The sequence below is a fragment of the Scytonema sp. UIC 10036 genome (genome assembly GCF_009725235.1).
Window position 1 is genome coordinate 57,672 of sequence record NZ_WJFC01000020.1, and the last position, 45,618, is coordinate 103,289.

General features: G+C 40.6%; 51 protein-coding genes and 2 pseudogenes (1 of these 53 cut by a window edge). 33 read left to right on the forward strand and 20 right to left on the reverse strand.

Going from position 1 to position 45,618, the window contains the following annotated elements; all coding sequences use genetic code 11:
* From F7734_RS12030 to F7734_RS12065, 9 genes are all read left to right on the forward strand, one after another.
* Positions 1–19 carry the final stretch of a zinc-dependent alcohol dehydrogenase gene (locus F7734_RS12030; protein ID WP_155744866.1) on the forward strand. 1,151 nt of this gene lie to the left of the window's left edge, so the window shows 19 of its 1,170 coding nt (coding positions 1,152–1,170); the start codon falls outside the window, past its left edge; the stop codon is at positions 17–19.
* Between the two features lie 149 nt (positions 20–168).
* Positions 169–816 (forward strand): hypothetical protein, encoded by a 648-nt coding sequence (locus F7734_RS12035; RefSeq protein WP_155744867.1) that lies wholly within the window; start codon positions 169–171, stop codon positions 814–816.
* Positions 817–948: 132 nt separating this feature from the next.
* Positions 949–2,118 (forward strand): zinc-dependent alcohol dehydrogenase, encoded by a 1,170-nt coding sequence (locus F7734_RS12040; RefSeq protein WP_155744868.1) that lies wholly within the window; start codon positions 949–951, stop codon positions 2,116–2,118.
* An 89-nt stretch (positions 2,119–2,207) separates the two neighbouring features.
* Complete coding sequence (locus tag F7734_RS12045) at positions 2,208–3,392, forward strand: Gfo/Idh/MocA family oxidoreductase (RefSeq protein ID WP_155744869.1); 1,185 nt, start codon at positions 2,208–2,210, stop codon at positions 3,390–3,392.
* A 101-nt stretch (positions 3,393–3,493) separates the two neighbouring features.
* Positions 3,494–3,835 (forward strand): cupin domain-containing protein, encoded by a 342-nt coding sequence (locus tag F7734_RS12050; RefSeq protein WP_155744870.1) that lies wholly within the window; start codon positions 3,494–3,496, stop codon positions 3,833–3,835.
* 574 nt (positions 3,836–4,409) lie between these two features.
* Entirely contained in the window at positions 4,410–4,598 is a 189-nt protein-coding gene (locus F7734_RS12055) for a hypothetical protein (protein WP_155744871.1), read from the forward strand.
* Positions 4,599–5,154: 556 nt separating this feature from the next.
* Complete coding sequence (locus F7734_RS60670) at positions 5,155–5,316, forward strand: hypothetical protein (RefSeq protein ID WP_207714080.1); 162 nt, start codon at positions 5,155–5,157, stop codon at positions 5,314–5,316.
* A gap of 2 nt (positions 5,317–5,318) precedes the next feature.
* Positions 5,319–6,440, forward strand: coding sequence for an alpha/beta fold hydrolase (locus F7734_RS12060; RefSeq protein ID WP_155744872.1), 1,122 nt, complete (start codon positions 5,319–5,321; stop codon positions 6,438–6,440).
* Between the two features lie 239 nt (positions 6,441–6,679).
* Positions 6,680–7,618, forward strand: a complete 939-nt coding sequence (locus F7734_RS12065; protein ID WP_155744873.1) for a manganese catalase family protein — start codon at positions 6,680–6,682, stop codon at positions 7,616–7,618.
* Between the two features lie 556 nt (positions 7,619–8,174).
* Here F7734_RS12065 and F7734_RS12070 read toward each other — a convergent pair.
* The 6 genes from F7734_RS12070 to F7734_RS12095 all read right to left on the reverse strand — a co-directional run bounded on the left by F7734_RS12070 (position 8,175) and on the right by F7734_RS12095 (position 13,681).
* Positions 8,175–8,432 carry a hypothetical protein gene (locus F7734_RS12070; protein ID WP_155744874.1) on the reverse strand — a complete coding sequence of 86 codons (258 nt, stop codon included), beginning with the start codon at positions 8,430–8,432 and terminating at the stop codon, positions 8,175–8,177.
* A 694-nt stretch (positions 8,433–9,126) separates the two neighbouring features.
* Positions 9,127–9,798 (reverse strand): hypothetical protein, encoded by a 672-nt coding sequence (locus F7734_RS12075; protein WP_155744875.1) that lies wholly within the window; start codon positions 9,796–9,798, stop codon positions 9,127–9,129.
* 324 nt (positions 9,799–10,122) lie between these two features.
* Positions 10,123–10,395 (reverse strand): hypothetical protein, encoded by a 273-nt coding sequence (locus F7734_RS12080; RefSeq protein WP_243146834.1) that lies wholly within the window; start codon positions 10,393–10,395, stop codon positions 10,123–10,125.
* 40 nt (positions 10,396–10,435) lie between these two features.
* On the reverse strand, positions 10,436–11,377 hold the full coding sequence (locus F7734_RS12085; RefSeq protein WP_155744876.1) for a hypothetical protein: 942 nt from the start codon (positions 11,375–11,377) through the stop codon (positions 10,436–10,438).
* Positions 11,378–11,414: 37 nt separating this feature from the next.
* On the reverse strand, positions 11,415–12,065 hold the full coding sequence (locus tag F7734_RS12090; protein WP_155744877.1) for a hypothetical protein: 651 nt from the start codon (positions 12,063–12,065) through the stop codon (positions 11,415–11,417).
* Between the two features lie 302 nt (positions 12,066–12,367).
* Positions 12,368–13,681, reverse strand: coding sequence for a hypothetical protein (locus tag F7734_RS12095; protein WP_155744878.1), 1,314 nt, complete (start codon positions 13,679–13,681; stop codon positions 12,368–12,370).
* A 957-nt stretch (positions 13,682–14,638) separates the two neighbouring features.
* Here F7734_RS12095 and F7734_RS12100 point away from each other — a divergent pair.
* From F7734_RS12100 to F7734_RS63370, 6 genes and pseudogenes are all read left to right on the forward strand, one after another.
* On the forward strand, positions 14,639–15,712 hold the full coding sequence (locus F7734_RS12100) for a PAS domain-containing protein (RefSeq protein ID WP_155744879.1): 1,074 nt from the start codon (positions 14,639–14,641) through the stop codon (positions 15,710–15,712).
* 480 nt (positions 15,713–16,192) lie between these two features.
* Positions 16,193–16,399, forward strand: coding sequence for a hypothetical protein (locus tag F7734_RS12105; protein ID WP_155744880.1), 207 nt, complete (start codon positions 16,193–16,195; stop codon positions 16,397–16,399).
* Complete coding sequence (locus tag F7734_RS12110) at positions 16,359–16,703, forward strand: hypothetical protein (protein WP_155744919.1); 345 nt, start codon at positions 16,359–16,361, stop codon at positions 16,701–16,703. The genes F7734_RS12105 and F7734_RS12110 overlap by 41 nt, the downstream gene beginning before the upstream one ends.
* A gap of 209 nt (positions 16,704–16,912) precedes the next feature.
* Positions 16,913–17,206, forward strand: a complete 294-nt coding sequence (locus F7734_RS12115) for a hypothetical protein (RefSeq protein ID WP_155744881.1) — start codon at positions 16,913–16,915, stop codon at positions 17,204–17,206.
* Positions 17,207–17,211: 5 nt separating this feature from the next.
* Positions 17,212–17,622, forward strand: a pseudogene (locus F7734_RS12120) (type II toxin-antitoxin system VapC family toxin).
* A gap of 99 nt (positions 17,623–17,721) precedes the next feature.
* Positions 17,722–17,865 carry a hypothetical protein gene (locus tag F7734_RS63370; protein ID WP_243146835.1) on the forward strand — a complete coding sequence of 48 codons (144 nt, stop codon included), beginning with the start codon at positions 17,722–17,724 and terminating at the stop codon, positions 17,863–17,865.
* A 24-nt stretch (positions 17,866–17,889) separates the two neighbouring features.
* On the opposite strand, the gene F7734_RS12130 is transcribed toward F7734_RS63370, so the two are convergent.
* From F7734_RS12130 to F7734_RS12145, 4 genes are all read right to left on the reverse strand, one after another.
* Positions 17,890–18,333: an aspartyl protease gene (locus F7734_RS12130; protein ID WP_155744882.1), complete on the reverse strand. Its 444-nt coding sequence runs from the start codon at positions 18,331–18,333 to the stop codon at positions 17,890–17,892.
* A gap of 41 nt (positions 18,334–18,374) precedes the next feature.
* Positions 18,375–18,521 (reverse strand): hypothetical protein, encoded by a 147-nt coding sequence (locus F7734_RS12135; RefSeq protein ID WP_243146836.1) that lies wholly within the window; start codon positions 18,519–18,521, stop codon positions 18,375–18,377.
* 230 nt (positions 18,522–18,751) lie between these two features.
* The gene (locus tag F7734_RS12140) at positions 18,752–19,423 is read right to left on the reverse strand and encodes a hypothetical protein (RefSeq protein WP_155744883.1); all 672 of its coding nucleotides are present in this window, start codon (positions 19,421–19,423) and stop codon (positions 18,752–18,754) included.
* A gap of 359 nt (positions 19,424–19,782) precedes the next feature.
* Complete coding sequence (locus tag F7734_RS12145) at positions 19,783–20,850, reverse strand: tellurite resistance TerB family protein (RefSeq protein WP_155744884.1); 1,068 nt, start codon at positions 20,848–20,850, stop codon at positions 19,783–19,785.
* A gap of 365 nt (positions 20,851–21,215) precedes the next feature.
* Here F7734_RS12145 and ppsA point away from each other — a divergent pair, with 365 nt between their 5' ends.
* The 5 genes from ppsA (at position 21,216) to F7734_RS12170 (ending at position 29,736) form a co-directional block, all read left to right on the forward strand.
* A complete protein-coding gene (gene ppsA / locus F7734_RS12150; RefSeq protein WP_155744885.1) occupies positions 21,216–23,714 on the forward strand; it encodes a phosphoenolpyruvate synthase in 2,499 nt (832 codons plus the stop codon).
* Between the two features lie 108 nt (positions 23,715–23,822).
* The gene (locus F7734_RS12155; protein WP_155744886.1) at positions 23,823–25,421 is read left to right on the forward strand and encodes a phospholipid carrier-dependent glycosyltransferase; all 1,599 of its coding nucleotides are present in this window, start codon (positions 23,823–23,825) and stop codon (positions 25,419–25,421) included.
* Positions 25,422–25,786: 365 nt separating this feature from the next.
* Positions 25,787–28,090: an ATP-binding protein gene (locus F7734_RS12160; RefSeq protein ID WP_166481861.1), complete on the forward strand. Its 2,304-nt coding sequence runs from the start codon at positions 25,787–25,789 to the stop codon at positions 28,088–28,090.
* Complete coding sequence (locus F7734_RS12165) at positions 28,035–28,481, forward strand: response regulator (protein WP_166481862.1); 447 nt, start codon at positions 28,035–28,037, stop codon at positions 28,479–28,481. The genes F7734_RS12160 and F7734_RS12165 overlap by 56 nt, the downstream gene beginning before the upstream one ends.
* A gap of 100 nt (positions 28,482–28,581) precedes the next feature.
* Entirely contained in the window at positions 28,582–29,736 is a 1,155-nt protein-coding gene (locus tag F7734_RS12170; RefSeq protein WP_166481863.1) for a hybrid sensor histidine kinase/response regulator, read from the forward strand.
* A gap of 59 nt (positions 29,737–29,795) precedes the next feature.
* Here F7734_RS12170 and F7734_RS66065 read toward each other — a convergent pair whose 3' ends face one another.
* The 4 genes from F7734_RS66065 to F7734_RS61865 all read right to left on the reverse strand — a co-directional run bounded on the left by F7734_RS66065 (position 29,796) and on the right by F7734_RS61865 (position 30,784).
* The gene (locus F7734_RS66065) at positions 29,796–30,023 is read right to left on the reverse strand and encodes a hypothetical protein (protein WP_347566174.1); all 228 of its coding nucleotides are present in this window, start codon (positions 30,021–30,023) and stop codon (positions 29,796–29,798) included.
* 94 nt (positions 30,024–30,117) lie between these two features.
* Positions 30,118–30,261, reverse strand: coding sequence for a hypothetical protein (locus F7734_RS66070; protein ID WP_347566175.1), 144 nt, complete (start codon positions 30,259–30,261; stop codon positions 30,118–30,120).
* A gap of 28 nt (positions 30,262–30,289) precedes the next feature.
* Complete coding sequence (locus tag F7734_RS60675; RefSeq protein ID WP_166481858.1) at positions 30,290–30,523, reverse strand: hypothetical protein; 234 nt, start codon at positions 30,521–30,523, stop codon at positions 30,290–30,292.
* A 123-nt stretch (positions 30,524–30,646) separates the two neighbouring features.
* Positions 30,647–30,784, reverse strand: a complete 138-nt coding sequence (locus F7734_RS61865) for a hypothetical protein (protein WP_207714081.1) — start codon at positions 30,782–30,784, stop codon at positions 30,647–30,649.
* A 40-nt stretch (positions 30,785–30,824) separates the two neighbouring features.
* Here F7734_RS61865 and F7734_RS66075 point away from each other — a divergent pair, with 40 nt between their 5' ends.
* Together F7734_RS66075 and F7734_RS66080 are read left to right on the forward strand one after the other, a co-directional pair.
* Positions 30,825–30,983 carry a hypothetical protein gene (locus F7734_RS66075; protein WP_347566176.1) on the forward strand — a complete coding sequence of 53 codons (159 nt, stop codon included), beginning with the start codon at positions 30,825–30,827 and terminating at the stop codon, positions 30,981–30,983.
* 80 nt (positions 30,984–31,063) lie between these two features.
* Positions 31,064–31,453: a hypothetical protein gene (locus F7734_RS66080; RefSeq protein WP_347566177.1), complete on the forward strand. Its 390-nt coding sequence runs from the start codon at positions 31,064–31,066 to the stop codon at positions 31,451–31,453.
* Between the two features lie 45 nt (positions 31,454–31,498).
* On the opposite strand, the gene F7734_RS12190 is transcribed toward F7734_RS66080, so the two are convergent.
* From F7734_RS12190 to F7734_RS12200, 3 genes and pseudogenes are all read right to left on the reverse strand, one after another.
* A complete protein-coding gene (locus F7734_RS12190; RefSeq protein ID WP_155744887.1) occupies positions 31,499–32,008 on the reverse strand; it encodes a hypothetical protein in 510 nt (169 codons plus the stop codon).
* A 12-nt stretch (positions 32,009–32,020) separates the two neighbouring features.
* Positions 32,021–32,428: a hypothetical protein gene (locus tag F7734_RS12195; RefSeq protein ID WP_166481864.1), complete on the reverse strand. Its 408-nt coding sequence runs from the start codon at positions 32,426–32,428 to the stop codon at positions 32,021–32,023.
* 100 nt (positions 32,429–32,528) lie between these two features.
* Positions 32,529–32,723: pseudogene (locus F7734_RS12200) on the reverse strand (ATP-binding cassette domain-containing protein); the annotation flags it as partial.
* Between F7734_RS12200 and F7734_RS12205 the strand changes: the two are divergent.
* The 4 genes from F7734_RS12205 to F7734_RS12220 all read left to right on the forward strand — a co-directional run bounded on the left by F7734_RS12205 (position 32,652) and on the right by F7734_RS12220 (position 35,723).
* The gene (locus tag F7734_RS12205) at positions 32,652–32,822 is read left to right on the forward strand and encodes a hypothetical protein (RefSeq protein WP_155744888.1); all 171 of its coding nucleotides are present in this window, start codon (positions 32,652–32,654) and stop codon (positions 32,820–32,822) included. The pseudogene F7734_RS12200 and the gene F7734_RS12205 overlap by 72 nt on opposite strands.
* A gap of 188 nt (positions 32,823–33,010) precedes the next feature.
* Positions 33,011–34,141: a pentapeptide repeat-containing protein gene (locus tag F7734_RS12210; RefSeq protein WP_155744889.1), complete on the forward strand. Its 1,131-nt coding sequence runs from the start codon at positions 33,011–33,013 to the stop codon at positions 34,139–34,141.
* A 561-nt stretch (positions 34,142–34,702) separates the two neighbouring features.
* Positions 34,703–35,071 (forward strand): DUF3616 domain-containing protein, encoded by a 369-nt coding sequence (locus tag F7734_RS12215; protein WP_347566178.1) that lies wholly within the window; start codon positions 34,703–34,705, stop codon positions 35,069–35,071.
* 265 nt (positions 35,072–35,336) lie between these two features.
* The gene (locus tag F7734_RS12220; protein ID WP_243146837.1) at positions 35,337–35,723 is read left to right on the forward strand and encodes a hypothetical protein; all 387 of its coding nucleotides are present in this window, start codon (positions 35,337–35,339) and stop codon (positions 35,721–35,723) included.
* A gap of 37 nt (positions 35,724–35,760) precedes the next feature.
* On the opposite strand, the gene trmB is transcribed toward F7734_RS12220, so the two are convergent.
* Positions 35,761–36,399 (reverse strand): tRNA (guanosine(46)-N7)-methyltransferase TrmB, encoded by a 639-nt coding sequence (trmB, locus tag F7734_RS12225; protein ID WP_155744891.1) that lies wholly within the window; start codon positions 36,397–36,399, stop codon positions 35,761–35,763.
* A 317-nt stretch (positions 36,400–36,716) separates the two neighbouring features.
* Here trmB and F7734_RS12230 point away from each other — a divergent pair, with 317 nt between their 5' ends.
* Positions 36,717–37,823 carry a metallophosphoesterase gene (locus F7734_RS12230; RefSeq protein WP_155744892.1) on the forward strand — a complete coding sequence of 369 codons (1,107 nt, stop codon included), beginning with the start codon at positions 36,717–36,719 and terminating at the stop codon, positions 37,821–37,823.
* Positions 37,824–37,878: 55 nt separating this feature from the next.
* On the opposite strand, the gene F7734_RS12235 is transcribed toward F7734_RS12230, so the two are convergent.
* On the reverse strand, positions 37,879–39,093 hold the full coding sequence (locus F7734_RS12235; RefSeq protein WP_155744893.1) for an FIST N-terminal domain-containing protein: 1,215 nt from the start codon (positions 39,091–39,093) through the stop codon (positions 37,879–37,881).
* A 409-nt stretch (positions 39,094–39,502) separates the two neighbouring features.
* On the opposite strand from F7734_RS12235, the gene F7734_RS12240 reads away from it, so the two are divergent.
* The 5 genes from F7734_RS12240 to guaA all read left to right on the forward strand — a co-directional run bounded on the left by F7734_RS12240 (position 39,503) and on the right by guaA (position 44,004).
* Positions 39,503–39,724: a Calvin cycle protein CP12 gene (locus F7734_RS12240; RefSeq protein WP_155744894.1), complete on the forward strand. Its 222-nt coding sequence runs from the start codon at positions 39,503–39,505 to the stop codon at positions 39,722–39,724.
* 181 nt (positions 39,725–39,905) lie between these two features.
* Positions 39,906–40,499: a DUF3177 family protein gene (locus tag F7734_RS12245; RefSeq protein ID WP_155744895.1), complete on the forward strand. Its 594-nt coding sequence runs from the start codon at positions 39,906–39,908 to the stop codon at positions 40,497–40,499.
* Between the two features lie 181 nt (positions 40,500–40,680).
* Positions 40,681–40,974, forward strand: a complete 294-nt coding sequence (locus F7734_RS12250) for a hypothetical protein (RefSeq protein WP_155744896.1) — start codon at positions 40,681–40,683, stop codon at positions 40,972–40,974.
* 61 nt (positions 40,975–41,035) lie between these two features.
* Positions 41,036–42,157, forward strand: coding sequence for a cobalt-precorrin-5B (C(1))-methyltransferase CbiD (gene cbiD, locus F7734_RS12255; protein ID WP_155744898.1), 1,122 nt, complete (start codon positions 41,036–41,038; stop codon positions 42,155–42,157).
* 224 nt (positions 42,158–42,381) lie between these two features.
* Positions 42,382–44,004, forward strand: a complete 1,623-nt coding sequence (gene guaA, locus F7734_RS12260; RefSeq protein ID WP_155744900.1) for a glutamine-hydrolyzing GMP synthase — start codon at positions 42,382–42,384, stop codon at positions 44,002–44,004.
* A 230-nt stretch (positions 44,005–44,234) separates the two neighbouring features.
* On the opposite strand, the gene F7734_RS12265 is transcribed toward guaA, so the two are convergent.
* Positions 44,235–45,122 carry a cation diffusion facilitator family transporter gene (locus tag F7734_RS12265; RefSeq protein WP_155744902.1) on the reverse strand — a complete coding sequence of 296 codons (888 nt, stop codon included), beginning with the start codon at positions 45,120–45,122 and terminating at the stop codon, positions 44,235–44,237.
* A gap of 136 nt (positions 45,123–45,258) precedes the next feature.
* Between F7734_RS12265 and F7734_RS12270 the strand changes: the two genes are divergently transcribed.
* Positions 45,259–45,609 carry a hypothetical protein gene (locus F7734_RS12270; RefSeq protein ID WP_155744904.1) on the forward strand — a complete coding sequence of 117 codons (351 nt, stop codon included), beginning with the start codon at positions 45,259–45,261 and terminating at the stop codon, positions 45,607–45,609.
* Positions 45,610–45,618 lie beyond the last annotated feature (9 nt).

The window sequence follows — 45,618 nt, forward strand, 5'->3', positions numbered from 1 at the left end:
AGTTCTGTTGAAACCATAAAGTTTGTTGGTTGTTGGTTGTTGGTTGTTAGTTGTTGGTTGTTAGTTGTTATTAGAACTACTAACCAGTAACCACTAACCACTAACCCCTAACCACTAACCACTAACTACTAACCACTAACCAAATTCTGATTATTTTGGAGGAAATGCATGAAACGCTTACATCAAATTTTGACAGTTTTTTTGGTAGCATTGACCTTTTTTGTCATGCAAGCTTTTGGCTACAGTACATTACAAGCGCAAGCCGATCAAACTGTAACTAGCCCAGAGGGTATTTACTATAAAGCAGTACCCGGAGAAGCACGCAATGTTAACAGTACTGACAAGCTCAGAACTATTGATAACAATAATGTGGACAACACAAATAACAACAGCAATGGCAACGATCTGATTGAAAATGCCAGAAAAAGCTTGAAAGAAACTGCTGATAATGTCCGTGAAACAGTTTCTCGGAGTGTTAATGATGCTGCCCAAAATATGGGTGATAACGTGAAAACTCCAGAAGGTCTTTATTACAAATCAACACCTAATGCGGGTAACTATAGCAATAGCGATCGCTACTCCCAAAATTCCGGTAGTGCAGGTAACTATAGCAATAGCGATCGCTACTCCCAAAATTCTGGAAATCCTTTAAAAGATGCTGCTGAGAATGTTCGGGAAAAGCTCAATTTAGATGAAGAACTTCCTCGTAGTACAAAGGAATTTTTGAATTCAACTGAAAAGAGAGTTGAAAAAACAGTTAAACCAATTACTCAAACCCCAGAAGGTTACTATCAAGTACCTCCTCGCGTCCGGTAATTAGGGATTAGGGAGTAGGGAGTAGGGAGTAGGGAGTAAGAATTTCCCATATCCCACTCCCTATTCCCCATTGCCCATCAACAAAGAGGAAACTCCGAGTTCCTTATTCCCAGATAACAAAGGACTATTGACATGAAAGCAGTTTGCTGGCAAGGTGCTAATAAAGTACAAGTTGAAACAGTACCAGATCCAAAAATTTTGAATCCGCGTGACGCCATTGTCAAAATTACCTCAACAGCAATCTGTGGATCTGACCTACACCTTTACAATGGCTTTATCCCTACTATGGAAAAGGGTGACATTCTCGGTCACGAATTTATGGGAGAAATTGTTGAAATTGGGAGTGAAGTCAAGAAAGTCAAGATAGGCGATCGCGTTGTTGTTCCTTTTACTATCTCCTGTGGTAACTGCTTTTTCTGCCAACGGGATTTATGGTCGCTGTGCGATAACTCCAACCCTAATGGCTGGATGATAGAAAAACTTATGGGATATTCACCATCTGGTCTATTTGGCTACTCCCATTTATTTGGTGGTTATGCAGGCGGTCAAGCAGAGTATGCTAGAGTGCCATTTGCTGATGTGGGGTTGTTCAAAATTCCTGATGGATTAACGGACGAGCAAGTCTTATTTTTAACTGATATTTTTCCAACAGGTTACATGGCAGCAGAAAACTGCAACATCAAACCCGGTGATATTGTCGCCGTTTGGGGTTGCGGACCCGTTGGACAATTTGCTATCAAGAGTGCTTATATGCTAGGTGCCGAGAGAGTGATTGCCATCGATCACATTCCCGAACGCTTGCAAATGGCACAAGAACAAGGCAAAGCAGAAGTCTTAAACTACGAAGAAGTTAACGTTGGTGATGTCCTGAAAGAAATGACAGGCGGGCGAGGTCCCGATGCAGTGATTGATGCTGTAGGACTAGAAGCCCACGGAACAGATTTTATAGCATTCCACGACCGAGTCAAACAAATAGTACGTCTGGAAACAGACAGACCAAGCGCATTAAGACAGGTAATTCTCAGTTGCAGTAAAGGCGGTCATGTTTCCATTCCTGGTGCTTATGGTGGCTTTCTAGACAAAATCCCTATGGGAGCAGCTATGAACAAAGGCTTGACGTTCAAGTCGGGACAAACACACGTACATAAGTACTTGCGTCCCTTACTCGAACACATTCAAAATGGCGGCATCGATCCCACCTTTATCATTACCCATCGTTTGCCTTTAGACCAGGCACCCCACGGATACGAAATTTTCAAGCACAAAAAAGACAATTGCATCAAGGTTGTACTTAAACCGTAATGGCTAATAGCTAATGGCTAATGGCTAATGGTCAATCGCAATTAGCAATTAGCAATTAGCAATTAGCAATTAGCAATTAGCAATAAATTATGTTTGATTCCTTCAGAAGAGAACTTTCTCGCCGCAATCTTTTACATAAAGCAGGTTTTGGCTTTATGGCAGTTGGTGTCACTGGGGCAATCGGGTACATTATTAAACCATCTCGGACTCTAGCCCAAGCTGCACCCGCACCATCTAAAGAACCTTCTTTGCCTCCTGAGAAAAAGCTGGGATGGGCAGTTGTAGGGTTAGGTAAGTTTGCTACCGAACAAATCATGCCTTCATTTGCTGAGTGCAAAAGGTCAAAGTTAGTTGCTTTAGTAAGTGGCGATCGCGCCAAAGCAGAAAAGTATGCACAGCAATACGGCATCAACTCAAAAAATATTTACGATTATCAGAACTACGATAATCTTCGCAATAACCCAGAGGTAGATGTAGTTTATATTATCTTACCCAACGGGCTACACGCCGAATACAGTATTCGTGGCGCACAGGCAGGTAAGCATGTCATGTGTGAAAAGCCGATGGCAAACACTGTCGAAGAATGCCAAGCAATGATTGACGCTGCCAAAAAAGCAAACCGCAAGTTAATGATTGCTTATCGCGCTCAGTACGAACCCTACAATCTAGCTGCCATTCAACTGGCTCAAAGTGGTAAACTGGGAAAATTAAAAGTTGTTACTTCTGACCACGGACGTATTCTTGACCCCAAAGACCCTGCAGACGTTTGGCGCATGGACAAAAAACTAGCAGGTGGAGGTTCCCTTTATGATATAGGTATTTACAGTTTACAAGCTGCAAGATACATTACAAGAGAAGAACCTACAGAAATTACTGCCTTCACCTACAGCACTCCAGGTGACCCCCGTTTCCGTCAGGTTGAAGAAAACGTTAACTTCTCGTTGCGCTTTCCGAGTGGTGTACTGGCTAACTGTACCTCCAGTTATGGTTACTCCAGTACCAAGCGCATTCAAGTTTTTGGGTCTGAAGCAGTTTTGGAATTAGATCCAGCTACAGACTACTATCAACATCGCCTGTATATTAGCCGAAATAACCGTAGAGAAGAGCAAAACATTGAAGAGAAAAACCAATTTGCTCTAGAAATAGATCACCTTTCTGAGTCCATTATGACGAACAAGCAGCCTAAAACTCCCGGTGAAGAAGGCTTGCAAGATGTCAAACTCATGAACCTAATTTACCAAGCAGCTCGTACAGGCGAAAAGGTAAAAGTTTGAACAATGGTTAGTGGTTAGTTGTTAGTGGTTAGTAGTTATTTGTTTTTCTACTAACAACTAACCACTAACCACTAACTCCTAACCCTATTGAGGAAACAAATATGCCAGATACAACTGTTAAGAAAATAGATTCAGCTCATTCCCCTAAAGGTGAACAAGGTCAAAAGTACCTTGCTTCTGGTAAGACTGTTTCAATGCGTCTTTGGGAAAACGAACAACCCAATGAACCCAAAGAACCAACTTCAAGAGAATATGAAACTGTTGGTTATGTCATTAGCGGTCGGGCTGAGTTGCACATTGAAGGACAAGTGATTTTGCTAGAGCCTGGAAATTCCTGGGTCGTACCAAAGGGATCGTCTCACACCTACAAAATCTTAGAATCATTCACTGCTGTTGAAGCAACTAGTCCACCCGCTCAAGTCCATGGAAGGGATGAGAACTAAGAAACTTCTAAGTCGGCTACAAATGCAAATATTATATTCCCTAACCTGTTGACTTCTTAAAAAACCTGGTTTTTGGGATGAGTGTACTTCTTTTCTTCTCTTAGTGCTCTGGTGCGCCCTCTGCGGTTTAATAATATTTTTGAACCGCAGAGGCGCAGAGGACGCAGAGGAAAGAGTTGGTAGGGGCGGCAATGCCTTGCGCCCCTATGGCTGTGGTCTATTTACCTGAAAATGGCTGAAAAAGAGATTATAACGGTTTTCAATTGGGTACAATACATAAAAAAGTTATGGAACCGCAGCCTGTAGCTGCGGTTAATTATTCTAAAGTAGACTCCACCACTAGCAATCCAAGCGATCGCATAGAGGTAACTTTACCACCATTTGCCTTTGATATGAGAAAATAAGGCGATCGCAAAAACTGCATACCCCCTTAGAGGGTGATAAATAAGAATAATACTAACAAAACTCTTCTTTCCTCTGCGTCCTCTGCGTCTCTGCGGTTAAAAAATAATTTATATAACCGCAGAGGGCGCACCAGAGCACAGAGAGGTTGATAACAAATAATAAGTAACCAATGAACCACTTTTATCTGAAAATTCAAAAAGTTGATAAAACTTGTTTGTTTGAACTGTCGTGGGGTAAGAGTCAGCATATCACGGCTGAACTTTTTTATCCAGAAACCATTATATTGTCTTACAAAGAATGGCAAAAAACTTATTGTAATTTCTACAGCAACCAATCGCGAGGAAAAGTCATAGACTAAGGAATTATTGCTCCACCTCCTGTAGATTGGCAAGCACAATTAGTGAAATCAGAAGCAAAGTTTTTATATGAATTTCATCAATGGTTACGCAATAAAGAATTTGTGTAATCAGTAGACAACAGTAAGATTTTTGTATAAGCCCAGTGAAAAATGGGGTACTCCACGTTATGCAGCAGTAGTAGTACGCTCGTCCGGAGAACCGAAGTGGGTAGACTTGGGCGAAGCCTAATAAATTTTCAGCATTGGCTTTAGGGTTAATCGTAATTGTTCCGAATACCAAAATGGCGATCGCTTTTAGTAAATTTTAAAAAATAGTGATTCTCATTACAAAGACAAGATAATTGGGCAATCAGCTAGACAAGAAGAAATGCTTGGTTGAAAGCGATCGCTAAACTCAATTTTTTAGCATAAATTACAAATTTGTATTTGAAAAGGGAGTATTGTGTTTATACACAAGAAACTGTTTTTTGTGTATAAAATACTGTTAAATTTTGTCGATCTACGTAGATTGAGCGTTGCTCACCCTACAAAGTCAGATACAAATTTGCCCTTGTATATGACAGCAACGCGTGAATTAGAGGTGCTAATACTTACGATTGTCATGTGTAGTCTTTCCGGTGCGATCGCTTCGGCGCAAGCTGTACCCAGCTTATCGCAACTCGCAAGTACCGCTCTACCGCTCGGGCGGATATGTTTTAAAATGTGGGGAATGTGCTAATTATGAACGTTTCCAGGGATTTACCAACTGCGAGCTTACCATTTTTGACTGGTTCACAAACTAACGATCGTATTTTGTCAAGCAAGCACGCACTTCTGACATTAAGTCACTATTCTCTTTCATCGCATTGCTTTACTCTTAGTCACAGCACTACATCAGTCACCTCTCAAGAATTTGTGAGTAAAGACATTGCTCAAGAGCAAAGTCAAACTCAAAGGGTATTACCTGGTGAAATAGCAGGAGATATTGCTAATTGGGGATTAAGAGAAAATGGCAGTGAAGCTAAACCAAGATATTATAAAGATGGTGTTCATTTCTACCGTTTTGATGCAAACGGGCGAACCAACCAGGGTATTGAATACGCAAAAGAGACAATCCTAGTCATTCATGGTTGGAAAAACTCGTCTGACGATGAGATTTTTAGCCGTTTACAGCGAGAACTGGCTAAACAGAACCCTTCCAAACAAATCCTAGCTCTAGATTGGCGAGAGCCAGCAAATCACGATGAAGACAAGGGACTAAAACCTAATTATACATCAGGTTCTGTTGCTCCAGTTGCTCAATGGGCTGCTAGAACTCTCAACACCCTGGAAATAACAGGTCAGCAATTGAGCCTTGTAGGCTTTAGTCTGGGAGCATATGTTGCTGCTGAAATTGGCTTTCTTTTGGGCAAAGTTGCTCATCTCACAGCCTTAGATCCTGCTTATGAAGCTAGTACTTATGATATTGATGGCAATTATTTTGGTAACCAAAGTCCTAAGCCATTTGGAGATGTTGCATACCAATCTCTAGCAATAGTCGTGTCAGACGAAAGTGGCGGTTTTGCTGGTGATAACAACCATGCGGCTACTGCCAATAATTCTTTTCTATTACGTTTTCGTGGGGATAATTGGAATGAGTATGAGCGGAATGTAAAATATCACGGTGCAGTAGTAGAAGTGTATACAGATTTCATTGCCCGCGATCGCACCCTACCTGCTTTTGAATCGAATCGCTTCGACAATAATGCAGGATATGGCTCAATTCATGAAGGTTGCTTCAATATTAGCCGTCGTGATGAACGTTGGTATGAAGATGGTTTTAACTATTTTTCAGGCTCAACCCAATTGAGACGTTGGGTATAATCAGTAGCCAGTGACCAGTGACCAGTGACCAATGGTTGTAAGTATTGTCGGACTATATCTAGCAATACAGTAACCTCGGTCAAGTTAGTTATTTTTTATCTATTGTTTTGTATGACTGTGGAGTGATGTCGAGAGCCTTCAGATTAGGTTTCCTAGTAAACATGAGTGGCTGGCACAAATATCAGATTTTGGGGAAGCCTGAATTTGTGCCAATCCAAATATTCATTGAGGAATGAATCATGTTTTATCATACCAAGAAACTACAGTATTTCAAAGCACCAGAAAGACCAGACGCTCTTTATGCAAAGAAAATTCAGGAACTCATTGGCGGTACTTTTGGCGAAATGACCGTGATGATGCAGTACCTGTTCCAAGGTTGGAACTGTCGCGGACCTGCGAAATACCGCGATATGCTTTTGGATATCGGTACCGAAGAAATCGGTCACGTTGAGATGCTGGCTACGATGATTGCTCACTTGTTAGATAAAGCACCTATCAAATTACAAGAAGAGGGAGCACAAGACCCAGTTGTAGGCTCAGTGATGGGCGGCACCAAGGCACGCGATACCATTACGGATATTATAGGGGCAGCAATGAATCCCCAACACGCAATTGTCTCTGGTTTGGGTGCAATGCCTGCTGACAGCGTTGGTTTTCCTTGGAACGGTCGCTTTATTGTTGCCAGTGGTAACCTGTTAGCAGATTTCCGTTCCAATCTTCATGCTGAATCTCAAGGACGTTTGCAAGCAGTGCGAATGTACGAAATGACTAACGACCCTGGCGTTAGAGATACCCTGAGTTTCATGATTGCTCGCGATACCATGCATCAGAACCAATGGATTGCAGCTGTTAAGGAACTAGAAGAATCAGGATTGGAAACAACTCCTGTTCCCAGTTCCTTCCCATTGGATTTGGAGAAGCGCGAGTTTGCATATCAGTTCTGGAACCACTCTGAAGGTACCGAAAGTGCTGAAGGTCGCTGGGCGCACGGTCCTTCTCCAGATGGTAAGGGTGAATTCCAGTATATTGAAAATCCCAAACCCCTTGGACCGGAACCCAATCCTCCACAATCCGATCCACGGCTCCATGGGACTCAACTCTCACCTACAGCTGGAACAGGACAAGTTCAAGGTGGTAACGGTTCTCCTTTGATTAATCGTACCACTATTGGTAAGTAACATCAATTCCCGCGTGTGTTACAAGATAAATTCGATCCCCTGTAGGGCTTATTTTCAAAGTGTGATATCCCTCCAACCGCTCAATAAAGGGGGCTATGCGTATAGCCTTTCTCAGTCTTATGAGGTGTACCCCCCTCTGTCCCCCCACGGCATCGGGGGGACAGAGGGGGGTAATTTTCGTACCTCACCAAGTTGAAATTTGCTGTAAGTCCTAATGCTATTTAGGAAAAATGTATCTCACGTTACATAAATCTAGCAAACGCTTCTTGAGAAAAACTTTTCGATTGACTGAATTTTAAAAAAGGTTTGATGGAGTAAAAAAATACGGTTAAGTTCTTAACCGTATTTTCTACAAGCTATATTCAAAAATCATAAAAAATGGAGCGATCCAGCAAACTGATGAAATTCTTACATATTATTCCCTAATTCCACAAGAAAACTTTAACAAGTTTAGTACGTTTCGCTTGATTTGCTAAAGGTTTCATTTATTTGAACACTTGTTGGAATAATGAATGTAAAAAAAGAGCTAACGAATGCGATCGTGTGTCAAGCCACTTTAGATCGCATCTGGCGGCTCGTTACCAATTTCTAAAGTTTTCTTGGAGTGCTTTAGCTGCTTCCAGAGTTCTTTAATCCGCTCGTAAGCTTCTTCAGGATAGATTTTTCCAGATGTTTCTAAATTGGTAATGTAACCGACCTTTTGAGCAAATTCTTGTAGGTTGGCGTTAAACACTAAGTTCTCTGGTTTGACCTGACCGTAATAGTGACTGTGAGGGTAGAGAAATTTGTCTTTGTCGTTTTGGTTAGATTGCATTGTTAATTTATGCCCTGTTAATTGAGAGTTGATTTTCCCTTATGATTCCCAACGATAAGGCGAAAGCGATCGGCGAAGCTTAACGTTACTCATGCGAATCGCATTCTCTTATCGAAAAAAAGGTTGCAGCATAGGACTATAACGTTAGAGCATGAAGGATATATGGTAAAGATAGAAAATATCAGATTTGAGAAATTAGAAAATAACGGTTAAGAAGACTCAACCGTTTATTAAATCACTAGTTATAATGCAAATCTGGTTAGGACTATGTCGAAAGCTATTGTTGCATACTTTTCCCTGCTTACACCAGAAAAAATAAGTAGTTTAAGCTTAACTTGTTAAACTTTTTATTAATTTCTTTTATCTAAGTATTTTTATCAACATTCCGGAAACTTTTCTTGTAAAATTTTCTAGAGAATTTTATCTATGATTCAGGGAAAAAAGAGTGTCGCTACACACCCAACACAATAGCCGTCATAAGATTACCGATTTTCTTTTCCTCTTTCTTCGTGTACTTCGTGTCGAGTGCGGTTCATTTAATTAGGTAATCTTCGAGCGGCATAGGAGTATCTCGTCTGAGCGAGGGGAATTGCGATAAGCCGGGGGCTTGCGCCTTCATGCGATCGCTTTCATTGATGTCTCGGTAGAGCAGGCATTGCCAACCTCAAGTCAATGTATTACTTGATGGCAAAAGCTAAGCCACGGCGAAAACCACCTGCTGAAATTTCTCTGCTAGCAACAAAACCGCCTCTTCCATGACAAAACGTCGCGGCTGACCATTGTGTTGGCTGAGGCGTTCCACAATCAAGCCCGCCCCCTCAGAAATTCTGGGGGGTTGGTATTCTCTGCCATTACCGACATACCGCCATGGCGTTGGCTGTTTTTTCGGCTGGTTATCCTTATACTTCTTAGTCTCGATTTGAATATCTTTCTTGGAAACCTCTTGGCTGCAAGCTTTCTCCAGCACTGACTGGATAACCTCTACTGGGGTGCGACCTGTGGCTAATTTATAGACTGCTGAGAGGGAAAGATTTTGATTGATTTTATCGAGTTGTTTGGTGGTGAAGCTACCAAGTATAGGTGCCAGTTTCAACAGGTGGTTGGCAATGCCCGCAATCCATCCTAGAGAGTCGGCTAAAGCTTGTTCATACTGTTTGGGCTTGAGTCTTTCTTTCAGAAACAGCAACAATTGTCCTATTTTTGCGGCTCCTAATAATGTCACGGGGCTTATGGAGCTCATCTCCCCTATGACTTCTTTGATTAAGTTTTTACTTGATTTGGCAAGTTTATCGATGAGATATTGAACTTCTCCAGCAACAGTTTCAGAAAAATTCCCACCAGGAGCTGGTTCCGGCGCTTTAGTCATGCTAAGATCTCTCCAGAATAATCAATAATGTTTCAATTTTTAGAGGAAGTGCTCCTAACCAAGATGAGCTCTTCCTCGTTTACTCATAATACAACATAAGGGAAATTTTTCTTGTAAAATTTTCTAGAGAATTTTATCTATATTCAGGGAAAAAAGAGTGTCGCTACACCTTAATAACACGGGCGGCATAGGAGTATCTTGTCTGAGCGAGGGGAATTGCGATAAGCAGGGTACGGCTTGCGCCTTCATGCGATCGCTTTCATTGATGTCTCGGTAGAGCAGGCATTGCCAACCTCAAGTCAATGTATTACTTGATGGCAAAAGCTAAGCCACGGCGAAAACCACCTGCTGAAATTTCTCTGCGAGCAACAAAACTGCCTCTTCCATGACAAAACGTCGCGGCTGACCGTTGTGTTGGCTGAGCCGATCCACAATCAAGCCCGCCCTCTCAGAGATTTTGGGGGGTTGGTATTCTCTGCCATCACCGACATACCGCCATGCCGTTGGCTGTTTTTTCGGCTGCTTCTCCTTGTATTTCTTGGTTTCAATTTGAATATCTTTTTTGGAAACCTCTTGGCTGCAAGCTTTCTCCAGCACCGACTGGATCGCCTCTTGGTGAAGAGTAATTGATATGAGCCTAATTAACCTTTACAAGAGATTCTACAAGAATAATTTTTTCTTGGTGACGCATTTCGCCAAAAACATGATAAGTTCCTCTAGCTGGAAAGAAGACACGAGCTTCTAAATTAGGACCAAATTGATAAATCATAGCTTCATGCTCGGACTCGCGATCGTGAAAACTTGCATTGTGACTCATGTGTAATGATTTTGTAGATTTATCACGAGCATGAGTATGAATAATGTTTTGTAAATCAGCTGAGATAGCTGTGATGTGCATCGGTGCATCAAGATAGGGTTCGATATCTATAACATTCTTTCCATTTTTCTTTATATAATAGTCAAAAGTCACTTCTTGCTGAGCTTTGATGAGATTGGGAAAATGAGAAAATTCTATCTGATAATTCTGATTCTTATTTTCTTTCAAATCAATTTGTTTTTGACATTTCCGAGAGGATGCTTTTTCAGGAACCTTTAAAAATTCTTGTTTGAAAAAATGCCGCCCGTTCACTGTAAAGTTAACTGCAACAAGATACTTGCCTGGTTGAGGAAAGCTATATGTTACTGGGAATTTTGCCTCTTTTAACATCTCTAATGTTATGGAACCAAAATCTTCAGGATGGATGTGAGTAAAAACTTGAAAATTTTCACTCACAATAAATACGTGTAATATACGACCATGCTCTGGTAAAATTCCTTGTATTGATTTGCCTGCATCGTCTTTTAAAGATAAGATAATATGATTGGGTCTATTTGATTGTAAATCCTGAAACATCAATTCTAGGTTTGGAATCGCTAGAACAGGATGCATGGCAGATAGGCGATATTTTTGATGTTTTAAAAAATTGTAAATTTCATCTTGATTTATTAACGAAAAGATACAAAAACACAAAATAATAACAGCAAGTATCCAAACAAAAAAATCTTTAATCTTTTCTAAAAGAAGTATCGTGAATGCCATAAATCAGTGTTCACTAATTCTAAAGTTGTGCAAGCGTTCAGGTATTAGCCATCAGCTTTTGAGCATATCTGTCTTCTTGGAATCCTAGCTCGTCAGTTATGACTCCCGAACCGCCACTGAGAGTATCGTTTCCCTGACCCCCAAACAAAAGGTCGTCCCCCGCTAAACCTGAGATAGTATCATTACCTTCTAATCCCCGGATGGTGTCTTTGCCAGAAGTGCCATTAAGGGTATCATTCTGGTTAGTGCCGTTGAGGGTAATGTCTACTAAGTTAAGGTTGAGAGCGATCGCACCCTCTTCGACTTTTGTTAGGGTTTCGTTAGATCCATCGACAGCAATACGATAAGTTGTTCCGGCGACGGCAGAAAAAGTCACTTTGCTAGCAGTCGTACTAGAATTAATGTCATCGTTACTGGTAACTGTTGTTAAACTATTAACTGCTGAACCAGTATAGACACCTAAAATCGTGTCAAAAGAACTGCCAAGAGTATCAAATGTGACATTTCCAGAAGCTGGTGCTGTCCAAGACCACCAAACGGAATTAATCCTTGTGTTAAAGACTGGATTTCCACCGTGAAGAGGCTCGCCTGCTTCCGCAGTTGCACCAACATTAGTTCCTGTATCAGTATCAGAGAACCCAGTTAACACAGAACTTTTAGCGAAATTATCGTTGATTGGAGATGCCATAGAAAGATTTTACTTTTCAAGATGAGATGTAAGGTTTATGTGACTTTTGAAAAATATTCCTTTAGCTCAGTCACTTCAAGAGTCTAAAAGATTTCACGTAAAATACGTATTGAATAATACGTATTGTTGATATAGATACACCCTGTAGACAATTAACTAAGTACATTTGAGAGGGCGAAAACACAGACTTCATAAGAGTGCAAGTGCGGTCAATGATTTCATTCACTAGAAAACATCTGTAATACATCCTCTAACTGTAAATGCCTGTTAAAAAGCCGATCGATATCTGGTGCTGAAAACTTTTATTTACGAACACCAAGGGCATGGAAGTCAGCAACGTTAATCCCGTTGACCAAGTTATCGAATCTATACAAATAGGCTGGTTTAGCATTTTTACCACCATCTTCGATTTGTATGATGCCTACTCCAGGGAAAATGCCTACACTGTTGAAAAATGCAGGATCGTTTGCTGATTGAGGAACAGGTCCACGCTGTGACACAAACAAAAGTTTTTCAGAAGGTGATACTCCTCCAAGGTCTGGTGTAGGGTCAGGACCTAACGCTGTATTTGCCAGATCGATAAGATTGACTGCACGAACTTTGTTTGAACCTTCAACGTTTGGATCGAAGGGGTTGGGGTTAAGTTCATGTATTGTAATATTGTTAGATGCACGATTCAGTTGCCATAAGTATTTCCCACCAATAACTTCCAACCCATGAACATCGTTACCAGATTGAGGAACTTTAATCACAGGCGGACGAGTTGTGGGATTTTTTAGCAGAGAATCGTGGTCATAGAAATAGAGAAAGTCGGCTATTTCAGGATTGGCATTGCCTGCATTGGTGATAAAGTTTTTGCCAAAATCATAAGCAACTAGTCCATTGAAAGTAAGTTCCTTGCTGCTGTAAATATGTGCGACAGTCATTGTTTGTGTATTGACTATGACTGCACCACCTTGAGCAAAGGTAACATAAGCCCACTGACCTGTTTCATCGACTTGAGCCACCACTGGGTTAGCAGTATTGGTTCCTAGGGCTTGCAGTGTATTGGAATCAAATTTTAACGTTTGAGGAGTCCCGAAAATCTCTCCTACAGGTGCTTGATAATTTGTGGGAATTTTATGAACCTGTTGTCCTGGAGTATCTGCAGCAAGTACAAATGTATTATCAGGTGAGACAGAAACAGCATGAGAGTTCCCTCCTGGAACAACCACATCGACCACTTGGCGGTTACTAGCGTCAATAGCGTAAACATGACCGGAACTGGCATGACCGACGATCGCATGTGTAGCACCTTTATTAAACACAAGCCAGTGAGGTTTTGAACCCTTCTCAAAGCCATTTGCAACAGCATTAGCAGCTAAATTAATCTGCTTAATATTAGCTGTACCTCCTATAAAGTCTTGGTCGTTACCTGACAAAATATAGAGATTGCCCCCCAAAACAGTGCCATCTAGAGAAGTTGCTTGATCGATAGCCCAGACTTCATATGCATCTTTTGGTCCTGCTGCTGAAGCTACCTGGACAGATCCTTTGTTCGGTAGGAAAGGCGTTTGGGCAAACATAACCCAAGCAAACCCAATGAAAAACAAGCACAGAATGAAAATTCTTTTCATCTTTATCTTTCCTTGTTTAAGTACTTGAAACTGTCAGTAAAAAACTTCAAGGCTGATTTTAACAACCCTTGCTTGCATGGTAGATGCATACTGTGGTGTACAGTTCCGTCAGCATTCAGCCATCTGCTTTTCGCCGTTAGCAGTTAATGTATGTTTCAATAACTTACTAGAAAGGCTTTTAGAGAAGACAAAGTTGCTCTAAATGCTAACGACTCATGACTTATAACAGAATACTTACTTTCTATCGTTCCTCAATGTGCTGATAAATGTTGCAGTGGTACTGCTCCACCATCATCATGAATTCCACATAACGAAGGAGAGTTATTCATCTCATGAATTCCACATAAATAAGGAGCCTTTTTTCATGAATGTCACACAAACTAGTAGGGTTTTAACTCAGTGATTGAAGTAGTTAAAAAGCTTATATCACAATAACTACAGCGTTTTAAAACTAGGTTTTCTGAGTTAATTTAGTCCTCAATATAACATGAGCAATATTTTGTTTTTGATTTTTTCTTTTTTTCTTTTTACTTTTATTAAATTTTAAAATCAGTTATGTTTTCATGACTGAAGAAAGGATTCTTCGCCGATACAGTATTCAAAAAGGGAGAAAAAACTCACTCACTTACTGCTGTCAAGATTAATATTTCGTTAATGTAAAGACTTGCCATGGTGCGTTTTGGCAATATCGATGCAATTCAGTAAAATGATGTATGTTTTGAAACACGTAGGTAGCAAGAGGAAGCTATAGGAGTAGGGCGAGAGAAAAAGATTATTAGTATTTACTTCACGCTTTCTTTAAAATTACTTCATCTCAAAACGTCTTGAATATGACACCTTAAATAATGTTGATTAATATTTTTTAAAAAGGGTGTGGGGGATGAGGCGATCTGCAACGCGTAAAATCCCTAAAATACCGTTGAGGTTGCGTATTTTATTAGGTCAGTAGTCCTCACTATGACAACAAAACGATTAGATTGGTCTCAAGAACAACGAGAGCACATAAAGCAAGAAATGCGTCGTAGAATACAACAAGCTCTTGAGTTTGCCAAAGATTTATCTGCTGAAGATTGCCGCAATGAAATTAGAAGCAGGTTGTTTGCAATACAAAAGTACTGCAAGAGTGTAGGAAAGACCTTTATTGTATTAGAGGAGAGAATAACCTGTGACCAGTTCGAGCTGGGAGGATCTCGCGAAGAGCCAGCAACGTTATTTCGCGGTCCAAATGAAAATGCGTCAGTTGCGATTTGTGTGACTGACAGAGGTTCCTTGCTCTATCGTAACGATAGTCCCTGGCAAATTTACAAACAAAGGGAACTGTTAACAAGGACAGTTGCGGATATCCACACATCAGATCTCGCGCTCTGTCACATAGCATTGCTCGCAGAATTGCAAATTCGCTCAAATCTCGTTGTTTCCATTGTGTTAGAAAACGGAGGAATGGGGGAATCTTCATCTCAACTTTGGGGGCTTCTTGTTGCCAACTATTGTTTTGAGCCGCGACAGTGGGAACCTCTAGAAATTAATTTACTTAAACAGCTGGGAACTCAAGTTTCAATCGCCATTCAACAAGCCGAACTGTATCAAAAAGCACAAACAGAACTCCTCGAACGTCAGCGCACGGAAAAGTTGCTTCAAAGTACCCAAAATCAGCTTCAGCACCTTCTTGCTTGCAGTCCGGCAATTATTTATAGCTGTGAGCCATCAGGAGACTTTGGGGCAACTTTCGTTAGCGATAACGTATTTAACATCTTAGGATATGCGCCCCAAGAGTTTACAAGCCATTCTCATTTTTGGTTGACTCACATCCATCCAGACGATGGGAACCGCGTGCTTGCTGAGTTAGCGCAGTTACCCCACCGGGAACACTTTGCTTATGAATACCGCTTTTTGCACAAGAACGGTTATTACCGATGGATGTATGATGAATTTAGACTGGTGAAAGATCCTCAAGGCAATCCCATAGAAATTGTGGGATGTTGGCAAGATATTAGCGATCGTGTAGCCTGCGTGCAACGCGATCGCAAGTAGGCAGAAATTACACGGCAAAATATAGCAGTTTTCAGTTGGGTGCAATACATAAAAAAGTTATGGAACCGCAGCCTGTAGCAGACGAACGCGGATAAATCTGTACTTCATTCAAGTGAAAACCGCTATAGTCAGGAGAATTTTCGTCGCGAAAGAAGCACTCAAAGAAACCGACCATCCACGAGTTATCAATGCTTTAATGGAAATTGAACCAATACCCATCTATTTTTTGGTAGAAATTGCAACTAGAGCGCCGATCCAGTAGAAGCACTTGACCTAAAACGCAAGATATGCAGGTTGTTAAAATTGGGGATTTTAGTATTCGGTCTTTATGCGTTCGCGTAGCGTCTCCGAAGGAGAATCGCTAAAAATCTGACCCAAATATTCCACCGAAAATCGGGGTTTTACCCAAACACACATAATTTAGTTTTTGTCAACATATATTAGTGGACCGGCGCTCTAGGTGAAATTGGTGGTACTCCGTTGATTGGGCATGAGAAATCAGTAGTTGCTGTTGCTTTTAGCCCGAAAGGAAACTGGTTAGCGACAGGAGGTAAAGATGGAACAGTGCGGTTGTGGGATAAACTGAATCCCGATAAACCAGTTATTGTCGTACAGGGAAATACTGGTGAGATAAAGGCTATTACCATTGACAGGACATCAAGGGCGTATTCTTGGTCTAGAATTTAGCCCCGATAACCAATGGCTAGCAACTTCAAGTGAAGACCATACCATTCGCCTGTGGAATCCTACGGACATCACCGCAGCACCAATTGTGTTACGCGGACATGAAGCTAGTGTCAGACCTTTTGCCTTTAGCTCTGATAGTCGATGGATTCTCAGTGGTAGTACTGATGTACGTCTCTGGCGTATCAATTTTGATGACCTCATCGCAGTTGCTTGTCGTACAGCAGGTCGTAACTTGACTCAGCAGGAATGGCAACAAGCTTTCAGCAACGAACCCTATCGTAAAACCTGTCCAGACCAATTTTAAAAAACTGGCAGTTAAGTTTAATTCCCAAACTAACCCTTGAATATCTTTCTAGCAAAAGAGCACGACCTTATATATTGGTTACGAAACGGCTACTGACGGCGTCGATCTTAACGACAACACAACCGTTCGCTTAGATGGAAAACATTAAGCACATTGAGAAAAATTACATAAAATAGATAAATACTCACAATTAAACTGAGGCTCGATTTATGCAAGAAGTATTTAACTATACTCAAGAACTTACAAACCGCATCTCACCAATTGTGGAGAATTTATTTAAAGGTAGTAGCTTTTACATGGTGAGATTAAAAAAACCAGAAAGGATTGAACACTTAGTCAATCTGTTTGCTAAGTTTTCACCTGAAGAATTTAGAGCTATCCCTGATGATGAATTAACACGTAGAATTGACAAGCTTTTAGTTTTAGAAGCAGTTTCCGGAACGCTCAACGATTTGACTCCAGAACAAATGAAAATTTTTGATGAGGCAGTGGAAGGAAGATAAATAGAGTGGCACATTTACTGGATACAAACATTGTTAGTTATATTTTGAAAAAAAATATGACTTTAGCACAAAAGTTGGAGGACTTAACTAGTCTAGGAGAAGAAGTTTTTATTAGTTGCATAACTTACTACGAGATCAAAAGAGGTTTAGTTGCTGCAAATGCTACAAAACAACTAGCTGACTTTCATATTTTCGGATGAAAATATGAAGTTTTATTTTTAGACGATATAGAAATTATTGAACAAGCCTGCAAAATTCATGCTGATTTAAAAGTAAAAGGCAGACCAATACAAGATGCTGATGTATTGATAGCTGCTACAGCAATTACACGCGGTTTAATTTTAGTTTCTAATGATTCTGATTTGCAGAGAGTAGAAAGATTAAGTTTAGAGAATTGGTTACAAACTGATGCCTAAATGGCTAAACTGATGCACCAGATTTTGATTACCATACCAGTACCAAATTCATCAAACTATCAAGCAAGCACGTGCGCGACGACAGCAAAAGCGCGCACCATGGCGAAAACGGAAGATTTTCATATAACCCCTGATGCACTAACAATGGATGCGCTGCTGCAAACTGTAGATACACTTCATTCTTTGGGGAGCGATAGCCGTCTTTTGCTTCCGGAAGCAATTCGTCGTGCGTTGAAGCCCTAAACCTGTCTCCATTAGCATGCGTGATTATAAAACCATCAAATAAGTGTTTTTTCCACATTCTGGTAAAACACGCAGTTTTTGATTCATTAAGTCAGGTTCTAATCCTAAATCTTCTAACGGTATTAATCCTAATAATGGGTCTGAATCCTCTGGTAATTCAATGCAATTAAATAATCCTTCTCGTCCTTCAACTACTATATGCAATTCTTTATAAATACGAGCTTTTTCTATTCTCGTAGCTGTTTTAACATCTACTTCTCCTTGAAGAGGTAATCCTAAATCAATAATAATATTTCTAGGTAAGCAAAGCCTTGTTGCTCCAGTATCAACTAAAACATCGTGTAATGTAACCGAGCGCACTTGTTCTTCCGGTATAAACCCTCTAGTTGCAAGAATCTGGTCAATATGGTTAGTAATTGTGATGGTGGTAGTAACTTTCCCCATTTTTTCTATACTGCTAGATGTCATCTTTTCCTCTTAGATTGCTTAATATATGTGTTTCTATCCATTTAATTTGACTCTTTGTCAGACCTTGAGCATTCTCCTGGCATTCGTCGGATCTCCAACACTCCACTCAGAAAAGAAAGCCGATATCCCGGACGATCTAACAATTGCTCAACTGCTTTGAACTCTCTCCAAGTCAGTCTTTTAAACAAAAAGGGTTCTTCCTTTTTGGTTATTGCGTTCGCGAAGCGCAAGCTGTACCCAGCTTATCGCGCCTGGGGTCATAGTAAATATCTCATCTAGAAAACAGACGAAAAACCCGCAAAGTTATTCTAACTTTTTTCAAGACAGCGATAAGCCGGGGGAGGGTTGCGCCAAGGGCGATCGCGCTGTCTTGTCAGCCCAAACAGGCGGATTTGTAAAAATTACTCGACTGCAAAAACTAAGCCATGGCAAAAACCGCCTGCTGTAATTTCTCTGCTAGCAATAAAACCGCCTCTTCAATGAGAAAACGTCGCGGTTTGCTATTGTCTTTGCTCAGTCGTTCCACTGCCAATCCTGCTTCTTCAGATATTCTGGGGGGCTGGTATTCTCTGCCACCTCCTACATATCTCCATGGCGTTGGCTCTTTTTTCGGGTGCTTTTCCTTGTACTTCTTAGTTTCTACTTGGATATCTTTCTTGGAAACCTCTTGGTTACAAGCTTTCTCCAGCATTCTCTTGACAACTTCCATTGGTGTGCGACCTGTGGCTAACTTATAGAGTGCTGACATTGAGAGATTGCGATTGATTGCATCGAGTTGTTTGGTAGTAAAGCTTCCGAGTATGGGTGTCAGCTTTAACAAGTGGTTGGCAATACCTGCTGACCATCCTAAAGCATTAGCTAAAGCTTCTTCATATTGTTTGGGCTTGAGCTTCTCTTTGAGAAACAGTAATAATTGCCCGACTTTGGCGGCTCCGACTAATATGTAGGTGTTTGTGCAGCTAATCTCGGCACAAATTTCTTTTATCAAGTCTTTACTCGATTTTGCCAGCTTACTGATGAGATATTGAACTTCCCCAGCAACAGTTTCAGAAAAATTCGCAGCAGGATCTGTTTCGGGCGCGTTAGTCATGTTAAGATCGCTCCATAAATGAATGATTAATTTTTTAATTTTTTTAGAGGAAGTGCTCTTGGGCAACACGAGCGCTTTCTCATTTGCTCTATTATACAACATTCCGGAAGATTTTCATATAAAATTTTTTCTGTAGGTTTAGATTTTGTTAGAGAAAAATAGTAATTTATATAGGCACTTGCAAAAGCATTTTGAATAAAGCTATTGAAATTGCTATGACAAAGTATAAAGTAAAATTTGTTCTCTAGGTTTAGCAATGCGATCGCGCTCAAAGTCAAGATAAGTCATCGCTTGCACCTAGAGCATTTCCAGACGGAATCTGGAAACAAGGTTAACCCCCAGTCTCCAGTCCCCAATCCCTATGTAAACTCGATTGTGTCAACGAAATTTAGAAGACTTTCTTCGATTCTTTCAGATTCGTCTTCAATGGAACCGGGGGTTTCTCCATCAAAGAAGCTACGCTGGCTGCTGACTACATATAGGAAATTACCACTGGTAAATCCTAAAAGTCCGCGATAAGCGTTTAATCTGCTAGCGGTTCCGTTATTTCCTGTTTTAGGAACGCTAGAACCTTCAGGCATATCTACGAGCACAAAGTAAGCGCCATCTAATGCATCCTCTATATACTCAGTATGTTTTACTTGCGCCTCTGGTAAATTAGCAACAATTTCTTGAGGGATATACTTTTCTACGAGAAGCGATCGCAGATACTTGTCGTGTCCTACAGATTCAATCTCCTTTTTTTGCTGTGGTGTCAAGCGGAAATAATCAATTCTTAACAGAGTTCCAAAGTCATCAGAAAAGCTCACTAACCCTTCTTGAGCTTGTACTCTACCACCTCTTTGAGTGTCCACCGGAATCGGAACTACAAAATTTTTGCCAGGAGACTCATACATTTGTGGTTCGGAACCTGCGTCAAACCCTAATTCTTCATCATCATCTAGAAATTCATCATCATCTAATTCTTCCTCTTCTTCTTCAAAAGCAGCTATAACTTCGTCTCTGACTTCCTTCGCCTCATCATCTTCAATTCCCAACGCTTCTTGTAACTTTTTCAGCAAATTCATTTTTCCTTTCGGAATAACCATTTCTTCCTCATCTACAAGGAGGCTAACCCCCGCCGCATAAGCATCAAGTGCGAAGTCTTCCGACAAAGAACTCTTAGCTGCGTTAAACAATGCTCCTACGCCATCTTCTTCCGCAATAGCTATAAGTTTATCTAGAAGCTCTAACATCTGGTCATCTGAATATTCTTCAAAAACTTCCAGAAATTCCCAGAGTATATCGGCTATGTAGTCTGCATCCACCTCCTCTAAGCTAGAGTCAGCTGCTGAGGTTACAACTCCAATCGCTGCTACCGCTTCTTGTGCGGTTAGTTTCTCTTTGGTTGTTTTGGTGGAGTTAAAGATTTTGTCGTATTTGCCCATGACTGCTCTCTCCGTAAAAGCTGTTGGTGCTATCAAAACTTTAGTGTCAATGGGTAGTTTACCAAGCGAGCGAGTCTCCTAATTCTAGATCTTCCGTGAAACTTTCTTCTTGCTACAGGTTAGGCATACAGGAGGCAGTTAACGAAAACTTTGTTGACAAAAATTAACATAAACATTTTAAAGCGTAGCGATCGCTACTAATTTTTACGGAAAGGTTTTATAATCCACTGAAGACAAAAATCTAAACTTTTTTATCTTAAATCTAAAAAAACTATACAAGCAATTACAAATAGCAGTGATATATAATACATACAGAGAAGGCGATCGACAACAATCAGGGATCGATCTTAAAGGGGTAATTTTAGATGGATACGGCAACAAAAAAGACTTCATCGGACTCATCCTCACTCGAGCGATCGCTCATCCTCTGGTTTGATGAGGTTGGCATTGCTGATATACCAATTGTTGGTGGCAAAAACGCATCATTAGGTGAGATGATTCAACAACTTACACCAAAAGGTGTAAATGTACCTATTGGGTTTGCTACAACGGCATATGCATATCGCTATTTTATTCAATCGGCTGGGTTAGAAGAGAAACTGCGAGAACTCTTTTCTGACTTAGATGTAGAAGATGTTAAAAATTTGCGGGAACGAGGGAAAAAAGCAAGAGCCTTGCTACTCCACACACCATTCCCAACACCCCTAAGAGAGGCTATTGTCGAAGCTTACGAAACTCTTTGCAAGCGATACAATCCAGATACAGATGTAGCGGTGCGCTCCAGTGCAACAGCTGAAGACCTTCCTGATGCTAGTTTTGCAGGTCAGCAAGAAACATACCTCAACGTGACTGGAGTAGAGAGTGTTTTAGCAGCGTGTCATAAATGCTTTGCATCCTTATTCACAGACAGAGCTATTTCTTATCGACACATTAAGCAATTTGACCATTTTAACGTTGCCCTTGCTGTTGGTATACAAAAGATGGTGCGTTCCGACCTGGCATGCTCTGGGGTCATGTTCTCAATTGAAACCGAAACAGGGTTCAAAAATTCTGCATTGATTACAGCAGCATACGGTTTGGGAGAAAACGTAGTGCAAGGCTCTGTTAACCCAGACGAATACTATGTTTTTAAACCAACTTTACGAGAAGGGTACCGCCCAATTATTGATAAAAGATTGGGTAGCAAAGAATTAAAAATGGTCTATGATGACGGCACAAAATTTACCAAAAATATCTTAGTTCCTCAAATAGAAAGAAATAAATATGCCTTAACAGATGAAGAAATTTTACAACTAGCTCGTTGGGCTTGTTTGATAGAAGACCATTATTCTCAAGTTCACAACGCCTACACCCCAATGGACATTGAGTGGGCAAAAGATGGCATTACAAACGAATTGTTCATCGTCCAAGCCCGCCCGGAAACAGTTCAATCACAGAAGACGCAAAACGTTTTAAGGACGTATCGTTTATCAGGCGTTGGGGCATGGGGACTGGGTACTGGGGAAAAGTTAGCTCAATCACCAAGCACCAACTCCCAAGCGCCAAAACCTCTAGTCATAGGACGTGCTATAGGAGAAGCAATCAGCCAAGGAAGAGCGCACCTGATTACAGACATACACAAACTTGAAGATTTCCAAGCAGGAGAAGTTTTAGTCACAGATAGAACCGATCCTGATTGGGAACCAATTATGAAAAGAGCAAGTGCGATTATCACCAACCAGGGGGGGCGGACTTGCCATGCAGCGATCATTGCACGAGAATTAGGTGTACCCGCAATTGTGGGATGTGGCAATGCTACAGGAATTTTAAGAAATGGTCAAGAAGTTACCGTTTCTTGTGCTGAAGGCGAAGAAGGAAGAGTTTATGAGGGATTATTACCTTTTGAAGTGCAAGAAGTGGCGTTAGAGAATTTGCCTCGCACTCGCACTCAAATACTTATGAATGTGGGTAACCCTCAAGAAGCATTTAGTCTGTCTGCAATTCCCAACGATGGAGTCGGTTTGGCAAGAACAGAATTTATTATTGCTAACCACATCCAAACCCATCCAATGGCGCTGATTCATTATGACAAGCTAGATGATGAATTTGTCAAAGATAAAGTGGCAACAATAACCGCACTGTATGATAATAAACCCCAGTATTTTGTCGATCGCCTCGCCCAAGGTGTAGGGAGAATTGCTGCCGCTTTTTATCCCAAACCAGTTATAGTGAGAATGTCAGATTTTAAGAGTAATGAATACGCTAACTTATTGGGTGGCAGACAGTTTGAACCGGAAGAAGAAAACCCAATGCTCGGATGGCGCGGTGCAGCACGTTACTACGATGAGGGTTACAAAGAAGCTTTTGCTTTGGAGTGCCAAGCTATGAAACGAGTGAGGGACGAGATGGGATTAACAAACGTGATTCCCATGATTCCCTTCTGTCGCACTCCCAATGAGGGGCTTTTGGTGTTGGCAGAAATGGCAAAAAATGGTTTAAAGCAGGGTGTCAACGACTTACAAGTTTATGTCATGTGCGAGTTACCCAATAATGTCATTCTGGCTGAGGAGTTTGCAAAAGTTTTTGATGGGTTTTCTATAGGTTCCAATGACTTGACTCAACTGACACTAGGTTTAGATAGGGATTCAGCTCTAGTGTCGCGGTTATTCGATGAACGCGGTGAGGGAGTCAAGCAAATGGTCAGGTTAGCGATCGCAGCCGCTAAAAAGTACAATCGAAAAATCGGCATTTGCGGTCAAGCACCCAGCGATTACCCAGAATTTGCTCAATTTCTAGTGGAACAGGGAATTGATTCCATTAGCCTCAATCCCGATTCCGTGTTAAAAACTATATTGGAGATCGCTAAAGTAGAAAATGGTCAATAGTCCGTTGTCATTGGTCATTAATCATTGGTCATTGGTCATTAGGATTAATCAAAGGACAAATGACAAAGGACAAAGGACAAATGACAAATGACAAATGACAAATGACAAATGACAAAAAAAGTATTTTACCTGAGCATGGCGAGTGTATTTTTGCTATCACTCGCTTTACGATTTTGGGGATTGGGACGGTTCAATACCTTAGTTTTTGACGAAGTTTACTATGCTAAATTTGGCAACAACTATCTCACCAATACCCCATTTTTTGACGGTCATCCACCATTAGGAAAATACATTATTGCCATAGGAATTTGGATTGGCAATCAAATTCCCTTTTTACAGAGCCAAGTCAATGGGTTGACTGGTTCGGTTATGTCACCCATAAGTTATCGGTGGATTAATGCTTTTTCTGGCTCCTGGATTCCTGTCATTATTGCGGCGATCGCTTATCAAATCAGTTACCGTCGTAGCTTTGCGTTACTTGCTGGTTTGTTTGCAGCTTGTGATGGTATCTTCATTGTAGAATCACGTTATGCTTTAATCAATCAATATATCGTCATTTTCGGTTTATTAGGGCAGTGGTTTCTACTCAAAGCACTCGCTAAACAACGTTTATGGCGTAGCTTTTGGTTAGTACTTTCTGGTGTAGCTTTTGGTGCTTCTTGTGCCACTAAATGGAATGGTTTATGGTTTCTGCTAGGTGCTTATCTTATGTGGATAATAGCTTGGTTAAACCAGTGGTTGCAGTCTTTTCACTTGAGAAAACTAGAGAGCAATAATCAACACCAAAATGAATTGCTGTCTTATTGTTTTCAAAACAATCATGTTGAAAAAGAAAGTCAGGAAATTTCTTTTTTGCCTTTGCCACTGACTCCATTTCCTTGTGATAAAGGAAAGACAAAAAACATAACATATAACAGACTCGAAGCTAAGCCAACTCCCCTGAAAAAATTAACTCAAATTAATATTTTTCAGATTTTATTTTTTTTAGGAATCATTCCTGCAATTATCTACAGCCTTCTTTGGATTCCACACCTACAAATAGATACAAGATATGGGTTTGTAGAAGTCCACAAGCAGATTTTAGGATTTCACGAACGTCTGGGTGCTAATAGCTCTAAAATTCATCCTTATTGCGCTGCTTGGTATACATGGCCCTTGATGATTCGACCAATGGCTTATTTCTACCAAACAGCAACAAGCATTAAAAATCCCATAGCTATAATAGGTCCGCCTCTCCCTGCAGGTACAGGAAAAGTTATTTATGACGTTCATGCTATGGGCAATCCCGTATTGTGGTGGTTTGGTGCGGCGGCGCTTTTATTTTTATTAGGAGCGTTCACTCGACAATTTGCCAAGCTTTGGATTGAGCAAAAACGTTTTTTCCTATCTGCTGAATTAAGCAACGACACTTGGATTGTTCTGTATTTATTAGTAAATTATGTAGCGAATTTACTACCTTGGGTAAAAGTCAATCGTTGCCTTTTCATCTACCACTATATGACAGCTGTGGTCTTTGCATTTTTGGCGATCGCTTGGCAAGTCGATCGATGCTTCCGCAGTTATGATACTCGGATTCGCGCTTTTGGCTTGACTCTTACCTTTTTGATTATCATAGCTTTTGTTTTTTGGATGCCGATCTATTTAGGTTTACCCCTCTCAGATTTTGAGTATAGACCTATGAGGATGTGGTTTAATTCTTGGATTTAATTGTTAGTTAGTAGGTAGGGCTTTAGCCCACCATTCATAATATAGGTGGGCTAAAGCCCTACCTATTATATAGGAAAATTTTTAACATAACTACATATCCGGTGTGCAACCAATCACTGACTTTTAATATTTATTATCAGACATCTAAGTAGATAGTCAGCTAGACTACTGTAGTAATTGTTTGTGTAGTAGCGAATTAAATTCGTCAAAACTTTTCAGACAACATATCTTAAAAAAGGAAAATTAAATTTTATAAAGTGTAAACAAGATTTGATAAGTCATGTATCTTTAGATAAGATTTCAAAAATTCCCAAAAACACAAACTACAATAAATTTACTCTACTATTAACACCTAGAGGTTCATAGTGCTTAGTGATTTACAGCAAGAAATTAATGTAACTAGCTTAAAAGAAGCACCAATTCATGTTTCCGGTCAAGTTCAACCACATGGAGTTCTTCTTGTCCTTAAAGAACCTGAATTAACTATCTTGCAAGTTAGTACCAATGTCTCTTCAGTATTTGGTATAGCTCCGGTCAATTTGCTCCACCAAAAACTGGAAGATTTACTCGATCCTTTTCAAATTGAAAGAATTAAAGCAGGGCTTTTAGAAGATAGCCTGGATTTCATCAATCCTACAAAAATTTGGGTACGGAAAAAAGGTGATGACTATGTCGTCTTTGACGCAGTCTTTCACCGCAACCCAGAAGGATTTTTGATTCTGGAATTAGAGCCAGCTATTGCTCAAGACAATATTCCCTTTTTAAGTTTTTATCATTTAGCCAGAGCATCCATTAACCAACTAGGAGAAACTAGCAATATTAAGGAGTTCTGCCAAATTATTGTCCAAGAAGTCCGGAAAGTAACAGGATTTGATAGGGTAATGCTCTATAAATTTGATGCAGACGGGCATGGCTCTGTGATTGCTGAAGAAAAACTAGACCATCTAGAACCTTACTTGGGTTTGCATTACCCTGAATCAGATATTCCCAAACCAGCAAGAAAATTATTTATTTCCAATTGGATTAGAATCATACCGGATACTCGTTCCCAACCCGTAGAAATTTTCCCCATCAATAATCCAGTTACCCTGCGTCCGCTTGACTTAACAAATTCCAGTCTCAGAAGTGCGGCTCCATGTCACATACAGTACTTACACAATATGGGTGTGGGTGCTTCTTTGACAATTTCTTTGATTAAAGAAGGAAAACTTTGGGGTCTCATTGCTTGTCATCATCAGACACCCAAATATGTTGCTTACGAGTTACGGAAAGCGTGCGAATTTCTAGGTCGAGTTATATTTGCAGAACTTTCAGCCAGAGAAGAAACGGAAGATTATGACTACCGCATGCAGCTGGCGTCTATTCAATCAGCATTGGTTGAATATATGGCGCAAGAAGAAAATTTTATTGATGGGTTAGTTAAACATCAGCCAAGTCTTCTCGATCTCACCAGTGCCCAAGGTGCAGCTATATGCTTTGGCGGAAATTACACGTTGATTGGTGAAACTCCCAAAGAAGAAGACCTAAATTTCTTAGTCCAATGGTTAAGGAATAATGTCAAAGAAGAAGTCTTCTATACAGATTCTTTGCCTCATATCTATCCTGATGCGGAAAGATTCAAAAATGTCGCCAGTGGCTTGCTAGCAATTCCCATATCCAAGCGAAATTATGTTTTGTGGTTTAGACCAGAAGTCATTCAAACTGTAAATTGGGGAGGTGACCCCAATAAGGCTTTTGAGTTGAGCCAAGCAGAAGGGAATTTTCACTTACGTCCTCGGAAATCGTTTGAATTGTGGAAAGAGACAGTCCGCTTAACCTCTTTACCGTGGCGATATGTAGAAATAAAAGCGGCACTGGAATTGCGAAAAGCAATTGTTAACATTGTACTGCGTCAGGCTGATGAACTAGCTCAGCTTGCACATGACTTGGAACGTTCCAACGCTGAATTGAAAAAGTTTGCTTACGTCGCCTCTCACGATTTACAAGAACCTCTCAATCAAGTGGCAAATTACGCGCAGTTGTTAGAAATGCGCTACGATCGACAACTTGATGAAGATGCTAAGGAGTTTATTGGTTACGTTGTTGAGGGAGTCAGTCTCATGCAAACTCTCATTGACGATGTGCTAGCTTATTCTAAAGTAGATATGCAGGCGATTGAGTTTGAACTCACAGAGGTGGATACGGCATTAGAACGCGCCTTGACTAATTTGCGAAAGCGTGTTAACGAAACTAAGGCTGTTATTACTTATGATGAGTTGCCAACTGTGATGGCTGATAGTACCCAGTTGATGCAGTTATTCCAGAACCTCATCGGCAATGCTATCAAGTTTCGCAGCGACAAGACTCCAGAAATTCGTATAGGAGCAACTCGCCTAGAAGATGAGTGGTTGTTTTCTGTTCGGGATAACGGTATTGGTATCGATCCGCAGTTTAGCGATCGCATTTTCGTCATCTTTCAGCGTTTGCATACGCGAGATGAGTACCAAGGTACAGGAATGGGTTTGGCAATTTGTAAGAAAATTGTCGAATGTCACCGGGGAAGAATCTGGGTAGAGTCACAACTCGGTGAAGGAGCAACTTTCTACTTTACGATTCCAGTCGGAGGACGCGATCGTGAGCGCAGAAGCGGAAGAAAAGTACAAAACAATATTTTTGGTAGAGGACAATAAAGCTGATGTTCGTCTGATCCAAGAAGCATTAAAAAATAGTACAGTACCACATCAAGTCATTACGGCTAGGGATGGTATGGATGCTATGGCTTATTTACGTCAAGAAGGGGAGTATGCTGATGCGCCCCGTCCTGACCTGATTCTGCTAGATTTAAACCTACCAAGAAAAGATGGTAGGGAAGTCTTGGCAGAAATTAAAGCCGATCCCCATCTCAAACGCATTCCTGTCGTCGTGCTGACAACCTCACACAATGAGGATGATATTTTCCACAGCTACGATTTACACGTGAATTGCTACATTACCAAATCCCGCAACCTCAGCCAGCTTTTCAAAATCGTTAAAGGAATAGAAGAGTTTTGGCTAGCAACCGTGACTTTACCATCGGAATAAATTATGAATGATGAATGATGAATGATGAATGATGAGTGCTTAAACCTTCCATTCATAACTCATAATTTATAATTCATAATTCCACAGGGGGTGACCGGGCGTGAAAATTTTGTTAATTGAGGACAATCTCGCAGAAGCAAGACTGTTAGAAGAGTTCCTCAAAAACGCCGAGTCCAATCAATTTAGTTTATTTCACGTCAAGCGATTGGGGGAAGCGCTTCAGGAGTTAAGCAGGGCTACTTATGACGCTATCTTGTTAGATTTGACACTACCAGATAGCCAAGGATTGGCTTCCCTCGCCCCTTTGATGAAGCAAGCACCTAACTTACCAATCGTCGTATTGACTAATACCAACGACGATCGCCTTGCGATTGAAGCTGTAAGAAAAGGAGCACAAGATTATCTTGTCAAACGACAAGTTAATTTTGGCGTTTTGATCCGCTCTCTAAGTTATGCGATTGAGCGCAAACAAGCCCTAGAATCATTACGTGCAGTCAATGAAGCATTAGAAAGCCGGGTTCAAGAACGAACAGCTGAACTTGTGAAAGTTCAAGAAATTAGTCAGTTTAAATCAGAATTTGTCTCAATGCTGTCTCATGACATTCGCAGCCCCTTAAATACAATCCAGTTAATTTCTGGGTTATTGCAAAATAGCGGAGATAAATTACCGAAAGAGAAAAAAAATTCTCATTATCAGTTGCTTCGTTCTGCAATCAAAAGTATGGCTCAGATATTAGATGAAGTTTCCTTTCTAGGGAGAGCCGATTCCGGCAAACTTTTATGTGAATTTCAACTTCTAAATTTAGAAATATTTTGCCATCAACTGATTGAAGAAGCTCAATTGAGTTTAAAAGAAAAACATCTTTCTCTGATTTTTACAAGTGTTGGTGAATTGAAAGAAGCATTGTGGGATGAAAGTTTGTTACGGCATATTTTTAGTAATTTGCTAAGTAATGCTATTAAATATTCACCACAAAATAGCATCATTCAATTTGAATTGATTGGGCAGGAAAAGAAAGTTATTTTTCAGATACATGACGAAGGAATAGGTATTCCAAAAGAAGACCAAGAGCATCTGTTTCAACCCTTTCATCGAGCTTCCAATGTCGGTTCAGTTCCCGGTACTGGATTGGGTTTATCAATTGTTAAAAAATGCGTAGACACGCTTGGAGGTGAAATTTCCGTTCATAGCGAAATTGGCGTAGGGACAACTTTTGCTGTTACACTACCCGTTGTGAGAGAGAGTAGGGAGTAGAATCTCACAAATATCGTATAGTGAGTACGTAGGTTGGGTTGAGGAACGAAACCCAACATTTACAGGCATTTTTTGAGTTTCTCCACAGCGATTCCAACCCACAAAAATTCGAGAGCCCTTGTAGTATTGAGTTCGCTCCTGATAGCCAAGTTAAGGAAGCATTTGACGGTGCATAGGTAGTCTCTAATTCCAGCACGCAAGGTTTGACCGGGGTTTCGCAGGTTGAGTTGAGAGATGATACCGTCTGCAGTTGCTACAATAGTAGTCTGAGCTAAGTCGATTTTCACTCGTTTGAGTTCGCTAACATCGCGCTCTAGCTGCTCTTCGATTTCAATCGGTTGCTTGATAAGAGCTTGACGTTCTTTTTCTAATGTTGCTTTGTTACCTTCCCCTGAGGCTTTTTCTAGGGCAATGCGCTCTTGTGCGATCGCTACTATTTGGATTCAGGACAGCTTGAGCACGTTGTCGTCTGGCTATAGAGGCGGATACAGCTTGTTCGAGACGCTCAATTGTCTGTTTCTGCACCTCAACTGCCAATACTTGTCGGTTAAGCCTAAAAATATGAAAACACGTAGGTTGGGTTGAGGAACCTTACCCAACATTTATCAGCATTTGTTGGGTCGAGCTGTCGCTCGACCCAACCTACTATTTCCCAAAACCTACGTAATATTGCGACAGCAACAGGAATTTTGCTGTCATTAATAATGACATTATTTCGATTATAAAAGACCTCACGAATTGAATAGCGTCCTTGGCGATCGTGGCAAACACGGTATGTCCAAGTCATAATCGGTTCATCCTCTTTTCCACGAAAAAACACAATATTGTTTTGTTTTTCACCTATTCTTTCAATGCTAACAATCTCGATAACTTCATTGTAGAAGACCCGAAAAATACCAATTCTCAATTCCTATTCAGCAATATCTGGTGGGTTACGTCGGAATCGATTTTTCGTTTCTACTATCGGTTCATAAAGCAATTGAGTTTGAATCGCATCGATAATAATATTTTGCTCAAACTTTCTGAAGTATGGTATCGTTATTTCCAACTGCTTATATTGAAAAACTATTGATTTTGAAAATGTCAATATGCCACTCCTCGATCCCAATCAAAACTATACCTTCAGCCGATACTTCTATCTGGGTTTTGAAGCCAGCGAACTGGCTCAAGAATTTGGCTATACCCTCACCCGAAAAACATTCAAATTACCACAATTCTCAGGTGAACTGGTCGCATACAAGAGTTAAGATCTCGTATTGAAGAAGTCCTGCCATTTGTTCCTTTAACTAATGAATTTGCCAGACGGGAAATTATTATTTCAAGAGTTGTGACAGAGCTAATTCACTACACTCAAGCAGAATTACGGATTGAGTATGGGATCAAAGTTTCTAATTGGCTTCAAGGTAACTTAGATTATTTACTGCGTGTCAATACAATCAATCAATTGTTAGTTATTGAGGCTAAGTATGAAGATTTGACCAGAGGCTTTACACAACTAGTTGCTGAGTTAGCCGCGCTTGACCAATGGGACAAAACACCAACGGTTTCAGAACAGCCAATTTTGGTAGGATCTGTTTCTACAGGAACAATTTGGCAATTTGCTAGGCTCGATCGCATTGCAAAGCATTTTGAACAGGGGATTAACAGCTATCGAGTTCCCAAAGATGTAGAGCAAGTGATGCGGATTTTTGTAGCTACTTTAAGTCAAACAAATTAATATTTGTAATGGGGTCTAATCCAGACAAAATTTTTGGTTCTCAATTCACATCAAATTTTCTCGTTTAGTTTTGAGATAATTCTCAAAATCTTCACCCGCTTCCTGAATTTCGGGATCTTTCTGTTGTAATGCTTTCATAACAAGCCTTTGGGTCAGTCCATCATCAATCTGAATATAAAGTTCTAATAATCGTCTATATTCTTCATCCGTACCTTTTTTTAGTAAAGATTCGGCATGATTTTCTATATTATCTAAAAGCCATATTTTATCAAATGAAAGAATAGCAGAGTGAACTAATTCAATATCTGAATGACCGACAGAGGCTAACTTGATTAACTCATCAAATAAACTCTGGCGTTCTTCTAAAGTTAAATAATTCAGAATTTGCAGTGCCGCTCCTCTTTCCGTAGGATTTTGTAAAGCTTTTCTAATTAACTCTACCTTAGATTGGCAACTGTTTAGGAAATTTTGCCGAATTTCTAAATAAGCTTTTTCCCGGTCAATCAATTGATGCCAAAGGTCTGTATCTTGTTGATAATATTTTGTTTCAGTCATAGCTTTTATTGATTATCTTATTCCTTTTTTACCTACGTAAATCCAACCACAATTCAAAAATTTTTCTACAAATTCTGAAAAAGGCATTTCAACGGCAGGATAGATAGTATGATGGGTAGGGGAGCGAGTTCCACCAACGTCTTTACCATCTGCCACCACAGCAAGACCCACTGGTAATGGTGTCCCTTTATCTAGTTTATAGTAATTTCCTGTCAGGGGAGCATACTGAATATCCGCAAACGTGGAAGCCCCCGTTGGAGGTTGGGTGGGTTTTACTAAATCCTTCTCCACAGCAATATCAATACTGGAACGAGGTGGACGAGGGGATGTTCTATTGCCAAAAGCGTAGAGAGTTATAGGTAAAATGACTTGTTCAACTATATCGGACGAATCGAGCGAATTCTGGGCTGAATTTTCCACACTTATTCGTTGGCTTGTTTGATAATATTTAGATTTGATATTTTAACGCGGATGCGATCACCCGATTGGTACAGTCAGTTTCGGCTCTCATTTGGCGTTTATATAAATTAGTAATCAGTTTGGCAAGGGTACTTTTTCCACATCCCGATTTACCAATGAGAGCAATGACTTTACCGCCTGGAACAGTTAGGGAAAAATCTTGTAGCCGGTCAACTCTACCCGGATGATGAAAGTTCAGTTGAGTGCAAGTAATATCTGCATTACCAGAAACTTGTGTCCAAGGCTTTTTAAAATCATCACTAAAGCGATCGCCATCTCCACTGCTAATCTTTCAACTCAACCTACAAAAATCCTACAAGATAAAAATCTTACAGATGATTTACCAATTTTATAACATCAGGTCTTGTGGTACTGGCAGGATGCCCGTACATTCAAGAGCGCTTGTAAGGACGCTCATTCTACAGTCAAGTGGTTTATTAACCTGAAAATGGCTGTAAACAATTCATTAACAAAATTTTATATTATTTGTCAGTAATTGGGAACTTTAGCCATGAATATAATTATACACCTTTACAGTTATCTATGATAAACCCAGACAAGACGCAGAATCAGAAGAAGCAGATTGGGCTGACAAAGCAGAAACTTTTTATAGGACTTGCTATTGCTGGAACTATTGCCATTTTCCCCGCATTATATCGGGTTGATTGGGCTGGATTCGGACCAGACTCAAATAAATCAGAGACGATAAAGGAAGTTATAAATCCCAAAAACGGAAAAATTATCAACCTCAAAGAGACAACTGAGCACAAACAATCAGGCAAGACTCTGTGGGACTGGTTGGGGTTAGTTGGTACGCTAGCAATTCCGATAGTGCTTTACCAATTTCAACGTAGCGAACAAGAACAAGTTGATATCAATTCTCGTGAAGAGGCTGTGCTTGGTTATTTTAAGCATATATCAGAGCTATTGATAGATAAAGAATTGAAACTGTTGATTACTAAAAAATTAGAAACAACAGATTTTAAAGACCCCATGCTTAATGCGTTATTAGATGCTTCCCGTGCCTGTACGTTATCAATGCTCCGCCGTCTCAATAAAGATGGGGAACGTAAAGGACGTGTTATCCGCTTTTTAAGCGATGCAGAGCTGATAAGTGAATTGAACTTGGAGCTAGCCGACTTAAGTTATGCGAACTTAAGTAATGTCAAGCTAAAAGGCGCTAAATTGGGTTACGCGAACTTGAGCAACGCTGACTTAAGTTTGACAGATTGCCGCATCATAAAGAAAATCAAAAATGCAGTTTCCTCACAAGAGTTTGCTGAAACTGGAATACAACTATACTGTGCCGATCTGACAAACGCTAACCTTAGCGATCGCTTCTTGCCAAATGCTTGCCTAAAAAGTGCCATCCTCATAAACGCTATTTTAGAAAATGTCTACTTAAGTGGAGCGGATTTGGGGTATGCGGACTTGCAAGGAGCTAACTTCAGTAGAGCAAACCTAAGAGGAGCAAACCTCAATGGAGCGGATTTACGAAAAGCCAACTTTACTGGTGCGGATTTGAGAGGAGCTATTTTACCCAATGGGGTAATGTACGCATTCCCAAACCAGCTACAGCAATTTGGAGTTTTACTCAACTGCTTGCCAAAACAGTTGGAGGTATCCGAAGTAGTACCAACAGCCAATGCTGTGCCAAAGTTGGGATGCGAGTAGCAGTCGGAATTTAGTTAGTCCCTCAGAACGCCAACTCGAACGGAATCTAGGAATTTACAAGCTTCAAGTTTATTGTGGTTTGGCTGACCTAACCTTAAGTCTAGTTAGTACCTAATCTTTCGCTTGGGTTTAATCTGAACTTAAGACTAGGGACAAAAGAGAAAGAAGTCTAATATACTTAACAAGCTCATAACTCTAAATGACCGAGTTACCGACTTAATTCTAAAGAGAGTATTAATTCACTTGCTTTTTTTAATCAAATAAGTAACAATTCAACTGTTTGTTATTCTTTTAACAAATACGCACTGATTAAATTAAAGATTGGGATGCATTGCTAATTGGTTTTCCTGCTTGTATTGTAAGTAATCTTACAAGAACAGTTTTGATTGAGCGCAATTGACAAGCGTTTAGAAGTTTTTGTTAAAAGCCCAATACTATGCTTTAGAAGTTTGCGTAAAATCTGTACTTTTTCTGGATAACTATTTAAACTTATTAGTCTTAACTCGTTGATAGGTTAATAGCTAACTGTTAGATAAACTAGACAATTCCATAGCAAACTCTATCTGCAATAGGAGAAAACAGGCTAAGGTAACGAAAGATGGTAACCGCTTTCTTCTGGCTCGCATTCCTATCGTGGAAAAGAATGGGACGTACACTCTGGAGAAGGAAGTTGTGCAGAACGGTGAAAAACTTACTGCTGCAAAATTGCGTGGTGACGATAAAGGTAACGATTTGACCGAGGCTCTAGCTCAAGATGAGCACTTGCAATCCTTCCTCACGATACCTGGTAAAGACAATGGATTTGACATTGAGGGGTTGGCTATTGCAGGCGATCGCATCGATCCCAATCAAAACTATACCTTCAACCGATACTTCGAGCTTGGTTTTGAAGCTAGAGAACTGGCTGAATTTTCCACACTTATGAGTTGACTTGTTTGATAATATTTAGATTTGATATTTTAACACTGTTTTTCTGTTATTAATTTCACAAGATTTTTTTGACATTCTATTGCATCAGTTATTATAATGCACTTTGTGATGTCTAAATATAAGGGAAAAATTCTTTCTTACAGATAATTCACTGGTCGTTGCTCACTATCGCATACAAGAGTTAAGAGAGCGTATTGAAGAAGTCCTACCATTTGTTCCTTTAACAAATGAATTTGCCAGACGGAAAATTATTATTTCAAGAGTTGTGACAGAGCTAATTCACTACACTCAAGCAGAACTACGGATTGAGTATGGGATAAAAGTTTCTAATTGGCTTCAAGGTAATTTAGATTATTTGCTGCGTGTCAATACAATTAATCAATTGTTAGTTATTGAAGCTAAGTATGAAGATTTGACTAGAGGCTTCACACAATTGGTTGCTGAGTTAACCGCACTTGACCAATGGGAGAAAACACCAACGGTTTCAGAACAGCCAATTTTAGTGGGATCTGTGTCAACAGGAACAATTTGGCAATTTGCTAGGCTCGATCGTATTGCAAAGCATTTTGAACAGGGGATTAACAGCTATCGAGTTCCCGAAGATGTAGAGCAAGTGATGCGAATTTTGGTAGCAACATTAATTCACACCTGACCAGTGACCAGTTAACTAGAGAATTTTCCTACCTTCTTTAACTAACTCTTTCAAAGATAGCCCGATAAACAGGTTCACCCTTGTTAAGGGTATATATTTCCCTTTCTGTAGGAATCGATAGTGGATTTTCTGCTAGCCATTCTCCCCTACCATGTCTCACAAAAGCAGGATTTGCTGCAAAGCGATCGCACATTTCCACTGCTAAAAACTCCAGATCGGATTGCAAAAAAACAATACCACCAGGGGCAAGAAATTCTGCAAGTTCTGCCACTAATTCTGGCTGTACCACTCGCCGTTTTGCATGGCGATTTTTAAACCAAGGATCGGGAAATTGAATTGTGACATGCTGTAATCTTTTTTGAGGTAAAGAAGACAAAAGCGGACGGAGTGAGTTGTTCGCGTTGCAGAACAAATAATGAAGGTTTACTAACCCTAACTCATCACGCAACCTATTTGCTTCTACTACCAATGGTTCCCGAATCTCCAAACCCAAGAAATTCCACACGGGTTCCACTTGTGCCATATCGAGAACAAATCTTCCTCTAGCACAGCCAATATCTAAATGTAGTGGTAAGCTTGGCTGGGCATAAATTTTTTCCCAATCAAGTGGACTGAGAGGGGTTTGATACTTATTTGCTAGGGGGTTAACGTGTTGACGAACTCGAATAATTGCCAAAATATTTCTCCTTATTAGTTAGTGGTTAGTGGTTAGTTGTTAGTAGTTAGCAGTGAGTAAATATGTAATTATTTATACATTAATAGTGAGAAGGTTAGTAAAGGGACAAAGTATTGCGCCCGTACACAATTGTGGGTTAGTTGTATTTCCCAATAACTAATAACCACTAACTACTAACTACTAACTACTAACCCGTTCTGTATACAAATATTAACGGGGATCGTTGTTATATAGTGTAATCCAGTCATAGTGAGTTACAGGCTATACTCAATGTAAAAAGAGTTTTTACACCTGTTTTTAACATCACTATTAGGTCAATGGCTCTAAAATTTCGTTTTGCTGTAGTCAGCGACTTGCACGTTGCAGTTCCCCACACAATCTGGCATCATCCAGATCGTTTTCATTTAGTCGAAGTTAGCATCCCAGCATTTAACAGCATCATAGAACATCTCACACAACTCGATTTAGATTTCCTTTTGATACCAGGCGACTTAACCCAGCATGGTGAACCAGAAAACCATACTTGGTTACAAAACCGTTTGGCACAGTTACCGTTTCCCGCCTATGTTGTTCCTGGCAATCATGATGTTCCTGTTTTGATGGCAAACGAGCAATCAATAGCCTTTGCCGATTTCCCCCATTATTATCGCAAATTTGGATATGCTAACACCAATCAACTTTACTACACTTGCCAATTGCTACCAGGAGTGAGGCTAGTTGGCTTAAATTCTAACTCCTTTAATGACCAAGGTAAGCAAATAGGGCGTTTAGATGACAAGCAACTGCAATGGTTGGAAGAGGTGCTAGCTGCATCTGTTGATGAACTCGTGCTCGTGATGGTACATCACAACGTTGTGGAACATTTGCCCAACCAGTCCCGCCACCATATGGCAAATCGATATATGTTGGAGAATGCGCCAGAACTATTACACCTGTTACGACGATATGGCGTTAGTCTAGTTTTTACCGGACATTTACACGTTCAAGATGTCGCCTACGCAGACGGAGTGTACGATATAACGACAGGTTCTTTAGTCAGTTATCCACATCCTTATCGTGTTTTAGAGTTTCACAGGAATGATTTCGGTCAAGACTGGTTGCAAATTCTGTCTTATCGAGTATGCTCAGTACCTGACTTTCCTAATCTACAACTTTCCTCCCGTAAATGGATGGGCGATCGCAGTTTTCCCTTCTTAATCAAGCTGCTAACTGTACCTCCTATAAGTTTACCCCTAGCCGAAGCAAAAGAATTAGCCCCCAGTTTGCGGTATTTTTGGGCAAATATGGCTGATGGAGACGCTGTATTTGACTATCCTGAGTTTCCACTAGAACTACGTCGCTATTTTCAGAAATATGGTGCCATTGACTCAAGCGGTACACCCTTTTTCATTGATAACAATAGTACGCTTTTGGTTAGTGGTTAGTTGTTAGTGGTTAGTGGTTAGTTGTTAATAGCCATTAGCAATTAGCAATTAGCCATTAGCAATTAGCAGAACGACAAATTCCAAACACAGAGGTATAATTGTGTATCATTGTACTACCTCCTACAGGTCCGATTTCGCCGCCACAAAAGAACCCTGCTAATGGTATGTTTTGAAGATACCGATTGAATAATTGGGAATCAAAATTCGGTTTCCCGTAAAGCCCTTCTCCTCTACCAACACAAGAAAACATGAGCGCACCTAGTGGGGCGGCGTCAGAAGAGCGCTCTTTTTGATACCTCTGTAGCAAGAATTCTAAATCTTCAGCAGAAGCTTGGGCATCGCGTAAGTGGAATTGCACGCGCTGTCCGGGACGAACATAATCCGCGATCGCAATTGCCCCGGCGGATGGTTCTACCCCTAAAATACTTCTAATGAGAAAGTCTCCTGGGTACAATTCTTGCTTGAATTCGTCCATGGCTAAACCAACAAATAAAGAATGTTGTGCCAGCATCCGATCTTCTTCACTCAGACCCCCAATCACATCTCGCAATACCTTTAACGGCACTTGCTCGTTGAGTTCTAGGATTATATTGCGATCGCCTTTTGTCACCTGACAAGGTCTTCCAATTGGTCTGCATCCTTGTGCCACAATGGTTTCCAAGACAATATTGCCACTCAGGGCGACGCCAATAGTTCCTTCTCTGTAGAGTTGGTCATTGTAGAAAAGAGCAATCCGACCTCCCAAACCACCACCACTCGCCTGTCCTCCTACTGTTACCGATCCTGGATACGCAAAATCCAAACCCTGTAATAAATCGTTCACTCCTGAAGAAAACGACCCAGACAATAATATAAATTGCGGTACAGGTGATGGTGGTACACCAATTAAATCTATCCAAGCGTCTGGTGGACTATCCAAATCGGGTAATTCTTCAGGATCGATATGAAATGGCTTGATATTAACCCCAGGGAGGCGTGCCAAAGTTAAACTGAGTGCTGGTTCTGCTTCCAACTCTTGTGTTTTTCCCCGCTGAGTTGTACCAATCACACCTCCACCACTACACCCCAGCAATGTAGGCACTGACAGTTTCTCGCTAAGCAGTGGTAAAAGCCGAGAGTACTCACTTGTAAAAGCAGACGAAATAAACACCAGCCCTAAATCTGGAGGTGCTGTTAGCGATGAGACAGTGCGCTGTACGACATCTGAAACAGCTGCTTCTAGGGAAGGACGGGTTGACAGGGCATTTGCCCACTGCATTTGGTCTGCCATGAGTTTTACACTCTATTTATTCTTGGAGCTTTTGTTGTTAAGCAAGTCGGTTGATTATTTCTATTTTGGGGACTACTATAACGCATCCTACACGAATTGATGCGACTTCTTGCGAATCCTCATTAGCAATCTGCCGTTTCTAGAATGATTATATTTATTGATTTTTAGGATTTGCCGCAAGAAGTATTGTACGATCTACATCTTTCCGACGGTGTTGGTAAAACATTAAAACATTATAGACGAATACACGGCTATTGTCACAAATGCTGTAATAATTATGAAGCATTGCTCCTTGAACTGGCAAAATTATTGCACAGACACAGTAAAATGAAGGATAATAGTACGAAAAACTCTCATTTTTGAAATTTTTCTATACTAGTATTGAAAACACGCAACAAGAATTAAGACAATGAGCAACATCCAAGACAAGATCTCGCAAGAAGTTGAACAAGCCCGTGCTACATGTGACATCACAGGTAACAATTCTGCTGAATGTGCAGCAGCTTGGGATGCAGTGGAAGAACTACAAGCTGAGGCTTCTCACCAACGCCAAGCAAAGCGCAAAACATCTCTCGAGCAATATTGTGATGCAAACCCAGAAGCAGATGAGTGCAGAGTTTACGAAGACTAGGAGTTAACTCTACAGTTCTTATCTTAGAACTGGTGGGAACGCAACTAGAAACCCTTGACTGAAAATTTTGTGCTTTAATAGCACTTATGTATGAAATCTCACTCCAACCTTTTTCATCCTGCTTTAGAACAGGAGCTAGGGGAATAGGGTGAGGTTTTTTTTCAGGTTTTGAGGAAATATTATGAATGACGTCTGGTTTCGCCCCCTAGTTTGGATAGATTACCGACTAGCGGTATTGTTCACACTCATTTTGCCTATCATTCTGCTACTTTGGGCTTTTGTACAAAAAGCTGAAGCCATACAACGCTTACTTCTAATTTACTGGCGAGTTGCTAGTTTACTAGCAATTACGATTTACTTAATGATTGGTGGATTTGGTGTTAGTTTTATATCGGGATTGATAGCTCGTATTTTAATTCCTGTTTCATTATGGTTTTGGATAGATCTAAATGATGAAATAGAGTATCAGCCAAACAGTTCTCTAAAGTTAATTTTTACTTCATGGCGTTGGGCTATCACTATTTACTCTATTGTAGGCGCATTGGCTTTGATACCTTTCATAGTTTGTGCTTTTTCAGAAACTGCGATCGCAACATCATATTGTCGCGTCTGGTTTGAAGCACCGCTGATGTTTAAAGATTATTTCCATTACGACACTAAACCCGGATTCCTGGGCTTTCTTGGCATTGTTGGTTTAGTCATCTATGTACTTTATCTCAGCTATTTTGTCCTGATTAAGTTAGGTAAGCAAGGACGCTCAGCTACACCTCAATAGAATATACTGCAAGCGATCCCCCTACTCTCGAATCAGTTCAGCTTCAGCTTCTTCAGGTACAAGCAGGTTGTTATGAAGCTAGTGACTGCGCCGAGCCGTGACTCTGCTTCACCAGAGGTTGCTTGCTGAATCCTCTGCCTTTCTTCTAGTAATGTACTGACACTTGATACAGTGTTAATTTATGATGAATTCTATTGGCAAGAAGCTGGAACAGTATACCACTAAATGTCCTCAAGAAGTTTTACTAGTCACAGTAGAAATTGCAGGCGAACAAGACCAAATTGCTATTTTCAAAGGTTTTTCCAGTTCATTAATGCGTCCGACGGCTTTCGATCCCGACATACCTGTAATACCAGATGACGCAAAAATTATCAAAATCGATAGAGTCGCAAGTCCTTACAATCCAGAAGCACCTCGTTACATTCAACAAGATATCTCTTGGGAAAAAATGAAAAGAATGATGAATGATGAATGATGAATGATTCACAATTCACAATTCACAATTCACAATTCACAATTCATAATTCATAATTCCCATGTCTCAATCTGGATATACTCTTCCTGTCTTTGCTTGTGCGTCTGCTCTTGCTGCTTTGCACTGGTTGCATTATCGTCAACCCTTACTTTCTGTATCAGTAGACTTGATTGAACCCAGCCAAGTGGTAGACATACCCATAGAACAGGTTGCAGGATTGTCTGAAAATATGGCTTTGGCGATCGCTCGCTCTGACCCTGGAGATAATCTAGATATTACGAAATACACTCCTATTTGGGCGTTGGTGGAGTGGAAAACAGGAGGGAAAGACGGGGAGAAAATAATTATTAAAGGAGGAGAGGGAATTGGAAAAATAGTTGAGGCTGGCGGGAATCCTGCTATTTACGCTTACGCCCAAAGGTTGTTGCAAGAGAATTTGCAGCGAATGCTTGCACCGGAAGAGAGCATTATTGTAACAATTATTTTGCCAGAAGGAAGGTCTCTTGCTCTTCGGACTTCCAATGCTGCTTTTGGGGTTGTTGAAGGTCTCTCGCTACTTGGAACAACAGGGATTTCTCAACCCTTAAGCGCTCCCGGTCAACTGGAAGCTTTTCGAGAACAGTTACAATATAAAGTAGCTCGGTTTGATTGTTTGGTGTTTTGTGTTGGTGAAAACGGTTTAGATTTAGCAAGAAAACTAGGGATTAATCAAGAAAAACTGGTAAAAACAGCTAATTGGCTTGGTCCCATGCTGGTAGAAGCAGCTTTACAAAATGTTAAGCAAATTCTATTATTTGGATATCATGGCAAGCTCATAAAACTTGCAGGTGGAATCTTTCACACCCATCACCATCTTGCTGATGGACGTCGGGAAATTCTAGTGGCTCACTGTGCTAACGTTGGTCTACCCACTCTGGACTTGCAGGCTGTATTTAACAGCAACACTGCAGAAGCAGCTTTGGTTTACCTCCGCTCTTTGGATACATTTCATGGAAATAATTGGGTAGAACGGGTATACACTTCTATTGTTAAAGAAATCGATTCTCGTTCGCAAGATTATATAAAGAACCAGATTGGTGAAGCAGGGACATTGCCATCTGTTGGCTCAGTCCTTTTCGATCGCGATCGCAAAGTTATTGTAAAAAGCAAAACTGCACATGCTCTCATGGCAAAATTATGTTAATTTAATATGAATAATCTTAAACACTAACTTTCAATAACTTTTTTTTACCAGGCTAGAGTAAGTTTTTTCGTAATCTCACTGCTACACATAAGGTCTGACAGTCGCGCAGCAAAGTCGCGTTCAAGAAGGAGCTATTTTACCATCACAAGTTGGTAAGGCAGACACTGGTATCAATCAATACTCATTTGTTGTTAATCTTTCACTCTACTTACACCATTTCCGTCATGAATACTGCGGTGACTCTACCCACACAACAAGCTCCTCAAACAGAGGAATCTTTGAGGCAACTCAATCGCCAAATCATTGTAATTCTAGACTTCGGTTCTCAATATTCCGAACTGATTGCTCGTCGAATTCGCGAAACACAGGTTTATTCAGAAGTCCTTTCCTATCGCACTACAGTTGAAGCATTACGTCAACTCAATCCTAAGGGAATCATTCTGTCTGGTGGACCAAAGTCAGTGTATGACAACGGTGCTCCCCATTGCGATCCAAAGATATGGGATTTAGGAATTCCTATCTTAGGTGTGTGCTACGGTATGCAACTTATGGTGCAGCAAATGGGCGGAGAAGTGGCAAAAGCTGACCGAGGGGAGTACGGAAAAGCCTCTCTACATATAGACGATCCAACAGACTTACTGACTAACGTCGAAGATGGCACAACTATGTGGATGAGCCACGGGGACTCAGTCATCAGTATGCCACCAGGGTTTGAAGTGCTGGCACATACAGAAAATACCCCTTGTGCAGCTATTGCCGAGCACAAGAAAAAACTCTACGGGGTTCAATTTCATCCAGAAGTCGTTCATTCTATTGGTGGTCTGGCTTTAATTCGTAACTTTGTGTACCACATATGTGAGTGCGAACCAACTTGGACGACTGCTGCTTTTGTAGAAGACGCAATTCGAGAAATTCGCGCCAAAGTCGGTGACAAACGTGTATTGCTAGCACTTTCTGGAGGAGTTGATTCTTCTACTTTAGCATTCTTACTGCACAAAGCTATTGGCGACCAACTGACTTGTGTTTTTATTGACCAAGGCTTTATGAGGAAGTACGAGCCAGAGAGGTTACTAAAACTGTTCCAAGAACAGTTCCATATCCCTGTAGAATACGTCAATGCTAGAGAGCGTTTTCTTTCCGCCTTGGATGGCATTACTGACCCCGAAGAAAAGCGTCGTATTATCGGACACGAATTTATCCGTGCATTTGAGGAAACGTCCAAAATACTAGGTCCATTTGATTATTTGGCACAAGGAACCCTCTACCCAGACGTGATTGAATCTGCCGATACGAATGTTGACCCGCAAACTGGGGAACGAGTTGCAGTAAAAATTAAGAGTCACCACAACGTTGGCGGATTGCCTAAAGATTTGCGATTTAAATTGGTAGAACCCCTACGGAAGCTATTTAAAGATGAAGTCCGTAAAGTCGGGCGTGCCATCGGTTTGCCAGAAGAAATTGTACAACGGCATCCTTTCCCAGGACCTGGTTTGGCAATTCGCATTTTAGGTGAAGTGACTGCCGAACGCTTAAACATTTTGCGCGATGCCGATCTAATCGTGCGTCAAGAAATTAACCAACGTGGTTTGTATCACGATTACTGGCAGGCTTTTGCTGTACTGCTGCCAATTCGCAGTGTGGGAGTCATGGGCGATCAACGTACCTATGCTTATCCCATCGTTTTGCGAATTGTACAAAGTGAAGATGGTATGACAGCAGACTGGGCGCGTGTCCCTTACGATGTTCTAGAAGTGATTTCCAACCGAATTGTGAATGAGGTAAAAGGCGTTAACCGCGTCGTTTACGATATCACCTCCAAGCCACCTGGAACTATAGAGTGGGAATAGGTTAGTGGTTAGTGGTTAGTGGTTAGTGGTTAGTGGTTAGTGGTTAGTGGTTAGTGGTTAGTGGTTAGTGGTTAGTGGTTAGTGGTTAGTGGTTAGTGGTTAGTGGCAATTCCAACCAACAACTAACCACTAACAACCAACAACCAACAACCCACAACCAACAACCCACAACCAACAACTAACCACTAACAACCAACAACTAACAACCAACAACTAACCACTAACAACTATCAAAAAGTAATATGACTGGATTGATAGGTAGGCGGTTCGACGTGAATGAGAACTCTAACTGGATGAAAACGTTCTTCTAACCGCCTTTCTACTTCTTCTGTAATTTGATGAGCCGTCTCTACGTCTGATGCATCTACTATTAAGTGCATCTCAATGAAGGTTTGACGACCTAAAACACCCCGAGAAGCAATATCGTGACAGTTAAGAACACCCGGAACAGAAACTGCGATCGCATGAATGGCTTCCGGTGCGATCGCTATTTGGTCAACCAGCCAAGGTAAATTCTCTGTTAAAACTGTCCAGCCACTCCAAAAAACCAACAACGCTACAGGAAAAGCTAAAGCTACATCTATCCATTGAACGCCCAACCATACACCAATCAACCCACCAATAACAGAAATTGTCACCCAAATATCACTCATGGTGTGTTTGGCGTCAGCAATCAGAATCGGGCTACCGACTCTCTGTCCCACACCACGTTCGTAAAAGGCTACAACAATATTGACTCCTAAAACTATCAACAATATCCATAATTCTGGCGGTGAGATTCTAACCATCTGACCGCCATTGATGATTCGTTCTACTGCTCCTTGGAGAATTTCAAAGCAGGCTATACCTAAAAAAGCAGAAATCCCTAATGCTCCCACTGCTTCAAATTTTTGGTGTCCGTAAGGATGCTCGCGATCGGGTTTTGGTGAAGAGAATCGACTAGCAACTAATCCTAAAATATTGTTGGCACTATCCGTCACACTATGTAACGCATCAGCTTGTAAGCTTAGGGAACCTGTCAGATATCCCACCACAGATTTCAATGCCATAACAAATATATTTAGCAATAAAGTAATAATTAAAACTCTTTGTATTGCACCCCTGTTATCGTAAGTCATAAAATCCGTATAAAAATATTATGTTTTATAATTTACATCGGAAATTTTACAACGTCTAAAGAATGTTGCAAACCCTTACGAATTTAAGGTTAAATCCCGGTAACATGAATTATTTAGACGTATTTATACAAAACTCATGTCGGGAACTCATTTAACACTGAATCTAGTTGAAGGTTCTGTTTCTTTTAGTTTTTCACCTGAAGCCGCACGCGAACTTAAGTCAACCCTTGACCAGTTGATGCACAGCCTGAAAGCAGTGTCTGCTAAAACTGCGTCTGGTAGTGGTAAACCTACACCACAATCTCCTATGGAATATCGATATACAGGAGAAGTGTTTCTAGAAATTTTTTGTAATCCTAATATTTGGCCCACTCCCTTCGCTGCTAAAGTTTTGTTAACGATCCGTGACCTTAATATTCGCTTAACAACAGAAGCTGAACTAACCCGAGTTATCGAGGATGTTAATCAGTATTTAGAGAGGGGGTAGGGGGTAGGG

Coding starts and splice junctions, on each gene's coding strand:
- F7734_RS12235 (WP_155744893.1), bottom strand. CDS start 39,093: ATGGCAGACCAAATGCAGTGGGCAAATGCCCTGTCAACCCGTCCTTCC.
- F7734_RS12145 (WP_155744884.1), bottom strand. CDS start 20,850: ATGGGCAAATACGACAAAATCTTTAACTCCACCAAAACAACCAAAGAG.
- F7734_RS12190 (WP_155744887.1), bottom strand. CDS start 32,008: ATGACTGAAACAAAATATTATCAACAAGATACAGACCTTTGGCATCAA.
- F7734_RS12060 (WP_155744872.1), top strand. CDS start 5,319: ATGAACGTTTCCAGGGATTTACCAACTGCGAGCTTACCATTTTTGACT.
- F7734_RS12050 (WP_155744870.1), top strand. CDS start 3,494: ATGCCAGATACAACTGTTAAGAAAATAGATTCAGCTCATTCCCCTAAA.
- ppsA (WP_155744885.1), top strand. CDS start 21,216: ATGGATACGGCAACAAAAAAGACTTCATCGGACTCATCCTCACTCGAG.
- F7734_RS12115 (WP_155744881.1), top strand. CDS start 16,913: ATGCAAGAAGTATTTAACTATACTCAAGAACTTACAAACCGCATCTCA.
- F7734_RS12085 (WP_155744876.1), bottom strand. CDS start 11,377: ATGGCATTCACGATACTTCTTTTAGAAAAGATTAAAGATTTTTTTGTT.
- F7734_RS12205 (WP_155744888.1), top strand. CDS start 32,652: ATGATGAAAGTTCAGTTGAGTGCAAGTAATATCTGCATTACCAGAAAC.
- F7734_RS12230 (WP_155744892.1), top strand. CDS start 36,717: ATGGCTCTAAAATTTCGTTTTGCTGTAGTCAGCGACTTGCACGTTGCA.
- F7734_RS12240 (WP_155744894.1), top strand. CDS start 39,503: ATGAGCAACATCCAAGACAAGATCTCGCAAGAAGTTGAACAAGCCCGT.
- cbiD (WP_155744898.1), top strand. CDS start 41,036: ATGTCTCAATCTGGATATACTCTTCCTGTCTTTGCTTGTGCGTCTGCT.
- F7734_RS12090 (WP_155744877.1), bottom strand. CDS start 12,065: ATGGCATCTCCAATCAACGATAATTTCGCTAAAAGTTCTGTGTTAACT.
- F7734_RS66075 (WP_347566176.1), top strand. CDS start 30,825: ATGCCACTCCTCGATCCCAATCAAAACTATACCTTCAGCCGATACTTC.
- F7734_RS63370 (WP_243146835.1), top strand. CDS start 17,722: ATGGCGAAAACGGAAGATTTTCATATAACCCCTGATGCACTAACAATG.
- guaA (WP_155744900.1), top strand. CDS start 42,382: ATGAATACTGCGGTGACTCTACCCACACAACAAGCTCCTCAAACAGAG.
- F7734_RS12045 (WP_155744869.1), top strand. CDS start 2,208: ATGTTTGATTCCTTCAGAAGAGAACTTTCTCGCCGCAATCTTTTACAT.
- F7734_RS12040 (WP_155744868.1), top strand. CDS start 949: ATGAAAGCAGTTTGCTGGCAAGGTGCTAATAAAGTACAAGTTGAAACA.
- F7734_RS12070 (WP_155744874.1), bottom strand. CDS start 8,432: ATGCAATCTAACCAAAACGACAAAGACAAATTTCTCTACCCTCACAGT.
- F7734_RS12065 (WP_155744873.1), top strand. CDS start 6,680: ATGTTTTATCATACCAAGAAACTACAGTATTTCAAAGCACCAGAAAGA.
- F7734_RS12265 (WP_155744902.1), bottom strand. CDS start 45,122: ATGACTTACGATAACAGGGGTGCAATACAAAGAGTTTTAATTATTACT.
- F7734_RS12140 (WP_155744883.1), bottom strand. CDS start 19,423: ATGACTAACGCGCCCGAAACAGATCCTGCTGCGAATTTTTCTGAAACT.
- F7734_RS12245 (WP_155744895.1), top strand. CDS start 39,906: ATGAATGACGTCTGGTTTCGCCCCCTAGTTTGGATAGATTACCGACTA.
- F7734_RS12055 (WP_155744871.1), top strand. CDS start 4,410: ATGAACCACTTTTATCTGAAAATTCAAAAAGTTGATAAAACTTGTTTG.
- F7734_RS12095 (WP_155744878.1), bottom strand. CDS start 13,681: ATGAAAAGAATTTTCATTCTGTGCTTGTTTTTCATTGGGTTTGCTTGG.
- F7734_RS12250 (WP_155744896.1), top strand. CDS start 40,681: ATGATGAATTCTATTGGCAAGAAGCTGGAACAGTATACCACTAAATGT.
- F7734_RS12210 (WP_155744889.1), top strand. CDS start 33,011: ATGATAAACCCAGACAAGACGCAGAATCAGAAGAAGCAGATTGGGCTG.
- F7734_RS12155 (WP_155744886.1), top strand. CDS start 23,823: ATGACAAAAAAAGTATTTTACCTGAGCATGGCGAGTGTATTTTTGCTA.
- F7734_RS12035 (WP_155744867.1), top strand. CDS start 169: ATGAAACGCTTACATCAAATTTTGACAGTTTTTTTGGTAGCATTGACC.
- F7734_RS12130 (WP_155744882.1), bottom strand. CDS start 18,333: ATGACATCTAGCAGTATAGAAAAAATGGGGAAAGTTACTACCACCATC.
- F7734_RS12270 (WP_155744904.1), top strand. CDS start 45,259: ATGTCGGGAACTCATTTAACACTGAATCTAGTTGAAGGTTCTGTTTCT.
- F7734_RS60675 (WP_166481858.1), bottom strand. CDS start 30,523: ATGACTTGGACATACCGTGTTTGCCACGATCGCCAAGGACGCTATTCA.
- F7734_RS60670 (WP_207714080.1), top strand. CDS start 5,155: ATGACAGCAACGCGTGAATTAGAGGTGCTAATACTTACGATTGTCATG.
- F7734_RS12100 (WP_155744879.1), top strand. CDS start 14,639: ATGACAACAAAACGATTAGATTGGTCTCAAGAACAACGAGAGCACATA.
- F7734_RS12075 (WP_155744875.1), bottom strand. CDS start 9,798: ATGACTAAAGCGCCGGAACCAGCTCCTGGTGGGAATTTTTCTGAAACT.